Below are 52,290 nucleotides of genomic sequence, written 5' to 3'. Positions count from 1 at the left end.
GCGGTCGTCTCGAACATGTCCATGATGCGCTCGGGCGTCATCCGGGTCACGACGACGCCCCGGCGCGGGCGCACCTCGACGAGGCCGCTCACCGCAAGCTGGCGCAGGGCCTCGCGGACGGGCGTGCGCGAGGCGCCGAACCGGTCGGCGAGGTCCTGCTCGTCGAGGGCGATCCCCGCCGCGAGCGTGCCCGCCGCGATCTCGTCCGTCAGCGCGTTGCGGATCTGGTCCGAGAGGAGGCCGCGGGCTCCGACCATCTCGTCCATGACGCCTGTCCGATCCTCTGAAGCGCGCGTTCTGTATGCGCGACGATAACCTGTGATCATCCTCGTATCACGGACGCGGCCATTCCGGCAGTCTCGTATACGAAGAAATTGACATCCGCGTTCCGTGGGCTCAGATAGGCGTCAGGACCGGCCTCCTGTGTGCAGAGCTGACCCCGACGCGGGGTTCTGTATGCGCCAGGCCCGCTATCAGGGAGCGGATCGGATGTCGCATTGGCGCCGGGAGCAGGCTGAGCGGGACGCGCGGATCGCGGCGGGGCGTGCCCATGCCTCCGGCAAGGTGGTGCCGGCCGGCCGCGCGGTCGATCTCCTCGAAGCGATCCTGCGGCCCCGCGACCGGGTCTGCCTCGAGGGCGACAACCAGAAGCAGGCGGATTGCCTCGCCCGGGCGCTCAGCCTCTGCGACCCGGCTAAGGTCCACGACCTGCACATGGTCCAGTCCGGCATCGTGCTGCCGGAGCATCTCGACATCTTCGAGCAGGGCATCGCGAAGCGGCTGGACTACTCGTATTCCGGCCCGCAGGGCGGGCGCATCGCCCGGATGCTGTTCGGCGGCCAGATCGAGCTCGGCGCGGTCCACACCTACCTCGAACTGTTCGCCCGTTACTTCGTGGACCTGACGCCGCAGGTGGCGCTGATCGCGGGCGTCTCGGCGGACCGGGAGGGCAACCTCTACACGGGGCCCAACACCGAGGACACGCCGACGGTGGTCGAAGCCACCGCCTTCAAGAACGGCGTTGTCGTCGCGCAGGTCAACGAGATCCTGGACCGCGTGCCCCGCGTCGACATCCCCGGAGACCGGATCGACTTCGTGGTCGAGGCCGACAGGCCCTTCTACGTCGAGCCGCTCTTCACCCGCGACCCGGCCGCGATGACCGAGACGCAGATCCTGATGGCCATGATGGCGATCAAGGGCATCTACGCCGAGTACGGCATCCGCCGCCTTAACCACGGCATCGGCTTCGGCACGGCGGCGATCGAGCTGCTGCTGCCGACCTACGCCGAGAAGCTCGGCCTCAAGGGCCAGATCGCCACCCACTGGGCGCTCAACCCGCACCCGACCCTGATCCCGGCGATCGAGTCGGGCTGGGTGCGCCAGGTCCATTGCTTCGGCTCGGAAGTCGGCATGGACCGCTACATCCGCGAGCGGCCGGACGTGTTCTTCACGGGCGCCGACGGTTCGCTCCGCTCGAACCGGGCCTTCTGTCAGACGGCTGGCCTCTACGCCTGCGACCTCTTCATCGGCTCGACGCTGCAGATCGACCTGATGGGCCATTCCTCCACCGTCACGCAGTCGCGGGTGGCGGGCTTCGGCGGCGCGCCGAACATGGGCTCGGACCCGCATGGCCGCCGCCACCCCTCCGACACCTGGATGAAGGCGGGGCGGGAGGCGCAGACCGTGGGTGATCCCGCCCTAATGCGCGGGCGCAAGCTCGTTGTGCAGATCGTCGAGACCTTCGGCGACAAGCTCGTGCCCGCCTTCGTGGAGCGGCTCGACGCGCTGGAACTCGCCAGGAAGATCGGGCTCGAACTCGCCCCGGTGATGGTCTACGCCGACGACGTCACCCACATCGTCACCGAGGAGGGAATCGCGAACCTCCTCCTCTGCCGTACCCTGGACGAGCGCGAGCAGGCGATCCGCGGGGTCGCGGGCTACACCGAGGTCGGGCGCGGGCGCGACCGGGCGATGGTCGAGTCGCTGCGCGCACGGGGCATCGTGCGCCGCCCGGAGGATCTCGGCATCGAGCCCCTCGACGCGGATCGCTCGCTACTGGCGGCCAAGTCGATCAAGGACCTCGTGCATTGGTCGGGCGGCCTCTACGACCCGCCGGCCCGGTTCCGGAACTGGTGATGCCCGCCTCGCAGGCCGGGCCGCTCGCCCCACCTCTCCCGTTCGGGAGAGGTCGCGTGCGCGTCAGCGCAGCGGGTGAGGGATGCGGCCTGTCCGGGCACGTCGCCCCTCTCACCCTGTCCCTCTCGGAACGAGAGGGGACCCCCGCCCGGTATCCAGGAGGCCCGATGCCATGGAAAGACTGACCTTCCGGCATGCCACGAAGGCTCCGCTCGCCGGGCGGAAACCCCTGGCGATCACGGGCGTCGTCGCCTCGGGCAATCTCGAAGTGCTCCTGGAGCGGACGCTGCCGCCGGATGCCTGCACCGTCGAGATCGAGACGCCGGTCCACGGCTACGGCGACGTCTGGGAGGCGGTGGTGGCGGATTTCGTCGCCCGCGCCCAGCCCGGGGGGCTTCGCATCACGATCAACGACGGGGGCGCCCGCCCCGACACCGTGTCGCTGCGCCTGCTTCAGGGCGCCCGGCTGATGGAGGGCTGACGTTGAGCGAGCGCATCACCGATCCCCGCGCCGCGAGCTGGTACGAGGCGAGCGCGCGGGCCCGCCTCGACGGGCTGCTCGATTCCGGCAGCTTCGCCGAGATCATCGGCCCGGAGCAGCGGAAGATGAGCCCGCACCTGCCGCTCTTCGACCTGCCGCGCGCCTTCGATGACGGCTTGGTCATCGGCTCCGGCCGCCTCGACGGCAGGCCGGTTCTGGTGGCCGCGCAGGAGGGCCGCTTCATGGGCGGCGCCTTCGGCGAGGTGCACGGGGCGAAGCTCGTCGGGCTCCTGCGCGCCGCGCTCGGGCTCAAGCCCGCAGCCGTCCTGATCCTGTTCGACACCGGCGGCGTGCGCCTGCAGGAGGCCAATGCCGGCGAGACCGCCATCGCCGAGGTGATGCGGGCGATCACCGAGGCCCGCGCGGCCGGCATCCCCGTGATCGGCCTCATCGGCGGCCGGGCCGGCGCCTATGGCGGCGGCGGCCTCATCGCCGGCACCTGCTCGCGGCTCGCTGTCTCCGAAGGCGGGCGCATCAGCGTCTCCGGTCCGGAGGTGATCGAGACCAACAAGGGCGCCGAGGAGTTCGATTCGCGGGACCGGGCGCTGGTCTGGCGCACCATGGGCGGCAAGCACCGCCGCCTGATCGGGGGCGCCGACACCTTCGTGGACGACACGGTGGCAGCCTTCCGCGAAGCCGCCCTCGCCCTGATCGGCCGGGCGCCCGCCTTCGACCTCGCGACGCTCGAGGCCGAGCAGGCGCGGCTGGAGCGGCGCCTCGCGGATTTCGGGGAGTGCCGCGACGCCACCGAGATCTGGAGCCGGCTCGGCGTCAACGATCCGGCCGCCGTGCCGGGTCTGACGGCGGCCGATTTCCACGCCCTCGTCGCGGGTTTGCGGGAGACCGGCCATGACGCTCGCTGAGATCCTCGCCTCCCTGTTCCCCGAGGGCCACGCCGTCGCGGTCGAGGACGGGCTCGTGAGCGGCCACGGGCCGTTCCGGGGCGGCCGGCTCGCGGTCATCGGCATCGACGGCAACACGCCGCTCGGCGTCGAGGGCGCCGCCCGCCTCGCCGGATCCGTCCTCGACGTGGTGCGGCAGGGCGGGGCGACGCCGATCCTCGTGGCCATCGATTCCGACAGCCAGCGCATGAGCCGGCGCGACGAGCTCCTCGGCCTCAACGAGTATCTCGCCCACCTCGCCAAGTGCCTGCTGCTCGCCGACCGCAGCGGCCACCCGACGGTGGGCCTCGTCTACGGCCACACGGCGGCCGGCGCCTTCATCGCCACGGCGCTCGCGACCCGGGTGCTGGCGGGCCTGCCCGGCGCCAGCCCGAGCGTGATGGACCTGCCCTCCGTCGCCCGCGTCACCAAGCTGCCCCTCGATCGGCTGGAGGCCATGGCCTGGGACACGCCCGTCTTCGCGCCGGGCCTCGACAACATGGTGAAGACCGGCGCCGTCCACGCCGTGCTCGATCCCGCGCAGCCGCTCGGACCCCAGATCGAGGCGCTGATCGACGGATCGCCGGCAGCCGACAACCGCGATGCGCTCGGTGCCGAGCGGGGCGGCCGGCCGGTGGCGCAGGGCATCGCCGCCGAGGTCGTGCGGGACGCACGCCTTGGCTGAGGCCCTCCGGCGCCACGATCTCCTGAGCGTGGAGCCCGGCGCCTGGGAGGCGGTGCTCGCCGGCCGCCCCGATCTCGACGGCGCACCGCACCTCTCGGACTGGGCGCGACGGGGCTTCCCGGTCATCGTCCGGCGGCGCCATCCGGGCGAGGCGGCCGGGACCGTGCCGGTCGGCCTCCCCCTGCCGCCCGCGGACGGCAAGCGGCGCATCGGCCTCGCCCTGCCGCCGGGGGCGGTGCGGCCGCGCGAAGCCCTGGCCGCGGCGCAGGCCGTCGAGGCGGCCCCCGAGGCGTGGCGGCCGGTGCTCACCGCCCTCGACGGGCTCGGTCGCTGCCACGGCGCCGTCCCGCGCCTGTTCGGCGCCCTCCTCTGGCAGAGCCTCACCGGCCTGACCTACCTCTCGGCCCATTCCGACCTCGATCTGCTCTGGCCCATCGCCGGCGCCGTGCCGCCGGACCTCCTCCGCGGCATCGCGGACATCGAGGCCGGGGCGCCGATGCGCCTCGACGGCGAGATCCTTCTGCCGGACGGCAGCGGCGTGAACTGGCGCGAACTGCACGCGGCCGAGCCCGGCGGCACCGTGCTGACGAAGCGGGTCGAGGGTGTCGCGCTCCGCTCCGCCGAAGCGGTTCGCGCGGGAGAGGTCGGTTGAGCGCGCTCTCTCGCCGCGCCTTCCCCGAGCAGGGGCGTGATCCTGCGGCCGCCATCGGCCGGCTCGCGGTCGAGGCCCTGCGCCTCGAACTGGAAACCTATCCGAAGCCCGGCCTCGTCAGCCTCGTCGACAGCGGCAGCCACGCCGACATGGATGCGGCGACCTTCCGGGCGAGCGCCGCCGCCCTCGAACCCTGGTTCGCTGCCCTCGCCCGCGCGGGTGCCGCGGGCGAGCCGATGCCGGCCCTGCGCCGCCTCGGCATCGCCGCGGAGGCCGACATGCGGGCGGCCACGGGCGGCGTGAACACCCATCGCGGCGCCATCTTCGGCCTCGGCCTCCTCTGCGCGGCGGCCGGGTCGGAAGCGGCAGGGCGCTCCCCCGTCCTCGCAACGATCCGGCAGCCGGACCCCGAGCCCACCCCTCGTCCCGAGGCTGCTCCGCAGCACCTCGGGATGGGAGCGGGAGGGCGTGCTGCGAGCGCGGTGCAGCCCTCCCGAAGCGAGATCGGCCGCTTCGGCGCACTCATCCGGGCGCGCTACGCGGAGGCCATCCTCGACGGGCCGGAACTGCTCCACGCGCCCGGCGCGCGGGCACGACGGCGGCACCGCGTCGGCGGAGCGCCGGCCGAGGCGGCTGCGGGCTTCCCGACCCTCTACCGCGTCGGCCTGCCGGCTCTGCGCCGGGGGCGGCGCCTGCGGCCGGGCGACCCGGAGGCCGCCCGGGTCGAGGCCTGCCTCGCCCTGATCGCGGAGCTTGAGGACACCAACCTCCTGCACCGGGGCGGCGCCGAGGGCTACGCCTTCGCGCGGGCGGAGGCCGCCCGCTTCATCGCCGAGGGCGGGATCGGGCAGACGGATTGGCGCGCCCGCGCGGAGGCGCTGCATGGCGGCTTCGTCGCCCGCAACCTGAGCCCGGGCGGTGCGGCCGACCTCCTCGCCATGACGCTGTTCGTCGATGCGGCCGAGGCATGACCCTCGCCGTGCTGCTCTCCGGCCAGGGCGGCCAGCATCCCGGCATGTTCGACCTCACGGCGGACCGGCCCGAGGCGGAGGGCATCTTCGCGGCCGCCGCGCGCCTCCTCGGTGACGATCCGCGCGCGCTGGTGCGGGCCGGAGGCCCCCGCCTCCACGAGAACCGCACCGGGCAGATCCTGGTCTGCACCGCGGCGCTGGCCGCCTGGAACCTCGTGCGGGGGGCGGCCCCGGCGCGCTGTCTCGTCGCCGGCTACAGCATCGGCGACCTCGCAGCCTGGGGTTGCGCCGGCCGGTTCGCGCCCGAGACCGTGCTCCGACTCGCGGCCGGTCGGGCCGAGGCGATGGATGCGGCGGGTGCGCCCGGCCAGGGGCTCGCCGGCATCCGCGGCTTGCCGCAAGCCCGGATCGGCGCGATGGCTCAGGCACGGGGCTGCCATCTCGCCATCCTGAACGCGCCCGACAGCGTGGTGGTGGGCGGCGCGGTGCCGGCTCTCGACATCCTCTGCGCGGAGGCGCGCGCGGCCGGCGCCCAGCGCGCCGTGGTGCTGCCCGTGCACACGCCCTCGCACACGCCGATCCTGACCGGAGCGACGGTGGCGTTCCGGACGAGTCTCGAAGCGGCTCCGACGACGCGGCCGCCCCGCGGGGCCCCGCGCCTCCTCAGCGGCCTCGACGGCGCGCCCGTCTTCGACGAGGCGGCCGGCCTGGAGAAGCTCAGCCTGCAGATCTCGCGCACGATCGACTGGGCCGCCTGCCTGGAGGCCGCCCGGGAATACGGCGCGACGCGGGTCCTCGAACTGGGACCCGGCCACGCGCTCGCCACCATGGCGCGGGACGCGCTGCCCGGGGCTCGCGTCCACGCGCTGGAGGATTTCCGCTCCGCCGAAGGCGTCGCGGAGTGGCTGCGCGCGGATTAGGAGTGCAGCGCGTCGTCGTCCGCATCCTCGTCGATGTCGAGGAGGAAGACGATGTCGGCCTCGTCCTCGTCGTCCTCGGACGCGGCGTGACGCGGATCGGTCTCGAAATCCGCGTCCGAATCGTCCTCGGCGAGCGCGTCCTCGAAGACCTCGATCTCGTCCTCGGTGGCCGGGCGCACCTTCAGCTCGGAGGTGCCGTTCCAGAGGGGGCGGCCCTCGCTCGTCATCGCCTGGATGTCTTCCTTGAAGCCGTCGCAGGTGAAGAGGTCGCGCGCCACCTCTTCGGTGCCGTTGATGACCGCCACCGCGGTTCCGTCGATCTCAAGGGTGAACATGGGCGACTCCCTGTCTGCCGAGGCGCCCGTTTACGAGGGTTGCCGGGCCGCGCCAAGACGTCTTGGCGTCTCTCCGGGATTGTCCGGGGCACGGCGCCTCAGGCGCCGCCGCCGACCCGCGCGATGGCGCGCTTGACGACGCCCTGCACCTCGGGATTCGACAGGAACAGGTCGTGGTTGATGAGGCCGCCGCCGTAATCGGAGGCGTCGGCCACCCGCACGCCGAGCGCCTCGAGCCGCTCCCGGTCGGCCGCGCCCGCACGGACGACGCCGCCCGCGATGGTGCTCGACAATTCGAGCGCCCGGTCGTTCGTCGAGGAGATCACGGTGATCTTGTTCACGTCGGGTCCGAGCCGCTCGACGCCCTTCGTGAACAGGTCGATGTCGATGTCGGGCGCGGCGAGCACCACGGCCCCGATCCGCGCCATCGCGGCCTCGCCCGCCTCGGCCCGCAGCATCCGCAGGGTCTCGAGCGTCAGGAGCGTGCCCATCGAGTGGGCGACGATGTTGATGCGGCCGCCGCTCGGCGAGGCCGCGAGCGCCTTGAGCAGGTCCTCGAACGCGTCGCGGGACCAGAGCGCGCTCTCGCGGTCGTAGCCGTAATCGAAGGTCGCCGCCGCCGACGGCCAGGTGAACAGCCCCGAGACGCCGCGGAAGCGGATGCCGTCCGAGAGGCGGGCGGCGCTGACCGCGGCCGATTCGAAGGATTCCCGGTAGCCGTGCACGTAGATCAGCACGTCGCGCCCCAGCGCCGCCTGCGCGAAGGCCTCCGGGGCGCCCCCGCCCGTCTCGACCTTCGGCACGGCGCCGATGGTCCAGTCGCCGGTGACGACCGAAGAGACCTTGCCGAGGAGCGAGCGGTCGGGGGGCGACAGGCGCACCTCGGCGAAGCTGAGGCCCCGCCCGCGTTCGGAATTGAAATAGGGAGCCTTCGGCGGGCTGCCGACCGGCTTGCGGGTCGTCGCGACGAGGAGCACCGGCATCACGTCGAGGGCCGACTGGCGCTCGGGTCCCACCACGGCGCCGGTGACGAGGCCGTCGGCGACGCAGGCGCCGAGGCCGGGCGTCAGCGCCGTCGCGCCGAGGAGTGCGCCGAGTCGGAAGACGCTGCGTCGGGTGGGCCGGTCTGTCTCACGCATCATGATCGTCGCGGGCCCCGCTCGGTGGCCGGTCTCGCCTCGAGGCCGGTCCGGTCTCCCTAGCCCCTGGCCCACAATCTTGGCCATGACAGGGCACGGGCGTGGCGGGCCCGCATGTGGATTGCGGGCAGGGGGTGGGGTGTGGCGTCGGCGGCACAGGCGCGAGGCTCGCGCCCTGGTTGCTTGCCGGGGGGATAGGCAGCTCGCATCATCACCCCCGTTCGGCAGACTCCTTTCCGATCCGCGACGGCCTGCGGGCAGGCAGGCTTGCGGCGTGCTGGCCCGGCGCCGCCATCCGAGTGGGCCTGATCGGGAAGGGGGTGAGGGGATGTGATCGGAGTTCCGATCGTCACGATCACGGTGACGAAAAACGCCAGCGCGTGGTCGCTGACCATCACGCTGGCGCTGATCTGATGATCCCATCATCATTCAGCTGAGCACGGACGTCGCGGGTCTGACCCACCCGCGGCGTCCACCTGCGCCCAACCGGGAGGGAAGATAATCCGAATCCCGTCCCGTTTCAATTTCGCGCCGCCCCTCGACGAACGGCCGCCCTCCCGGCATGTAGGGGCCATGGCCCCTCCGCCCCTCGACCTCGACCGGATCCGCGAGCGCCTCCTCGCGGGCGACCGCGCGGCCCTGGCACGCGCGATCACCCTCGCCGAATCGCGGCGCGCCGATCACCGCGCGGCGGCGCGCGACCTGATCGACGCGGTGCTCCCCCGCACCGGCAACGCGATCCGGGTCGGCATCACCGGCGTGCCCGGCGTCGGCAAGTCGACGACGATCGACGCGCTCGGAGCCAACCTGACGGAGGCCGGCCACAAGGTCGCGGTCCTCGCCGTCGATCCGTCCTCGACGCGCACCGGCGGCTCGATCCTCGGCGACAAGACCCGGATGGCGCGGCTCGCGGTCGACCCGAACGCCTTCATCCGGCCCTCGCCCTCCTCGGGCACGCTCGGGGGCGTGGCGGCCAAGACCCGCGAGACGATGCTGCTCTGCGAGGCGGCGGGCTTCGACGTGATCCTCGTCGAGACGGTGGGCGTCGGACAGTCCGAGACGGCGGTGGCCGACCTCACCGACTTCTTCCTCGTCCTCATGCTGCCCGGCGCGGGCGACGAATTGCAGGGCATCAAGAAGGGCATCCTCGAACTCGCCGACATGATCGCGGTCAACAAGGCCGACGACGGCGAGGGCGAGCGGCGGGCGAACGCAGCGGCCTCCGAGTACCGGGCGGCGCTCCACATCATGACGCCGGCCTCGGCCACTTGGACGCCGCCGGTCGTCACCGTCTCGGGCCTCACCAACAAGCGCCTCGACACGCTCTGGCAGAAGATCGTCGATCACCGCGAGAAGCTCACCGCCACCGGCGAGATCGCCAAGCGCCGGCGCGAGCAGGACGTGAAGTGGATGTGGGCCCTCGTCCACGAGCGCCTGCATCAGCGCCTCGTCGGCTCGGCGGAGGTGCGGAGGGCCACGACCCAGGCCGAGGCCGACGTGGCGGGCGGGACGCATTCCCCGGCCGCGGGCGCGGAGGCGATTGCGACCCTGATCGGATTGTGACCGCAACCCTCCTCGTCACCGGGTTCGGGCCGTTCCCCGGCGTTCCGCGCAACCCGAGCGCGGCGCTCGCGCGGCGCCTCGGGAAAGCGCCCAGATTGCGGCTGGCTCTTGGCGGGGCGCCCAGCGTGCTCGTGCTGCGGACGGCCTACGACGCGATACGGGAGGTGCTGGCCCCCGCCCTGGCGGAGAAGCCCCAGGCGGTTCTGATGTTCGGCGTGGCAAGCCGCGCCCGGGCGCTGAGGGTCGAGATCCGCGCCCGCAACCGCGCGAGCCCGCTGTTTCCCGACGCGAGCGGGCATCGGGCCGGACGTCTCGCCCTCGATCCGGCGGGGCCGCCCGAGCGGACGAGTCCGGCCGCCCACGCCGCCGTCGCCATCCTGCGCCGGCACGGCATCCCGGTGGCAGCCTCGCGCGACGCCGGGCGATACCTTTGCAACGCGAGCTACTTCCGGGCTCTCGCCGAACCCTGCCCGGTGCTGTTCGTCCACATCCCTCCAAGCCCCCGCACCCGCCGCCCGCAGGGCGCCCGCCCCGCCACCGATCCGCAGCGGACGTTGAGGGCGCTCGCCGCCGTGGCGACGATGCTGACGCGGCGGGCGCGCCGGGACTTCTGAAACCGCACCCCCTCGGAGGGCCGGAATCGGGACGCCCTTCGCGGGCACCGCACCAAAAAGTGCGGACCTTGGCGGTGCACAATCGCCTCCTCGGGCGTTTGCAAGTCCGACGGAGCCGGCGGCCCGCCCCCGCGGACGCACGGTCACCGAGAGAGGAGATCAGCCATGGTTGATACGGATCGCATCGTCGGGACCGCCAAGGAAGTCGGCGGCAAGGTGCAGGGCGCGGCGGGCGACTTCGCCGGTTCGTCCCGCGACTCGGTCGAGGGCCGCTTCCGCGAGGCGCAGGGGCGCGCCCAGGACGCCTACGGGCAGGCCAAGGACACCCTGCGCAACGTGGCCGACGACCTGTCGGATTACGCGGGCGACGCCTACGAGCGCGGCGGCACCTATCTCAAGGACGGCCGCCGCGTCGTCGGCGAGCGCGTCGAGGAGAACCCGCTCATCGCGCTCCTGATCGCGGGTGCGGTCGGCTACGGCCTCGCCCTGCTGCTGCACGGCCGCCGATAGAGCGATCGAACGCGCCCTCCGGCCCCGGCGGCCGGAGGGCGTCGCCCCTCACTGCGCCGTCCAGCCGCCATCGACGGAGAGGTTCGCGCCGGTCATCTGCGTCGCCGCCTCCGAGCACAGGAACACGGCGATCGCCGCCACCTGATCGACGGTGACGAATTCCTTGGTCGGCTGCGCCTTCAGCAGCACCTCCTCGATCACCTGCTCCTTCGTCAGGTTGCGGGCCTTCATCGTGTCCGGGATCTGGCTCTCGACCAGCGGCGTCCAGACGTAGCCGGGCGAGATGCAGTTCACGGTGACGCCGTGGGTCGCGAGTTCGAGCGCGACCGACTTCGTCATGCCGACGAGCCCGTGCTTGGCCGCCACGTAGGCGGATTTGAACGGGGAGGCGACGAGGGAATGGGCCGAGGCGATGTTGACGATCCGCCCGAAGCCCCGCGCCTTCATGCCGGGCACCGCCGCGCGGATCGTGTGGAAGGCCGAGGACAGGTTGATCGCCAGGATCGCGTCCCATTTCTCGGGCGGGAATTCCTCGACCGGCGACACGAACTGGATGCCGGCATTGTTCACCAGAACATCGACGCGGCCGAAGGCACCCTCGGCCTCCGCGACCATGGCGGCGATCTCGGACGGCTTCGTCATGTCGGCGCCGGAGTAGAGCACGCGCACGCCGTGCTCCGCCTCGATCCCGGCGCGGGTCCGTTCGATCTGGCCCGGGTCGCCGAGCCCGTTGATCATCACGTCGGCGCCCTCGCGCGCGAGGGCCTTGGCGATGGCGAGCCCGATGCCGCTGGTCGAGCCCGTGACCACGGCGGCCTTGGATTGCAGAATCATGGTGCGCCTCGCTGGCGGCCGGGGCGCGGAGCGGCCGCGGCGTCGAGAGCCCGTTGTAGCGGCAGGGAGCGGGGGCGGTCACCCGGGGCAACGAAGGGAGGGCCTGACGCTCGCGCGATCTTGTCGCTTGCCGGGCCGCCGTTGACAGGCCAGCCCCGCTTCGCCAGTTTCCGCGCCGCCCGGGGATCGGCCATCCGCGAGGCCGACACGTGCCGCCGGACGCTCGCCGCGCCGCCGCATCGTCGCCATATCGGCCTGCCAATGGCCCGCGTGGAGTGCACGTCCGCGTCGTCGGGCCGGTGCCCTCCCGAACGATTCTCAGACGGTGTGATGCGCTCCTATCTCGACTTCGAAAAGCCCGTCGCGGAGCTGGAGGCGAAAGTCGAGGAGCTCAAGGCGATGGGCGCCCGCGACGGCGCCGTCTCCATCAGCGAGGAGGTGGGCCGCCTCGAGACCAAGGCCGCCCAGGCCTTGGCCGAGATCTACGCGAACCTGACCCCCTGGCAGAAGACGCAGGTCGCCCGCCATCCGCAGCGCCCGCACTTCGTCGATTACTGCGCCGGGCTCATCACGGAGTTCTCGCCGCTCGCTGGCGACCGCAGCTTCGGCGAGGATGAGGCGATCGTCGGCGGGTTCGGGCGTTTCCGCGGCCGGCCGGTCTGCGTGCTCGGCCAGGAGAAGGGCTCGACCACGGAGACGCGCCTGCGCCACAATTTCGGGATGGCGAAGCCCGAGGGCTACCGCAAGGCCGTGCGCCTGATGGAACTCGCCGATCGCTTCGGCCTGCCGGTTCTGGCCTTCGTCGACACGGCGGGCGCCTTCCCCGGCATCGAGGCGGAGGAGCGGGGCCAGGCCGAGGCCATCGCCCGCTCGACGGAAGCCTGCCTGTCGCTCGGCGTGCCGAACATCGCCCTCGTCATCGGCGAGGGCGGCTCGGGCGGCGCCATCGCCATCGCCACCGCCAATCGCGTCCTGATGCTGGAACACGCGATCTACGGCGTGATCTCGCCCGAGGGCGCCGCCTCGATCCTGTGGCGCGACCAGGGCCGGGCCCACGACGCCGCGACCGCCATGAAGATCACGGCCCAGGACCTCCTGCGCCTCGGCATCATCGACACGATCGTACCTGAGGCGACGGGGGGCGCCCACCGGGACCGCGAGGCGGCCATCGCGGCAGCCGGCAACGCGCTCACCGCGGCGCTCGCCGAGTTCGACGGGATGGGCGCCGCCGAGATCCGCGACCGCCGGGCCGCGAAATTCCTCGATATCGGCCGCAAGCTGTGACGGGGCTCGCCCGAAGGGCGCTTGGCCCCGATCGCCTGTCATCCGAGCTCCCGCGTCCCGTCTGCGACGTTTTGGCACGTTCGCGAGCCCGCGGATGCCCGCCAGTTCGGATGTCGCGCTCGCGCCCTACAGGATCCGGCCCGCGGGTCGTGCCCATCCCGTCGACTTCGCGCCGGCCGGCGAACATCTGTAACCGCACTTCACAGGCGGCCGGCACCGTGTCTTCGCGATCATTGCGGTAAGGGCCGGGTAAGTTTAACGAAGCTAATGGGTTGGGGAGTAGCGTCCGACGGGAGACCGTCCCGCGGGCGGTGATGATCGAGGACCGGGGTTCCCCATGGCTGTGCGTCCGCTCGCGGCTGCGAGTCTTGTTGCGCTCGCGTCTCTCCTCGGGGCTTGCCAGGACGGCACTTTCGGCGGCGGCGGCTCGACCCGCCATCTCACGCCCATTCCCCAGAAGACCCTCGCCCTGATGCAGACGAAGGGCATGTCGCAGACCGACCCTATCCTGATCCGCGCCTACAAGAAGGAGGCGGAGATGGAGGTGTGGAAGCGCGGCTCGTCCGGACAATACGCGCTGCTCAAGACCTTCCCGATCTGCCGCTGGTCGGGTCAGCTCGGGCCGAAGACCAAGCAGGGCGATCGACAGGCGCCGGAGGGCTTCTACACGATCACGCCCGGGCAGATGAACCCGAACTCGGCCTATTACCTCTCCTTCGACACCGGGTATCCGAACGCCTTCGACCGGGCGAATGGGCGCAGCGGCAACTACATCATGGTGCACGGCACCTGCTCGTCGGCCGGCTGCTTCGCGATGACCGACGAGTCGATGGCGGAACTCTACGCGATCGCGCGTGAAGCCTTCGCGGGCGGCCAGCGGGGCTTCCAGTTCCAGTCCTACCCGTTCCGGATGACGGCGCAGAACTTCGCGAAGTTCCGCAACGATCCGAACGCGCCCTTCTGGCGCAACCTCAAGGAAGGGTCGGATTACTTCGAGGCCCTGAAGGACGAGCCGCGGGTCGGTCTGTGCGGCACCCGCTACGTGTTCGGGGGCGCCGATGCCGCGGCCGGCTCCTGCAATCCCAAGGTCGATACGCTGGTCGCAGAGAAGCGCGAGCGCGACAACCGCGAGATCGCCGAACTCGTCGGCAAGGGTACGGCGGCGACGCGGGTCGTCTACGACGATGGCGATCAGAACCCGGTCTTCCGGCAGCAGCCGCAGCCGAATGCCTTCGCGAGCCTCACCAACGCCTCCGAGGAGGGGCTTCCCTACGCATCCAAGGATTATGCCCGCCACAATCTCGGGGAGGTGAGCAGGCCTGAGACCCTGGCCGCCGGTCCCCGCGAGATCGAGGTCGACGCCAAGGGCCGTCCGATGATGACGGCGAGCGTCGACGCGCCGATCCCGACGAAGGCCGCGGCAGCCTCGCTCGCCCGGAAAGACGACCGGAAAGGGCCGCACAAGGGCGAGCCGAGCCTCGTCGCCCAGGCCGTCCCCACCCCTGAGGCCGGCAAGGCGGCGACGCCGGCCCGCATCAGGGTGGCGGACGCGGAGGGCGATCCGGCTGCCTACCAGAAGATGTTCAGCAACCTGCTCGGCAAGCGCGCTCCCGCGACGCCGGCCACGGACGCGGCGACAGTGCCGGCGATCGCCGCCCTGCCGGAGCCGGCCAAGCCCGCCCAAATCGCGAGGACCGCGAACGTCGCGAGGACCGCCCACTTGACGACACTTCAGGCCCGCAAGGAGCCCGCCGGAGCCTCGACGAAGCCCGGCAAGGCGGAGGCGAGAGCGGACGCCAAGCCGGACGCCAAGCCGGATGCGAAGGCTTCCGAGAAGGCGACGTCCGCGAGACACTGACGCCGCATCGCGCGCCGGCCGCCCGCCTGCACGGCGTGCCGGCTCCTGCTCGACGATACAAGGGTGCGGGCACGAAAAAGGGGGCCCTGCGGCCCCCTCTCGCTTCGGCGCGTGCGCCTCGGCTCACATGCCGCGGCGCATGTCGCGGCGCATCTCCCGACGCATCATCTCCCGACGCATCATGCGGCGCTCCATGTGACGGCGCATCATGCGGCGCTCCATCATGCGGCGCTCCATCGGCGTCATGTAGACCTGGGTCGTGGCATCGGGGGCGGTGACGCCCATCGGCGCGCCGGGGGCCGCGGAGGCCGAAGTGGCAAGGCCGGCAACGCCGAGCGAGGCCAGGACGGCGAAGGCGTAGGTCATCTTCCTCACGAACGAGATTCCTTTTCTCTGTTCCCCGAGCGCGGCGCCGGGTCTCTCCTCCGAAAGGGTCGCTTCGGAGGTGGCCATCGCGCTTCCGTTGCGCGGCGGGTCCCGATTGAGACCCGCCGGCTACAACCTCCGGGTCAGAGATTGGTTTCCTCGAAGGCCTTCACCCATTCGGCACAGATGCCGGAGCGGACGATATCGTCGCGGGTGAACTCCACGACCGGGATCGGCATCATGCGGCTCTTCACGAGGTGGATGACCGTGCGCAGGCCGCTCGTCTCGCGCAGGTCCGTCTGGGAGACGTCGCCGTTGATGATGACCTGGCAATCGTCGCCGATGCGGGTCAGGAACATCTTGATCTCGGCCGTGGTGGTGTTCTGCGCCTCGTCGAGGATCACGAGACAGTTCTTGAAGGTGCGCCCACGCATCACCTCGAAGGGAACGATCTCGATGTCACCGGTCTTGAGCGCGATCTCGAAGGCCGCCTGGCCCATCCGCTCCTTCATGGCCTCGGTCAGCGGGGCGACCCAGGGCGCGATCTTGTCCTCGAGGGTTCCGGGAAAGAAGCCGAGCGACCGGCCGGACGGCACGTTCGGCCGCGTGATGACGACCTTGGCGATGCGGCGCTGGCGGAGTTGGTCGGCGGCGCGGGTGCCGGCGATGAAGGTCTTGCCGGTGCCGGCGGGTCCGAGGACGATGACTTGCGCGTGGGATGCGAGGGCTTCGAGGTACTGGCCTTGTCGTTCCGTCAGGGGTTGAATGGGGCTTAAGTGCCTCTCCTCGTCAAACCGGGTCCGATGCAGTCGGACCGGGCGATCTTCCACCAGCTCAAGTCGTGCGCGCCGTCTTTTCATCGATCAACACTCCACTTGGACTTGCCAACCTGGACTTGTCACTGCGCGAGCTTGTCAAACCTGTATTGCCGGGCGTCTCCTGATGTTTGTGAGCCAATCGCAAGCGGGCGCGCAGGTTCCACCGCGCCGTGCATTGCCTGTGGAGAGCATCCGGGTCGGAGAACACACGACGCGAGTAGGCCGCATGCAACGCGCGCACCATGCCCGCCCCGCCATGACGGCGGTACGACGGGGATCCTGCCGCGTGTGGCGAAAAGGAAACGGTGGGCGAGGGGGAGGGTGGTCAGCCGCCCGCGAGGCGCTCGGCACAGTCGGGATGACGCGGCATCCGGCACGACCTCAGCCCTTGCTCGCCGCGTTCGGCGATACCGGCCGGCCCTGCCGCCCCCGAAGTCCGGGCTTGGCCGGCGGGACAATCTTCAGCCCGGCTGGACGAAGCTGTCGAGGACCATCTTGCGGCCGGCCTTGTCGAAGTCAACGGTGAGCTTGTTGCCGTCGACGCCGGCCACGGTCCCGGGTCCGAACTTGGTGTGGAAGACGCGCATGCCGCCGGCATAGGCCGACGGTGCGCCCGTGGATTTCGCCACGAGCTCGCCCTCGATCTGGCGCGGGCCGCCGCGCGAACCCGGGGAGGAGCCGTAGGTCTGGCCGAAGCCGCGGCCGGGGGGGGCGGTGTTGGCCTGCGCCCGCTGCCAGCCCGGCGTGCCGTAGGAGGAGCCGAAGGGCGCAGGGTTCCGGTCGAAGCGCGAGGCGCCGGCCGAGAAATGGGCGGGGGCCTCGACCACGTCGACGCTTCCCGGCGGCAATTCATCGATGAAGCGGGAGGGAATGGTCGAGGACCAGAGGCCGTGGATCCGGCGATTGACCGCGAAGGACAGCTTGGCGCGCTTGCGCGCCCGGGTCAGGCCGACATGGGCGAGGCGTCGCTCCTCCTCGAGCCCGGCGCGGCCGCTCTCGTCGATGGCGCGCTGGTTGGGGAACAGGCCGTCCTCCCAGCCGGGCAGGAACACGGTGTCGAACTCCAGCCCCTTGGCGGCGTGCAGCGTCATCAGGCTGACGCGCTCGGCGCCTTCCGCCTCGCTCGCATCCATGACGAGGGCGACGTGCTCCAGGAACCCCGCGAGGTCCGGGAATTCCTCCATGGAGCGCACGAATTCCTTGAGGTTCTCGAGCCGCCCCGCGGCGTCGGCCGAGCGGTCCTTCTGCCACATCTCGGTGTAGCCGGATTCCTCCAGGATGGTCTGCGCCACCTCCGAATGCGGCATCGTCTCGACGGCCCGCGCCCAGCGCGAGAAGCTCTCGACGAGGGCGCGCAGCGTCGAGCGCACGCGCGGCTTCAGCTCGTCGGTCTCGATGAGCCGGCGCGCGGAGAGCAGCAGCGGAATCCGCTCGGCGCGGGCATAGGCGTGGAGCTGCTGCAGCGTCGCGTCGCCGAGGCCCCGCTTCGGCGTGTTGATGATGCGCTCGAAGGCGAGGTCGTCGGCGGGGTTGGCGGTGGCGCGCAGGTAGGCCAGCGCGTCGCGGATCTCGGCCCGCTCGTAGAAGCGCGGGCCGCCGATCACCCGGTAGGGCAGCCCGAGCTGCACGAAGCGATCCTCGATCTCGCGCATCTGGGCGGAGATCCGCACCAGCACGGCGATCTCGGAGAGGGGATGCTTCCGGACCTGCAGAGATTCGATCGATTCGGCGAGCATCCGCGCCTCCTCCTCCGAATCCCAGGCACCGGTGACCGTGACGCGCTCGCCCGCCTCGTCCTCCGTGCGCAGGGTCTTGCCGAGCCGCCCCTCGTTCTTGGCGATCAGCCCCGAGGCGGCCGCGAGGATATGGCCGGTCGACCGGTAATTGCGCTCGAGCCGCACCACGGCCGCGCCCGGAAAATCGTGCTCGAAGCGCAGGATGTTGTCGACCTCGGCCCCGCGCCAGCCGTAGATCGACTGGTCGTCGTCGCCGACGCAGGCGACGTTGCGGTGGCCCTGCGCCAGGAGCCGAAGCCAGAGGTACTGGGCGACGTTGGTGTCCTGGTACTCGTCGACGAGGATGTAGCGGAAGCGATGCTGGTAATTTTCCAGCACGTCCGGGTTCTCGCGCCAGAGCTTGAGGCAGAGCAGCAGCAGGTCGCCGAAATCGACGGCGTTCAGCGTCGCGAGGCGGGCCTGATAGGCGGTGTAGAGGGCGCCGCCCTTGCCGAAGGCGAAGGCTCCGGCCTCTCCCGGCGGCACCTGCTCGGGCGCGAGGCCCCGGTTCTTCCAGCCGTCGATGGCGGACGCGAGCGCCCGCGCCGGCCAGCGCTTCTCGTCGATGTTCTGGTCGGCGATGACCTGCTTCATCAGGCGGAGCTGGTCGTCGGTGCCGAGGATCGTGAAGTCGGATTTCAGCCCGACGAGTTCGGCGTGGCGACGCAGGATCTTGGTGCCGATGGCGTGGAAGGTGCCCAGCCAGGGCATGCCCTCGCCGGCCGGCCCGATCAGCGCGCCGATGCGCGCCTTCATCTCGCGGGCCGCCTTGTTGGTGAAGGTCACCGCGAGGATGTCGTAGGGGCGCGCCTTTCCCGTCGCGATGAGATGGGCGATTCGGGTCGTCAGCACCCGGGTCTTGCCCGTGCCGGCGCCCGCCAGCACGAGGACGGGCCCATCCGTCGTCTCGACGGCGCGGCGCTGCTCGGGGTTGAGCCCTTCGAGATAGGGTGAGCTGCCGGGCCTCAGGGCGGCCATGGCCCGGGCCGCGATCGAGGTGGGGGCGGAATCGGGCTGCGGCCCGGGCGCCGCCGCCGCATCGGAGTGCTTCTGCATCGCCCCTCACTGGACCAAAACGCGAACGGCGTCGAGGGTGCCGAGGTCGCCGGATGGGTCCCGACACCGGAACTTGCGCGTCTGCTGCCGCGTCGTCACATCAACCCAAGCCTTTGACCGAACAGGGACACACCCGCCATGCGTGCCGCGCCCCTCGCCCTCCTCGTTCTCGCCGCCGCCACGCCCGCCCTCGCGCAAGGATCGCCGAGTTCCAACCTCAACAGCATCAACAACTCGCTCTCGCAGCAGAGCCAGACCCGTCAGCTGCGCCAGCAGCAGCAGAGCGACACCGCGAACACCCGCATGGAGATGCGGCGCAACGACATGTTCCGGCAGAACCCGGCGCCAGGGCCGGCCATCGTGGTGCCGCGGCGCTGAGACCGCGGATTTCTGCCGAGCGGAGGGAGCCACATTCCGCTCCGGCTGCGCGGGCTCGTGCGATTGGACGGGCGGCCCGGCTCGGCTACGGTGCCCCGCGCGGGAGCCCGCCGCCGGAGCGGGGCGTGAGGCGGAACAAGAACGGTGCGTGATATCCTGACCGCTCTTGCCGGGGCCGTCGTTCTGATCCTCGTCGCGGCGCTCGCCGTTCCGCCCTTCGTCGACTGGCAGAGCCAGCGCGCCGCTGTCGATGGGGCCATCGCCCGTTCGCTCGGCCTGCCCGCCCGCAGTGAGGGGCGGGTTGCCGTGCGCCTGCTGCCCTCGCCGCGCCTGCGCCTCGACCGTCTGCATCTCGGGGAAGGAGCCGACAAGCCGTCCCTCGACGCGCGTTTCGTAAGCGCGGAGATCGCGCTCGCCCCGCTCCTCAAGGGTGAGATCCGCTTCACGGAAACCGAGATCGGGCGCGCCGAGATCAAGCTGCCCGTCGGGGAGAGCGACGCCCTGCTGGTGCCCGCGGATTTCGGGGAGGCTCTGCGCGCGCGCGATCTCGCGATCGAGGACCTGCGCGTCCGCCAGCTTCTCCTCACCACGGTCGTGCCGGCGACCGGCCGGACCGACCAGATCCAGGCCGAGTCCCTGAGCCTGCAGGCGCCCTCGCTCTTCGGCCCCTGGCGGATCGAGGGCGCGAGCGGGGGTGTCCCGTTCCGGCTCGTGTCCGGCGAGCCGGCCGCGGACGGGAGCGTCATGCTGAAGCTCTCGGGCGGCGGCGACACGCAACCCCGTTTCGAGGCCGACATGCGCCTCGCCTTCGCGCCGGCCGCCTCCTCCCCCGGCGACGATGGCCCGCGCCCGCTGATTCCCGAGGCGGAGGGCTCGGCTCGGCTCATCGTGGGGCCGCCCGTCCAGGCCGCCGGCGCCTACCTGCCCTTCAGCCTCGGCGGCAAGTTCACGGCCCAGGGCTCGCGGGTCAGGTTCGAGGGGGTCAATGCCGAGATCGACCCGGGCGGACAGGCGATCCGCCTCGCGGGTACGGGCCAGATCGATCTCCGGGCGTGGCGGGCCGGTCTCTCGCTGGAGGCGCGCCGGGTCGATCTCGACGCCTTCCTCCTGTCGAGCGCGGGGCAGGCCCTGCTCGCCCGCGGCCTGCCGAAGGGCGGCACGGGGCTGCCCGTGATGGTCGACCTCGATCTCGGCATCGAGAATCTGAACCTCGGCCTCGACGAGTGGTCGGGCGTCCGGCTCGCCGGCACGCTCGACCGCACGGGCGGCCTGCTCCTGCGCCGCTTCCAGGCGACGGCGCCGGGCGCCGCGGCACTCGCGGCGAGCGGCGAGTTCGACACAGAGCCGAGCCTCCGCTTCAACGGCGACGTCTCCCTGCGTGTGGCGGCCTCGGACGGGTTCGGCCGCTACCTGCGCAAGCTCGGGCTCGGCGGCCCCGCCGCCGCCGTGATGGATGGCCGGCCGATCCAGGCGAGCGCCGACGTCTCGGCCACCGCTCCCGACCTCTCGCTGCGCAACCTTCGGCTCGACCTCGGCGGTGCCCAGGTGACGGGCATCGCCCGCTACACGAAAGGCGGCGGCGATACCCGCGGCCGCTTCGACGCGCAGATCAAGGCGCGCGGCATCGACATCGCCGGCTTGCCTTCGCTCACCGGTGCGCTCGCGGGCCTCCAGGGCCACGATCTAGGGCTGACGATCCAGGCCCGCGACGTGCGCTACGGACCGGCCGGCGCAAACTCGGGCAACGGCACCATCGCGGCGAGCATCCAGTCGGACGGGTCGAGCCTCGTCGTCGACAGCCTCGATGTCACCGACCTCGCCGGCGCCAACGCCAAGCTGTCCGGCCGCATCGCGCCGGACGGGTCGGGCCGGATCGCGGGGCGCGTCACCGCACCCGTGGCCGCCCCGCTGCTGGCCCTTCTCGACCGGGTCTGGGTCGCGGAGTCGCGGCTGATCCCGGATTTCCTGCGTATGGGCGCCCTCGACCTCGACGTCACGGCCGAGCGGCAGGCAGGCGAGGCGGAGGCCCTGCGCACGGTGGCGAAGGGCCGGGCGGGCGGCGGCACCCTCGACGCCTCGCTGCTCAGCCGGGCCGGGCACGTCGAGAACCTCGACATCGCCCTCGGCACGCCGAAGGCCGGCCTCTGGTTCGGGCGTGAGGACCCCGCCCTGAACCGGCCTGCCACCCTCACGCTGAGCGGCCGCCAGGTCGCGGGCGGCACCGACCTCGGCATCGATGCGAGAGGCGAGATCGCGGGCATCAGCCTCGCGACGCGCCGGCCGTTGGTGCTCGCGGCCGAGGGAGGACCGCCCTCGGGGGGCGCCGTGCGGGTGGAGACGGCCGACCTGCGGCCCGCCGTCGCGCTCCTCGGAGCGGGAACCCTCCCGGAGGCTTGGCCGGCCGCGCTGACCCTCGACCTCGGCCGGGCCGGGGACGATGCGCGGATCGCGATCGACGGACAGGTCGCGGGCGGCACCCTCAGCGCCAGCCTGACCCGAGCCCCGGAGGGTGAGGTCGCGGGCTCGGCGAGGGTGTCCCGCCTCTCCCTCCCCAGGATCGCCGATCTCCTCGTGATGCCGCCCGCTCCCTCGGGCGGCCGCCCGGCAGAGGCCGAGGGCGGCTGGACGAGCCGGCCCTTCGCCTCCCCCCCGCCGAACCTGCCGCGTCTCGGCCTCGAGATGCGGGTCGAGACCCTCGATCTCGGCCGCGGCCTCGCAGCCACGGGGACGGCGTTCAAGCTCGGCATGGCCGATGGCGCCCTTAGCCTGAGCGACCTGACGGGCCAGTTGGCCGAGGGGCGCCTCTCCGGTTCCGTCACCCTATCCCGCCAGGGGCCGGCCGCTGCGGTCTCGGGGGAGGGGCGTCTCGAGGGGGCGTCGCTCCGCGCGCTCTCGCCGGACAGCGCGATCGAGGGGCGCCTCGGCGCCGCGCTCCGCTTCGGCACCAGCGGCGACAGCCAAGCCGCCCTCGTCTCCAACCTCTCCGGCAGCGGCGAGGTGCGGTTCGCAGATCTCGTGGTTCCGGCGATCGACCCCGGTGCTCTCGGGCGGGCCCTCGGGCGCGGGCTCGCCGAGGACGACCCACTGCGCGACGGACGCCTGCAGGCGCTCGTCGCGGAGGAATTGTCGGCCGCCCCCGCCCGCAGCCGCGGTTCCGCCTCGGCGGCTGCGACCGTCATCGGCGGCGTGGTGCGGGCAGGGCCCGTCGATCTCGACCTCGGTCCCGCCCGCTGGCGCGGGACGCTCAGCGTCGATCTGCGCACCGCGCGGCTCGAAGCCCGCGGCGCACTCACCGGCGGAGAGGTTCCGAAGGGCTGGACAGGCGGTCCGCTGACGGTGCAGCTCGGCCTCGCAGGTGCTCTGCCTGCACCCGAGTGCGTCCTCGACGTCGGCGGACTGTCGAACGGCCTCGCGGCGGTAGTGCTGCAGCGGGAACTCGAGAAGATCGAGCTGTTCGAGGCCGATCAATCCGAGCGCCAGCGCCGCCGCGCGCGGATCGAGATGGATCGGGCCCGCGCCGCCGCGCTGAAGGCCGCCGCGGACAAGGCGGCGGCGGAGAAGGCGGCCGCCGAGAAGGCCGCTGCCGAGGAGGCGGCGCGTCAGGCGAGGCAGCGCGCCCAGCAGGCCGCCGCGGAGGAGGCCGCCCGGCAGGCCCGTGCCCGCGAGGCGGAGGATGCGGCCCGCCGCACCCGCAGCGATGCGGAGGGGCCGCCGCCGGCCGAGCCGCCCCTCGACATCCGGCCGCCTGCGGCGCAGCCGTGAGCCCTGCCACGACGATGTTCGCCGCAGACCTTTTCGACATCGCCCCCGACCTCGCCGCCGTCGAGGGCGATCCCGCAGGCCAAAGCCCTCACGCCCGAGCGACGGACAGAAGGGCGAAGGCGTAGATCAGGCCGACTTCCTCCAGCCGGTCGAAGCGGCCCGCGGCGCCGCCGTGGCCGGCCTCCATGTTGGTGCGCATGAGCACCGGTCCGCCCCCCGTCATGGTAGCCCGCAGCCGCGCGACCCATTTAGCCGGCTCCCAGTAGGTGACGCGGGGGTCGGTGAGGCCGGCGAGCGCCAGGATGGCGGGGTAGCTCTTAGCCGCCACGTTGTCATAGGGCGAGTAGGCCAGGATCGTCTCGAAGGCCCCTTCGCTCTCGCCCGGATTGCCCCATTCGGGCCATTCGGGCGGGGTGAGCGGCAGGTCGCCGTCGAGCATCGTGTTGAGCACGTCGACGAAGGGCACATCCGCGATGATGCCGGCGAAGAGCTCCGGCGCGAGGTTGGCCACCGCCCCCATCAGCATGCCGCCGGCGCTGCCGCCATGCGCCACGATCCGTCCCTCCGCCGTGTAGCCCTCGGCCGCGAGCGCCCTGGCGCAGGCCACGAAATCGCTGAAGGTGTTCGGCTTCTTCTCGCGCTTGCCGTCGAGGTACCAGCGCCAGCCCTTCTCGGTGCCGCCCCGGATATGGGCGATGGCGTAGACGAAGCCGCGGTCGACCAGCGAGAGAAGGTTCGTCCGAAAGGAGGCCGGCATCAGGGTGCCGTAGGAGCCGTAGCCGTAGAGCAGGAGCGGCGCGGTGCCGTCGAGGGGAAGGTCGCGCCGGTGCAGCAGCGAGATCGGCACCTGCTCGCCGTCCGGGGCCGTGGCGAAGACGCGCCGCGTCACGTAGGCCGCCGGGTCGTGCCCGCTCGGCACCTCCTGGCGCTTGCGCAATTGCCGGGCGCGGGTGACGCAATCGTAGTCGTAGGTCTCGGCGGGCGTCGTCATCGAGGAGTAGGTGAAGCGGATCACCGCCGTCTCGAACTCGTGGCCGGGCTGGAGGCCCAGCGAGTAGGCCTCCTCCGCGAAGGCCACCGCGTGCTCCTGCCCCTGCATGTCGCGCACGATGATGCGGGGCCGCGCGTTCTCGATCTCGAGCCGCACGAGGTGGCCGCCGATCACGTGCTGGTGGCGGATCATCACGCCCGCCCGGTGGGGGATCAGGTCGCGCCAGTTCGCGCGGCCCGGCGCGTCAAGGCGCGTCGTCGCGATCTTGAAGTCCTCGGCGCCGTCGGCGTTCGTCAGGATGAAGAGGTGCTGGCCCCAATGCTCCACGGAGTAGATCAGCAGCGGCGTGCGGGGCTCGACGAGGATTGGCGCCCCGTCCGGCGCGGCCCGGTCGATCAGGCGCACCTCCGAGGTCTCGTGGTCGCTCGCCGTGATGGTGAGATAGGCCTTGGACTGCGTCGTTCCGATGTGAACGAAGTATCCTGAATCGGCCTCCTCGTAGATGATCGCGTCACTCTCCTGCGGGGTGCCGAGGCGGTGGTGCAGGACGCGGGCCGGACGGTGGTTCGCGTCGACGCCGACGTAGTAGAAGGAGGCGCCGTCCGCCGCCCAGACCGCCTCGCCCGAGGTCGCCTCGACGCGGTCGTCGAGATCCGCGTTCGTGGCGAGATCGCGCACACGAAGCGTGTAGAGTTCCGAGCCCTTGGTGTCCGCGCTCCAGGCGAGCCTGCCGTGATCGTCCGAATGGACCGCGGCGGCGAGCTCGAAGAAGGGCAGACCCTCGCCCTCCCGGTCGCCGTCGAGGAGGATCGTCTCGCCGGTCTCGCGCCCGTCCTCGTGGACCGCCTCCGCCGCCCCGCCCGTCAGCACGAGGAGGCTGCGCGGGCGCCGGCAGACGAGGGGGTGCTGCCCGCCCTCGCGGTGGCGCGTGTAGTAGGCGAAGGGCCCGTCGGGCTCGGGCACGCCGCTCTCGTCCTCCTTGATGCGCCCGCGCATCTCGGAGACCAGGGTCCGGCGCAGATCCGAGACCTCGCCGAGCATCGCCTCCGCGTAGGCGTTCTCGGCCTCCAGGTAGGCGCGGATGTCGGCGGGAAGGGCGGCCGGGTCCTTCAGGACGTCGCGCCAATTCTCGGCCTTGAGCCATGCGTAGTCGTCGGTGAGCGCACGCCCGTGCACCGTGAAGCCGTGCGGGCGGCGCTCGGCCGCGGGCGCTTCGGGGCGGGTGGTCGGGAACGTGCGGTCGGACGCCATGGCGGGTACCCAAGCGAGAACGGAGGGATGCGGAGGCGCGCCGCCGCACGGGCTGCATGTGCCGCGCCGGGCGGGAATCGGCAAGGCGTGGCGAGGGGCCCGGCGGGCGGATCTCGCCCGAGGCGCGGTGCCGATCGCTTCCGCGGGCTCAAGCCACTAAGCACCAGGCAATGCCGTTAAATTGAACTATCTTGCAGGAAAGTTGAGATCACGTATCCATGCATGGCCGCTCTGTCTTGCGACTGCATCTTGAATAGCATAGAACCAAGTTGTGGTGGGAGGGGCCACCACATTTCGAGAGCACTAGCGGGCTGAGCGACTGCGTCGGTAGACATTCGCAGGAGCTTGGGCAGCGTTCGCCTGTTTGAACGCTCCACGTCACTTCGGTGCCCGCATCGCGCCAGAGGAACCATTCCGACCATGAACGACACTGACACCGCGGTCGATTACGTCGAACTGGCGGCCGACATCGTCTCGGCCTACGTGAGCAACAACTCCGTCCCCCCGGGGGAGCTCGGCCAGCTGATCGGACGCATCCACACCGCCCTCCTCGAAGTCGCCGGCGGCCGGCCGGAGGCCAAGGCGGCCGCGCCTGCCCAGCTGCAGCCGGCCGTGCCGATCAAGAAGTCGGTCACGCCCGATCACATCGTCTGCCTGGAGGACGGCCGCATCTTCAAGTCGCTGAAGCGGCACCTGCGCGCCAAGTACGACCTCAGCCCCGAGCAGTACCGCGCCAAGTGGGGCCTTCCGCCCGACTATCCGATGGTGGCCCCGAACTACGCCAAGGCCCGCTCCGACCTCGCCAAGGCGATCGGCCTCGGGCAGGGCCGGCCCAGCGGCTACGGTGAGGCCGCCTGACCGGTTCAGGGCCGACCGCGCATCAGATCTCATCCGACAAGGTCCGGGCCGCTGGCGCGTCGCGGCGGCCCGGACTTCCTCCCGGATCTGAACCGGATCCCCGGCCTCGCGGCGGGGAGGTCAGGGGCAGTTCCGGGAACACGTCCGGCCCGTGCGTCTTTATGCAGGGTGGGCCGACCCGGACCGCGAAGGCGGCCCCGAGGAGGCCGCATGCCCGAGCCCGCCGCCCCGAACGCGCCCGATACGACCGAGCCGCCCCTCGTCGATGCCGACAGGCCGCCGGCCGAACAGCTCGGCCGGGTCAACACCCTCCTCGCGGAATGGGCGGCGCGAACGGCCGCCGATAGCCACGCCCTGATCGAGCGCTTCGAGAGCATGGGCTACGCCGTGCGCGGCAAGAGCGAGGACGAGATCGCGGAGGTGCTCAAACGCCCGCCCCGGCGCTCTCCCGCAGCGTGACGCTCCACGGGGCGAAACCTGTCAAGACTTGGATGTAGGATCATTTTCCGATACGTCAGGTCGTCGGGCGCAACGTGATCGAGGCGTATTGGAACAAATCATGAACAAAAAGGATCGTATCACCCGTCATGCCGTATCCTGCGCGGACGTCCGCCCCCAGCTCGGCAGGGACGCGGGCCGCCTCCTCGCCGCCCTCGCGGGCGAGGGCGCCTACGCCTTCTCCGATCCGATCGAGGAGGGCCGACTGATCCTGCGCGGCGGCGGGGCGGGCGTCTCGATCGGCGGGGGCCGCTTCGCGGCTGCGGCCGGGGCGGCGCTTGTGGCCGCCGATCTCGCCACGCGCGAGCCCGGTCCTCGCGGGCGCCTCGCCATCAGTGCGGCCGGACGCGCGCATCTGCGTCGCGGCGCGGCGGCGGATTACGGGGAGGGTGCGGCCTTCCTCGCACAGCATCTCGACCTGGAGGACGCAGGCGAGCGGGGCGCGGAGGGGCGCCTGCGCGATGCCTCCGAGAGTCCGTTGGCCTGGATGGCACGCCGCCGCGGGCGGGACGGAACACCGCTCATCGACGCGGCGAGCTTCGAGGCGGGCGAGCGCCTGCGCCGGGACATCGAGGCGGCCCAGCTTCTGCCACGGATGGGCGTCGACTGGACCCAGCCGCGGGTCGACGGCTCCGGCCCGCGCGACCCGGCCGCGGCATCCGACCGGGTGGTGGGTGCGCTCGCCCGCGTCCGTGCCGCCCTGGACGCCGCGGGCAGCGATCTCGCCGGTCTCCTGATCGACCTGTGCGGGCACCTCAAGGGCCTGGAGCGGATCGAGGCGGAGCGGCGCTGGCCGGCCCGTTCGGCCAAGGTCGTGGCCCGCATCGCGCTCGCTCGCCTGGCCGAGCATTACGGCCTGCAGAGGGAGGCATCCGGCCCGCCCCATGCGCGCACCCGGCTGTGGCGGGCGCGGGCATGAGGGGAGGACGAGATCCGCAGCCAGCGGCTCCGAAGACGCCGACGGCGCGGCCCCCGCTCTGACCGCGAAGGGGGCGTGCGTCTCCCCCGGAGGCGCCGGGACCGGGTAGCGGACGGCGGCGAGGAGCGGGCCGCCCGTCAGAGATCCAGCACGTCGACGCTCTCTCCCAGCCGCGCCCGCGCGATCTCGGCGACGTGCCGGTGGTGGGTGAACAGGATCGGCTGGATCGTCCCCCCGATCGCGGCGAGCGACTCCAGGCCGTGGGCGGTGCGCGCGTCGTCGAAGGTGAGGAAGAGATCGTCGCCGATGAAGGGGGCGGGCTCGTTGCGGGCGGCGTAATCCTCGAGATGGGCGAGGCGCAGCGCGAGGTAGAGCTGGTCGCGGGTGCCCTCGCTGAGGCCCGAGACGTGGACGATCTCGCCCGACAGGCGCCGCCCGACGATGCAGGGCTTGTCGGCCTCGTCGTATTCCTGGGCGAGACCCGAGAAGGCGCCCCCGGTCAGCCCCGCAAACAGCGCCCCGGCGCGGGTCAGGAGCGGGTCCTGCTGGCCTGCCCGGTGGCGGCCGATCGCCGAGCCGAGGAGGAGGCTCGCGAGCTTGAGGACCGCCCATTGCCGGGCGCTGGCCTGCAGCTCCGCCTCGGCGGCCCTGCGCTGGGCCGCGGCGAATTCCGCGCCCGTGCCGCCCTCCAACTCGCCACGGCGGCGCTCGCCCCGGTCGCGGTCGGCGAAGGCGACCTTGCCGCGCTGGTCGAGGTCGTCGTCGTCGAGGGCGAGCTGGGCGAGAGATGCCTCGATCGCGTCGGGCGTCGCGGCGGCGAGGTCCGCGCGCAGGGTCTCCTCCGACACGCCTTCCGCCGCGCGGGCGAGCTCGGCCCGGCGGCCGGCGAGCTCGGCCCGCAGCGCGCGCCGGGCGAGGAGCCGGGCGTGGAGCCCCGCCCTATCGGCGTCCGGCTCCGGCAACGCGGCGCAGTGCTCGGCGAGCGCCTCGCGCGCGGCCTGCGCCTCGCGGGTGGCCGTCTCCAGCGCCTGCGCCGCATCCGTTCTGCGCCGGGCGAGATCCTGGCGCCGGGTCTCGTCGCGGGAGGCGGCCTGCAGGCGGCCCTGCAGCGCCTTCATGGCGCTGCTCGCAGGCAGCGGTGCGAGATCGGGCGCGAGCGCCGCTGTCAGCCCCGCCACGCTCGCGCGGTATTCCTCCATGTCGCGGCGGATGCCGTTGATCCGGCGCAGGTGGCTGTCGTGCTCGCGCAGCAGGGTCGGCACCGCCCGCCACGCCTCGAGCGCGCTCGAAGCCTCGTCGGGCTCGGCGTCCGCCCGGAGGCCGAGGCCCTGCAGGGCCGCGCTCCACTCGAGGCGCCACGCGTCCTGGCGCGCGGCGGCCTGCGCGCGCTCGGCCTCGATCCGAGCGATCTGCTCCGCGATGGCCCGGGCCCGGGCCTGCGCCTCGCGGGTCGCTTCCCAGGCGGCGGACAGCGCCGCGACGCGATCCTCCGCGCGGGCGAGGATCAGTCCCGGATCGAGCCCGTCGAGGTCGGAGAGGCCCGCGCGGCGGCTCAGGGCGAGGAGCGGGGCGCGGGCCGCCTCGATGCGAGCGGCGAGGTGCGCATGCTCGGCAAGGCGTCCCTCGAGAGCGAGGTAATCCTCGGCCCGCGCCTCGACCTCCGTCAGCCAAGCGGTCATCTCGGCGGGCGTGGCGGGTTCGATGCCGGCGGGCGCCCAGGCCTCGCGCCAGGCGGCGCGGCCCTCCGCCAGGCGCGCGTCGAGCGCGGCGAGTTCCTGGGCGGCCTCGGCAGCCTCTGCCTCCTCCGCGTCGAGGCGCTGCCGGTCGGCGGCGTGCTCGGCAGAGCGGGCGGCGTCGGCCATGAGGTCGTCGGCGGCCCGGTCGACCGCCAGCATCGCGTCCTCGAAACGGGCGAGATCGTCCGCGTCGCCGGCGCCGGGCTCGCCGAGAAGATGGGCCCGCAGGGGCGCGAGGCGGGCGTCGCGCTCGGTGCGGAGGGCGGCGAGATCGGCGAGCGTCGGGATCGGCCGCCCGGCCTCGCGGCGCCGCATGCGCTCCCGCGTCTGTCGGATCGTCCGGGCGGCGGCCTCCCGTCGGTCGGCGGCCCGCGCGCGGTCGCGCTCCAATCCGTCCATCGCCCGGCCGAAGCGGGCGATCGTCTCGTGCGAGGGCCGGCGCAGGGAGACGAAGGCGGGGAAATCGTGGATCGGCGGGCTCAGCCGCGCGGCCCGCAGCGCGATCTGCTTGGCTTCGCCCTGGATCGTGGCCGCGAGCGCGTCCCGCCGCGCCACCTCGTTGCGCAGGGGCGCGAGGGTCTTGAGGTCGGCCCGCAGGGGGGCAGGATCGGCGGGCGGCGCGTCGGCCCCCCGCGCCTCGGCGAGGCGCGCGTGCTCGGCCCGGCGTTGCGCCAGCTCGCCGCCGAGGCGGGCGAGCGACGCCGCGAATTCGCGCCCCGCCCGGATCAGGCCCTCGATTCGGGTGCGGGCGGCGTCCGAGGGCTGGCGGGCGCGGAGCTGATCCGCGTCGGGCAGGCCGATGCGGACGCGCAGCCGTTCCAGGTCCTGCTCGAACCCGTCCGCCTCGCCCTGGAGGCGGGGCAGGTCGGAGGCACCCTTGTCGAAGCGGTCGATCCCGCGGAAGCCCTCCAGGATCTCCTCGGCGCGCGCGAGCAGCCGGTCGTCGACCGCGACGCAGGCGAGGTCGCGCTCGGCCTCCTCCAGGCGCGCGCGCGCCTCGGCCTCCGCGGCCTGCCGCGCCTCCGCCTCGTCGAGACGCGCGCCGAGCCGGTCCGTCCAGCCCTCGGGCACCTCGACGAGGCTCGCATCGGCCTCCGCCGCCCCGGCGAGGCGGTCGATCTCGGCGATGAGGGGGCTCACCCGCTTCAGCCGTTCCAGCCGCGCCTGCTCGGCGGCGATGCGCACCCGCTCGGCCCGGATCTCGTCGAGCCTCCGCGCGGCGCCCTCGATCTCGTCGTTCAATTCGCGCCAGTCGCCCGCCCGCAATTCGGCCTGGCGGATCGCCTTGCGGGCCTCCTCGTGGCGCCCGAGGGCCTGATAGAAGGTCCGGTGCTCCGCCTTGCGGGGCATGAAGACCCGCTCGGCCTCGGCGTCGAGGTCGGCCTGCAGGCTCGTGTAGCCGCGAAGCCCCGAGGCCGCCGCGAACAGGCTCGCGCCCACCTCGCCGTCGCTGTTGAGCATCTCGCCGCCGCCGTCGCGCAGGGATTGCGCGTCGAGACCGAAGGCGCGGCAGAACACCTCGCGGGTGAGGCCGCCGAGATAGGGCGCCAGCGCGTCGTCGGAGAGCCCCGCGTCGGCGGCGTCGACGAGGGTGTTCTTGTTGCCCTTGCGGCGGCGGAAGGCGAGCCTGCGCCCGTCCGCGGCCGCGATCTCGGCGCCGATGCGCATCTCCGGCATGGCGTGGAGGAAGGCGTAGCGGGTGCGGGCCTCGATGCCGAACAGGAGGTCGGTGACGGCGGCGAGCGCCGAGCTCTTGCCCGCCTCGTTCGGCCCCAGCACCACGTGCAGCCGCGCATCCGGCCGGAAGGTGACCCGGCGGGCGGTGAAGGGGCCGTAGCGTTCGAGATCGAGGGTGAGGAGGCGCATTCCGCGTGTCCGTGAGGCGTCCGCTCAGCAGGCCCGGCCGCGCAGGCGCCCGAGGATCACCGCCTCGGCCTCCGCGCAGAGGGCGTCGAGCTCGTCGGCCAGTGTTTCCTCGGGCTGCAACCCACCCTGCATCCCGCTTGGTAGCTTCCCCGTGATCTCGGCGAGCGCCGCCCGGGCCCGGGCGCGGAAATCCGGGTCGCGGTCGATGGCCGCCAGCAGTTCCGCCGGGTCGAGGCCGAAGCCTCGGGCAGGATCGGTCGAGGTGGCGGCGCGGGGCCGCACGGTCTCGATGCGCAGGCGCTCCAGCCAGATGTCCTCGTGGACGCGGTGGGCGGCGGCCTGGATCTCGGCGGTCAGGCCCTCCCGGTCGGCGGCGAGGCGGTCGTGCAGCGGCGTCTCGCCCGTCAGGCTCACCCGAACCGCGAGGAGCCGCCCCTGCGCGGCCTCGGAGAGCGGGCGCAGGGCATCCTCGACGCGGGCGATCGCCTCGCGCTCGCTCGCCGCATCCGCAAGATCGACGGGAAGCAGGGCGAAGCGGGCGTGATCGACGATCAGGCGGCGCACGGCGCGCACCCGCCCGTCCGCCACCTCGACCGCGACGGCGCCCTTCTCGCCGCACTCGCGCACGCTGCGGCCCTGCAGGTTGCCGGGGAAGACGATCCAGGGGTCGCGGGAAAGCTCCGCGTAGTCGTGGACGTGGCCGAGCGCCCAGTAATCGTAGCCGCGGCCCGCGAGATCCGCGACCGAGCAGGGGGCGTAGGTGGCGTGGGCCGCGTGGCCCGTGCAGGAGGTGTGCAGGAGGCCGATGTTGAACCAGCCGGGCACCGCAGCGGGGTAGGCCAGCGCGTAATTCTCCTCGACCGCCCGGTTCGGGAAGCTGCGCCCGTGCAGCGCCACCCGCAGGTGGTCGAGCCGGTGCGTGTCGGCGCGCTGCGTCGGATAGACCTTCACGGAGTGCGGCAGGGTGATCGAGCGGGTGATCACGCTCTCGGCGTCGTGGTTGCCGCGCACGAGCACGACCGGGATGCCGGCCCGGTCGAGGCGCGCCACCTGGCGGGCGAAGAACAGGCCGATCGTGTTGTCGGTCCAGTCGCCGTCATAGACGTCGCCTGCCACGAGGAGGAAGGCGGCCTCCATCTCGATCGCCCGCGTCACGAGATCCTCGAAGGCCCGCCGCCCGGCCGCGGCGAAGCGCCGGGCGATGTCCGCGTCCTTGAGGGCGAGGCCCGCGAGCGGGCTGCCGAGGTGAAGGTCGGCGGCGTGGATGAAGGTGAAGCTCGTCATGGGTCGCGTGAGGCGCCTGTTGCGCCCCGTCTTTAAGCGAATCCGCGCGCCTCGGCCACGAAGCCGGCGATCTCAGCGGGGGATGGCGGCGGGATCGCTCGGGCGCGCCGCGCGTTGCGCAGAGCGGCCCCGGCTCCGGTTGTCCGTCCGGGAGGTCTCGCCTCGCCGGGACGGAGGCCGTAGAACGGGCCGCTCAAGGTTCGCGTCCAGAACCGTCCCGAGCCGTCCGGCTCGCACGTCTCCGGAGATCGCCCATGCGCCTGTCCCCCGGTTGCCGTCGGAATCCGCGGCGCCCGCGCGCGGCCGGAGGGCTCTGAGCGGATGAACCGGTTTCAGCGCTGGAGCGAGAGCCTCGCGCAGCGGCGCGCGGGCGGCCTCGGACGGCTCGGCAAGTGGCCGGCGGCCAAGAGGACGATCGAGACCCCGCACGCGCCCGCCCCGGCGCAGCGGCCGGGCTCCCCGGGCGCGACCCGCGTCCCCGCCCTCCACCACCCGCGGCCCCACAAGATCGTGAGCTGGAACCTGCTGCGCCGGACCGGCGCGGCGGTGGCCGACGTGGTCGCCCTGATCGACCAGGAGCAGCCCGACCTCCTGCTGATGCAGGAGGCGACCCGCGACATCGCCGCCATCGCCGACCGGGTCGGCGGCGTCTACGCCTGGGCGCCCCTGCCCGGGCGCATCCACGGCCTCGCGATCTGGAGCCGCCGTCCCTGGGGAGAGCCGCCCGCGATCCTGGCGCTGCCCTCGGGCGCGGTGGTGCACCGGGTCTGCCAGGTGCTCGATTGCGGCGATTTCGGCATCGCCAACGTGCATCTCTCGCACGGGCAGATGCTGAACCGGCGCCAACTCCGCCACATCGAGCGGGCGCTGCCGCCCCGCGCAGCCGTGCTCGGCGACTACAACATCGTCGGCCCGGCCCTGTTGCCCGGCTTCCGGGACGTCGGCCCCCGGCATCCGACCCACGCGATGGTCGACGTGCTGCCCCTGCGGCTCGACCGCTGCCTCGTGCGCGGCCTCCATTGCCACGGCAAGGACGTGCTGCCCCGCGGCGCCTCCGACCATCGGCCGATCGTGGTGCATCTCACCCTGGGCACCGACGACGTGCGCCGCCCACAGCGGACCGTCAGAGGTATGGCAGCAGCAGTCGGGCGCCTGCGTCGCGGTAGCGCACCGGGAGCGAGCGTCCCGTGATCGCGTCCTTGGTCAGGCGCGTGTCCATCTTCTCGGCCATGAAGGCGTCGAGCCGTCGCGCGATGCCGGCATCGTAGATCTCGACGTTCAGCTCGAAATTGAGGCGGAAGCTGCGCGTGTCCCAGTTGGCGCTGCCGACGAAGGCCCAGGCCTCGTCGACGACGAGGACCTTCGAGTGGTCGAAGGGCGGCTCGTCGAGCCAGATCCGGACGCCGCTCTCGAAGAGCGGGTCGAGATGGGCCCGCGTCGCCCAGTCGACGAAGCGGTGGTCGCTCCGGCGCGGGATGATCACGTCGACGGTCACGCCTCGCAGGGACGCGAGCGCGAGGGCGTTCAGCACGATCTCGCTCGGCAGGAAGTAGGGCGTCACGAGGCGCACCGAGCGGCGCGCGCAGGAGAGCGCGGCCAGCACCACGAACTCGATCTTCTCGATGTCGGCGTCGGGGCCGGAGGTCACGACGCGGGCGGTGGTCTCGCCGGCGCATGCGATGCGCGGGAACCAGCGCTCGCCGTCGAGCTCCTCGTTCATCACGAAGTTCCAGTCGGTGCCGAAGGCCATCATCAGCTGCTCGACGACCGGCCCGTCGATGCGGAAATGCGTGTCCCGCACGGGGTGGGGCGGCTTGCGCGAGACGCGGTTCGCGTCGGAGATGTTGATGCCGCCCGTGAAGGCGCTCTCCCCGTCGAGGATCAGGAGCTTCTTGTGGGTGCGCAGGTTCAGGAAGGGCATCCGCCAGGGCAGCGCCGAGTGCATGAAGAGGCCCGCCGGCACGCCTGCCCGGCGCAGCCGGCGATAGGCGCCGGGATCGAAGTAGCCGCCGCCGATCCCGTCGATCAGGACCCGCACCTCGGCCCCGCGGGCCTTCGCCCCGGCGAGCGCCTCGCAGAAGGTGCGGCCGGTCTCGTCGTCGCGGAAGATGTAGCTCGACAGGGCGACGCTCCGCTCGGCCCGACGAATCGCCTCCAGCATCGCCGGGTAGGCCTCGTCGCCGTTGCGGAAGAGGCGGACGGCGTTGCCGGCGACGAGGGGAAGCTGGGTGATCTGCCGACCCGCCCGCTCCAGCGGGCGCAGATCCGCCTCGATGCTGGTCTCGGGCTCGCGCGGGTCGCTCGGCTGCTGCGAGGGTTTCGGCCGGAGCCGCCGGGCGCGGCGGGAGACGCGGTTGACGCCGAACAGGGCGTAGAGCCCCGTGCCGAAGATCGGGGAGAGCCAGGCGAGCCCGATCCAGCCGATCGCCACGCTGATCTCGCGCTTGCGCAGCAGGACATGCCCGGAGACGCCGAGCGCCAGCACGAGGCCGAGCACCGCGAGGACATCGGCCCGCATCGAGGCCGTCGCCTCGAGCCATCGGTTGAGCGCGTCTTCCACAGGGGTCCGCCAGCCTGCCGCGTCGCGGCTCCGCTCCCTCCTTAGGCGAAGCCTCCGGCGGGAGACAGGCACGCCTGGGGATATCCGGCCCGGAGCGGTTCGCCCGTCTCCGCAGGGCTGACGCCGGATTCGAACTGTCAGGCCTGCGACGGCGGCGCCCCGTGCGGACAATCTCGGCGGCCTCCATAGTGTTGCCGGCTTTGTGGCGCCCCATCGGCTTCGTGGGTGACGAAGGCCCAGACGCCGTGCATCGAGTTGGGAAGGATTGGCCTGCATGCCCGTGATCGGACTCTCCCTTGCGATCCTCCCGGTGCTCGCGATTCTCGCGGCACGCGCCCTCTTCAAGCTGCTGTTCCTGCCCTTCCATCTCGTCCGCTACGCGGTGCGCGGCCGGTCCGCGCTGGCCCTCGCCCTGGCGAGCGGCCTCTGCCTCTCGGCGGCGCTGACCTGGACGGAGTTCGGCGGTGAGCGGGCCGCGCCCCAGCTCGTCGCCGCACGCTGAGCCGAGCGCAGCCGCGCCCGGTCGATTATCCTCGACAGACCACGCCTCTCTGCCGATCAGGACAGGTATCCGACTCGACCGGCGAAGTGTTCACGCCAGTACACACATGTGCACTGGCGTAGTCTAAGTGAAAAGAAGAGCGTACCATCTGCGTCGGGACAAGGCATTCGTGCCGGAGTTCAAGCTCGACAAGGATGGAGACGCAGGATGGCGAGGCTATTCGAGGAGCGCGAACGGGCTGCGGAGATGATCTTTGCTCGCGACGAGGAGGCGCGGTTCGTCGCGCGCTGCCGTCGAATGCGTGGGCTCGCCTGGTATGCGGCCGCCAAGCTCGGTGTCGACGCACGCGCGGCCGAGGGATATGCGGCCGAACTGGTCGCCTCCCTGGTCCAGGGCGTCAAGGACGAGGATCTGCTCGAGCGGATCCAGGCCGATCTGGCGGCCAACGGCGTGATCGAGACCATGGGTAATCTGCGGGCGGAGCTGATGCGCCTCGGCGCGCAGGCGAGCCTCGAGCCGGCGATGTCGGCGGCGGACGGGCATCCGCCGCGCCCGGACGTAGGCCCGCTGCCGACCCCGATGGTGTCCTAGCCAGAGGCGTTGCGGCGCGGGCGGGAACGCGAATGATGAGCCGATGAGCGCCGAGACGCACGCGGTCTTCAACCAGTCCCCGCCCTTCGCCGATGTGAACCTCGTCGCCGCGGATGCTCCGCTCCGCGGCGCCCTCGCCGCCAACGGCGCCGAGGCTGATCTGCCCGCGCTCCTCGCCTTCGGGGCTGCCTGGGGCGCGTCCGGCCGACTGGAGCTCGGCCGCCTCGCCAACGAGAGCCCGCCGCGGCTGCGCACGCACGACGCCCAGGGCCGGCGCCTCGACGGGGTCGATTTCCACCCGGCCTATCACGCCCTGATGGAGGCGAGCGTCGGCGACGGGCTCCACTCCGCCCGCGCGGCGGGCGGCCATCTCGCCCGGGCCGCGCGCCTCTACGTGGTGGCGGGCGTCGAGTGCGGCCATCTCTGTCCCCTGACGATGACGAACGCGGCCGCGGCCGCGCTCGCCGCCGCGCCGGAGCATCTTGCCGCCTGGGCGCCCCGCCTCTCCGCCCGCACCTACGATCCGCGCTTCCGGCCCTGGTTCGAGAAGGCAGGCGTCACCCTCGGCATGGGGATGACGGAGAAGCAGGGCGGCACGGATGTCCGCGCCAACACGACCCGGGCAGAGCCACGGGGCGAGACCTACGCGCTGACGGGGCACAAATGGTTCCTCTCGGCGCCCATGAGCGACGGCTTCCTCGTCCTCGCGCAGGCGCCCGGCGGCCTCACCTGCTTCCTCGTGCCCCGCCATCGGCCGGACGGGTCGGTCAACGCGCTTCACCTGCAGCGGCTCAAGGACAAGCTCGGCAACCGCTCGAACGCCTCCTCCGAAATCGAGTTCGCGGGCGCCTTCGGCTGGCGGATCGGGGAGGAGGGGCGCGGCGTGCCCACCATCATCGGGATGGTGCAGCTCACCCGCCTCGATTGCGCGCTCGCCTCCGCGGGCCTCTCCCGGATGGCGCTGGTGCTGGCGCTTCACCATGCCCGCCACCGGCAGGTCTTCGGGCGGCCGCTCGCCGGGCAGCCGGCCATGCGGGCCGTGCTCGCCGACCTCGCCCTTGAGGCCGAGGCGCAGACGGCGCTCGCGATGCGGCTCGCGGCGAGCGTCGACCGCGGCGAAACGGCCCGCATGCGGCTGCTCACGCCGGCGGTGAAATATGGCGTCTGCAAGGGGGCGCCGGGCCTGATCGCGGAGGCGATGGAGTGCCTCGGCGGCAACGGCTACGTCGAGGAGAGCCCGCTGCCGCGGCTCTACCGGGAGGCGCCCGTCAACGCGATCTGGGAGGGATCGGGCAACGTCATGGCGCTCGACGTGCTGCGCGCCGCGCATCGCGCGCCGGACGCGGCCGACGCAGTCCTGGCCGAACTCGCCGCCGAGGCCGCGGGGCTGCCGGGCGCCCGCGAGGCGGCCGCGGAGATCGCCGCCGCGCTGCGGTCGCCGGATGCGGAGGCCCGGGCCCGCCTCGCCACCGGCCGCCTCGCGACGCTGGCCGCCGCCGCGGCGCTCGCGGCCTGCGCACCGCCCCCGGTGGCGGAGGCCTACGCCCGCACGCGCCTTGCCCGCGAGCGGGGAACGTTCGGGGCGAACCCGATCGAGGCGGCGGACCTGTTGCTGGAGCGGGCGCTGCCCGAAGCGTGATGCGCGACGGGCTCGACCTCTCCTGAACGGGAGGTCGAGCGCGCCACTCACCCGGCCCGGCGCGCGAGCCCGTTCGCCAGGACGAGATCGGCCGGGCGGCCGGTGAGCTCGGCCCGGTGGTCGAAGCGGGCGGTGAAGCTGCCCACGCCCGCCGTCACCGAGCGCAACTCGACGATGAGGTCCCAGATCTCGGCTTCCGGGATCTGCGCCTGGAGCAGGTCCCAGCCGGGCCAGCCGGGCCGCGCGTCGAAGCCGAGGATCTGGCCGCGCCGGCTCGTCACCGCGCCCGTGGCCTTGGGCGTGTAGGCGGAGGGCGTGGCGATCTCGACGGCGAGGATCGGCTCCAGCAGCACGGGATCGGCCTTCGGCAGCGCGTCGTCGAGGGCGAGGCGGGCCGCCGCCTGGAAGGCCGCGTCCGAGGAATCGACCGCGTGGGCCGCGCCGTCGGTCAGCGTCACGCAGAGATCGACCACCGGGAAGCCCAGCGGGCCGCGGCGCAGATAGGCCCGCGCGCCCGTCTCGACGGAGGGGATGTAGGCGCGGGGCACAGCGCCGCCGACCACCTCGTCCTCGAACAGGAACCCTTCGCCGCGCGGCAGCGGCCGCACCGCGATCTGCACGTCGGCGAACTGGCCGTGCCCGCCCGTCTGCTTCTTGTGGCGGCCGCGCCCCGTCGCGGCCGAGCGGATCGTCTCCCGGTAGCCCACCTTCGGCCGGTCCTTGTCGACCGCGACGCCGAACCGCGACGAGAGCCGCTCCACGGCCACGCGCAGATGCATCTCGCCCTGGCCGAGGAGGCGGATCTCTTCCAGATCCGCGTCCTGCTCGACGCTGAGGCCCGGATCCTCCTCGGTGATCTTGGCGAGCGCGCTCGTCAGGCGCACGTCGTCCTTCCGGTCGCGCACCTTCAGCGCCGCGGCGTAGACGGGCGCGGGCGGCGGCGGGGCGGCGAGTTCCGGGGGGGCATTATTCCCGGCCGCGAAGCAGGCGCGGGTGCCGATGGCCTCGAGCCGGCCGAAGCCCACGGTCTCGCCCTCCGTGGCGGCGGCGAGCCGGCCGTTCTGGCCGCCGCTCAGGGCGACGAGGCCTGCGATGCGGGAGGTCGTGCCGTCCGAGGCGGTCACGCCCTCGCCCTCCTGGAAGGCTCCCCGCAGGACGCGGCCGACCGAGAGCTTGCCGCCGAAACCCGTGTGGCGGGTCTGGATCACCTGGGCGAGCGCCGGTCCCTCGTCCGGGATGCCGAGGCGGGCGCGGGTCTCGGCGAGGGCGGGCGCCTCGTGGCGCAAAGCCTTCAGGAGGCGCCCGATGCCGTTGCACCGCGTGGCTGAGCCGATCAGGACCGAGACGGCGAGCCCCTCGCGAAGCTCCCGCGAGAGGTCTTCGAAGACCCGTGCGCGGTCGGGCTCGATTTCGGAGATCAGCTGTTCCATCAGCACGTCGTCGTGGTCGGCGAGGCGTTCGAGCAGGGTGAAGCGGTCCTCCTTCTCCTGGGGCAACTCGCCCTCGGGCAGGGCGATCACCGTGCTCGGCGCGTGGTTGCGGTAGACGAAGGCCCGCTCCAGGGCGAGGTCGATGAAGCCCGTCGCCGCCCCGTCCTGCCAGATCGGGATCTGGCGCAGGAGGAGCGGCGTGGCGGAGGCCGCCTGCAGGAGGCCGAGGGTCTCGCGAGGGCTCTGGGTCGCCGCGTCGATCTTGTTGACGAAGAGGAGCCGCGGCACGCCCTGCGCCTCCAGGATGCGCAGCACGTATTCGAGCGCCGGGAGCTTGCGCTCGTCCGCCTCGCAGACGACGACCGCCGCGTCGCAGACCGGCAGCACCGCCTGCATCCCGTGCAGGAACTCGATCGAGCCGGGACAATCGACGATGGTGAAGGTATCGCCGAGATAGCTCAGCGTGGCGACGCCCGGCTCGACGCTCATGCCGTGGGGGCGGGATTCCGCGCCCTCGCCGGCCTTCGCCGGGCGCTCGCCCGAGCCGGCCCGCTCCATCAGCGCCTCGAGCAGCGCCGTCTTACCGCTCTGCGCCGGCCCGACGAGAGCAATGCACCGAGGTTGGGCTGCCATGCGACGCCTCCCCTGTTCAGGAAGGCATCATAGCGCCGAACCGCCGTGCGGGAAGGCTCGCGTCAGGCAGAAAAATGCAAGTCCGGCGCGCTGTCACGCGCCGGCGCGGTTCCTTCGCCTCACGCCGCCGAGGCGATCTCGCCCGTGCCCGAGCCGATCCCCTCCGCCTTCAGGAAGGCGTGGGCATCCTCCTTGCGCTCGAAGATGTGCGGCGCCAGCCCGCGCCTGCTCAGGGCCTCCTGCATCTTGAGGCGCAGGAAGGCGCTCGTCGCGTAGCGGGTCGAGGTCAGGTAATGGTACTTCTCCATGTAGTCGATCATCTCGGCATAATCGTCGTACAGGTTCTCGCTGATGCGGAACCCGTCGTGGTTGATCACCGAGTTGACCCGCTGGCCCGCCTTCAGGCAGGCGGTCTCGAGGACTTGGCGCAGGGCGTCGATGTCGCCCTTCGAGCGGACCTGCCAGCCCTCGAGGTTCACGAAGAGCAGGTTGCGCGAGGCGTCGTAGCTCACGCGCTCGCTGAGGTTCAGGTTGAGGAGGTCGGCCAGCAGCTCCATCGGCTCCTCGGCGAAGATGCGCCGGTCCATCAGGATCGGGTTCTCGATGATCGGCGTGAAGCTCATCTGCGAGAGGATGTCCCGGCCGATGTCGATGCCGGGCGCCACCTCGATCAATTCCAGCCCCCGCTTCGTCAGGTGGAAGACGCAGCGCTCCGTCACGTAGAGGACGGGCTGGCTCCGCTCCTGCGCGAAGGGGCCGCTGAAGGTGTTCTGCTCCACGCGCTCCACGAACTTGCGCGAGCGCCCCTCCTGCACGATGCGCAGCTTGCCGTCCTCGACCTTCGTGACGAGGCCGCCATTGGTGAAGGTGCCGGCGAAGACCACCTTGCGGGCGTTCTGCGAGATGTTGATGAAGCCGCCGCAGCCATTGAGGCGGCCGCCGAAGCGGCTCGTGTTGACATTGCCCTCGCTATCGCACTCGGCCATGCCGAGGCAGGTCATGTCGAGGCCGCCGCCGTCGTAGAAATCGAACATCTGGTTCTGGTCGATGATGCAGTCGGCGTTGGTCGCCGCGCCGAAGCTCGACCCGCTCGCCAGCACGCCGCCGACCGCCCCGGCCTCGGTGGTCAGGGTGATGAAGGGGGTGACCTTCTCCTCGGCGGCGACCGAGGAGATGCCCTCGGGCGCGCCGACGCCGAGATTGACGACCCCGTTCGGCGGCAGCTCGAAGGCGGCGCGGCGCGCGATGATCTTGCGCTCGGTCAGCGCCATCCGCTTGATCCCGGTGACCGGCACCCGAATCTCGCCCGCGAGCGCGGCGTCGTGCATGACGCCGTAATTCATGCGGTGCATCTCGGGCTCGGCCACCACCACGCAATCGACCAGCATGCCGGGGACGCGCACATCCTTCGGCTTGATCGAGCCCTGCTCCACGATGCGCTCGACCTGGGCGATGACGATGCCCCCGTTGTTGCGGGCGGCCATGGCCTGGGCGAGGTTGTCCAGCGTCAGCGCCTCCTTGGCCATGCAGATGTTGCCCGACGGGTCGGCCGAGGTGCCGCGGATGAAGGCCACGTCGATCTTGGTGGCAGTGTAGAAGAGCCACTCCTCGCCATCGACCTCGACGAGCTTGACGATGTCGTCCGTCGTCACCGTGTTGACGCGCCCGCCGCCGTGGCGCGGGTCGACGTAGGTCTTGAGGCCGACCTTCGAGAACAGCCCGGGCTGGCCCGCGGCGCAGGCCCGGTAGAGCTGCGAGATCACCCCTTGCGGCAGGTTGTAGCCGATGATCCGGTTCTCCTGCGCGGCCTGGGCGACCTTCGGCATCCGGCCGAAATTCGCGGCGATGACCCGGCGCAGCAGGCCGTCGTGGTGGAGGCGGCCGGTGCCGAGCCCTTTGCTGTCGCCCGCCCCCGCCGTCATGATGAGCGTGAGGTCGCGCGGGCCGCTCGTCTCGACGAAGCGCTTCTCCAGCGCCGCGTGCAGCGCCTCCGGGATGCAGCTCTGGACGAAGCCCGTCGTCGTGACCACGTCGCCGTTGCGGATGAGCGCGATCGCCTCGTCCGCCGTGATGACCTTGTTTTTCTTCATCGGCGTTCCGTTTCCTTCCCTGGCCTCCGCTGAGCGGGAGGCTCGGCGTGGGCGTCCGGCGGCGGGCTTCTTCCGAGCCCTGGTCCGCTAAGCGATCCGCGCGAGGACCGGCCTGCCTGCGGCGGGCCAGCGCGTGTGTACCGGGGCACGTCCGAGCGTGCGCGAGGCCGGGTCGGTGTTCGCTGCTCTCAGGATAATTCGATGCGGCGATCTGGCAATCGCAGTAATTTTTGGCGTCCGCTTGAACGAAACTTGCCAGCGGGGCCGGCGCGGGCAGTATTTTGAATGCGAAATCCCAGCCTCATCTGCGCTCAGGGCGCCGACGCGAAGGTCCAACCGGACAGGGCGGTCGGGAGCGGCATGCGGGAGATGTCGAGGCCGCAGGAGGGTTTGTGGGTGCCGCCCTGGATAAGCCGCGTCAGAGCCGCCTCGGCGGTCTCGCAACTGCCGAGCGGCTCGTTCTCGTAGAAGACCACGAAGCTGTCACGGCCGGCCAGACGGATCATCTCGATCCGGAAGGCTCCCTGCGGCGTGTCGCAGAGCCAGTATCCGCGCATGTCGCGCTCCTCGCACGGGCCGCTCCCGCCGGCCTTGTTGAGGCGAATCATGCGACAAGCCTTTCCGGCCTGTCCAGATCATTTGAGAGGAGCGGCGAGAGCCGCGGGCTCGAGACTGTTTTTTTCGCTGGCGAGCGAAGGGCCGGGATTAGGGGCGCAGGTCCGCGCGTTCAATCCATAGTCCTTCATAGGATCCTGATCGCACTTGAGCCCGCCCGGCCGTGAGGCCGCGGCGGGCTCTTTTCGTGCCGGCGGTCAGGAGATCAGCGCGAAGATGCCGACGGCGATGCCGGCGCCCGCAACCGCGAGGCCGAGGAGGGTCACGCTGCTGAGCTGATCGACGGTGTCGACGCTCTGGCCCTGGCGATGGATGGGATCGTTGGCGGTCATGCGGCGCTCCTGTGCGACTGGCGGGACAGGCGGGGGCAACGCGCGACACCGGCGAAAGATCGAGCGGGCGTCAGCACCAGTCCAGGCAGGCGGAGCGCGCGATGACGGGGGCGAAGGCGTTGAGGAGCGTGCGGTCGAGCTGACCCCGCATCCCGGTCATGATGCGCACGGCCTCGGTCGCCGCGAGCGGTCCCCGATAGGCCCGGCGCTCCGTCAGTGCCGAGAAGATGTCGCAGATCGTCACCATGCGCACGAGATCGGCGATCTCCGCTCCCGCGAGGCCGTCCGGGTAGCCGCTGCCGTCGAGCTTCTCGTGGTGATGGCGCACGACGTCGATGATCTCGGCCTCGATGTCGCCCTGCGCGCGCAGCAGCTCGGCGCCGAGAACGGCGTGGCTGCGCATGAGCGCGGCCTCCTCGGGGTTGAGTCCGTTCGGCTTGTTCAGGATCGGGGCCGGGATGCGCGACTTGCCGATGTCGTGCAGCAGCGCGGCCTTGGTGAGCCGGTGGTGGTCGTCCTTGCCGAGCCCGATCTCCGCGCCGAACGAGGCCGCGTAGCCGGCCACGCTCAGCGTGTGCTGGTAGACCTGCGCGTCGTGGCGCCAGACCACGTCGAGCCAGTCCCGGATCCCGCTCTCGGAGACGGCGGCGAGCACGGTCTCGGTGCCCCGGTCGGCCTCCTCGCTGCGCAGCCGCCGGTCGGCCGAGGCGCGGAAGAACAGGTCGGTCACGATCCCGGTGGCCGCCTCGGCCCGCGCGTCGAGGCGCCGGGCGCCGGCCGCCGTGGCGCGGGCGGCCCCCTCGATCATCTCCAGGATCCGGGCGAGCACCGTCTCCCGCGGGGTCGCGGCCGGCAGGACCGCCTGCGCCGCGAAAGCCTCCACCCCGTCCGCTCCCGCCCGCTTGTCCCCGGTCGGGTCCCCGGTCAGGACGAGGGTCGGGAGCGGGCGCTCGCGAAGACGGGCCGCGAGCGCCTCGGCACGGGCGGCCGTGCCCGTCCCGAGATCGATCACGACGGCGAGGGGACGGCGCTGGGGCAGCGGGCTCGAGAAATCCAGGCAGGTGCAGGCCATCACCCGCTCGATCCCACGGGCGAGCCCGGCGGCCTGCGCGGGTCGGTCGCTCACGATCAGAACGAAGGCATCCCGCATCATGGGAGGGTGGTCCGGCTCGGTCGCCGCAGGATGTCGGCACGGCGCCCGAGGGTAAAGGATCCCTTCAGGCTACACGAAGAAGTGTAAGGATTCGTTGCGAGGTCCCGGGCGCCGCACGCTCCTTCGCCGTTCGCGGGACGGGAGCGGGATCCTGTGATTCAGGGCGCATTAGCGAAGATCGGCGATCCTCGCGGGCATGAGCGATCTGCCCCTGTCCGTCGATCTGGCCGGCGACACCTTCGTGTTCGCGGCCTCCGCTGCCCCTGTCCGGGCCGCATTCCTGCCGCCTGCGCCCGAAGCCGTGCGGCGCCGGCAGCCTGGCCGCTGGCTGATCTGGCTCATCGGATCCCAGATCGCGGCGAGCGCCTGCCTGACGACCTACGTCGCCTACGCGATGGCCCCTGCGATCCAGCGGCCGCTGCCGGACTTGGCGACCTACGCGCTGCGCCTCGGCGCAGAATCGTCGGCGCCTCTTCCCGCCGCGGTTCACGACGGCTTCCGCCTGCGCCTGAGCTTCCACGACGCGACCGACTGAGCGGGCGGCACGGATGGCGGATCCCGGTTCGGGCACACGCCCTGGATCGGTCGCGCGACATGCCACGCGGACCCATGCCACGCGGGCCCGAGCATTCCCCATCGTGAGGCATCCCCCATCGTGAGGAAAGCCCCGCGGACCGGCCGGTCCGCGGGGCTGATTGCTACTCCGCCGCGATCTGCACCGGCACGGCCGGTCCGATCCGGGCCGCGCAGAACTTGAACTCCGGGATCTTGCCCATCGGGTCCAGGGCCGGGTTCGTCAGCAGGTTGGCGGCCGCCTCCGCGTAGCAGAAGGGCATGAAGATGAACCCGTCCGGCACGTCGCGGTCGGAGCGGACCTTCACGTGCACGGCGCCGCGGCGGGTCTCGAGGCGCATCGTGTCGCCCGGGGTGAGGCCGTGCTTGTGCAGCTCGCGCGGCGCCATGAAGGCGACCGCCTCGGGCTCCAGGGCGTCGAGGACGCCCGCGCGGCGGGTCATCGAGCCCGTGTGCCAGTGCTCCAGCACGCGGCCCGTGGAGAGCACCATCGGGAACTCGGTGTCGGGCACCTCGTCCGGCGGCACGATGTTGGCAGGCACGATCTTGGCCCGCCCGCTCTCGGTCGGGAAGCCGGCGTAGAAGATGATCTCGTTGCCGGGCTTGTCGGGCGCGTCGACGGGGTAGGTCACCGCACCCTCGCGCTCCAGGCGCTCCCAGGTGATGTTGTTCAAGGACGGCATCACCTGCGCCATCTCGTTGAACACGTCGGCGGGGCTCTTGTAGGTCCAGGACAGGCCCATCCGGTTGGCGACCTCCTGGATGATCCACCAATCCTGGCGCGCATCGCCGGGCGGCGGCACCACCGGCCGGGCGATCTGCACGCGGCGGTCGGTGTTGGTGAAGCTGCCCGCCTTCTCGGCGAAGGCCGAGGCCGGGAGCACCACGTCGGCGTGAAAGGCGGTCTCGGTCAGGAACAGGTCCTGCACCACGAGGTGGTCGAGCATCGCGAGCGCGTGCCGGGCATGGTTGAGGTCGGGGTCCGACATCGCCGGGTTCTCGCCCTCGACATACATGCCGCGGATCTCGCCGGCATGGATCGCCCGCATGATCTCGACGACCGTGAGCCCGGCCTTGCGGTCGAGGGACTGGCCCCAGAAGTTCTCGAACAGCTCGCGGACCGCCGCCTTCTCGACGGATTGATAATCCGGGTAGACCATCGGGATCAGGCCGGCGTCGGAGGCGCCCTGCACGTTGTTCTGCCCGCGCAGCGGGTGGAGGCCGGTGCCGGGGCGGCCGATCTGGCCGGTCGTCAGCGCGAGCGCGATCAGGCAGCGGGCATTGTCCGTGCCGTGGACGTGCTGGCTGACGCCCATGCCCCAGAAGATGATCGAGGCGCGGGAGCGCGCGTAGAGACGGGCCGTCTCCCGCAGGGTCTCGGCGTCGATGCCGCAGACGGGCGCCATCTTCTCCGGGGTGAACTCGTGGATGCGCTCCTTCAGCGCGTCGAAGTTCTCCGTGTACCCGGCGATGTACTGCTCGTCGTAGAGGCCTTCCTCCACGATGACGTTCAGCATCGCGTTGAGCATCGCCACGTCCGAGCCCGGCTTGAAGGCGAGGTGCTTGTGGGCGTGGCGCGACAGGACCTGACGGCGCGGGTCCATGATGATGAGCTTGGCGCCGCGCTCCTTGACCGCGTTCTTGATGAAGGTCGCGGCGACCGGGTGGTTCACGGTCGGGTTCGCGCCGATGATCACGATGACCTCGGCGTCGAGGGCGGCCGAGAACGGCGCCGAGACCGCACCCGAGTTCAGCCCCTCCATGAGCGCGGCCACCGACGAGGCGTGGCAGAGGCGCGTGCAATGGTCGACGTTGTTCGAGCCGAAGCCGAGGCGCACGAGCTTCTGGAAGAGGTAGGCCTCCTCGTTCGAGCCCTTGGCCGAGCCGAAGCCGGCGAGGGCCTTCGGGCCGTGCTGGTCGCGGATGCCCCTGAGGCCGCCGGCCGCGCGCTCCAGGGCCTCCTCCCAGGTCGCCTCACGGAAATGCGTCCAGGGATTGGCCGGATCGACCTGATCGTTCGCGTCCTTCGCGACGCCGTCGAGGCGGATCAGCGGCTTCGTCAGGCGGTGGGGGTGGTGGATGTAGTCGAAGCCGAAGCGGCCCTTCACGCAGAGCCGGTTGCGGTTGGCCGGACCGTCGCGGCCCTCCGCGTAGACGATCTTCTCGTCCTTGACCTTGTAGGAGACCTGGCAGCCGACGCCGCAATACGGGCAGAGGGAATCGACCTCGCGGTCCGGATAGACCGTGCGGGTCTGGTTCGCGTCGAGATAGGCCGCGGGCATCAGGGCACCGGTCGGGCAGGCCTGCACGCACTCGCCGCAGGCGACGCAGGTCGACTGGCCCATCGGGTCGTCGAAGTCGAACACGACCTTGGCGTCGGCCGCGCGGTAGGCCATGCCGATCACGTCGTTGACCTGGACCTCGCGGCAGGCGCGGACGCAGAGGTTGCACTGGATGCAGGCGTCGAGATTGACGCTCATCGCCGGGTGGCTGACGTCGGGCTGCCAGCGCTCCACCGCCGGGAAGCGGCTCTCGCTGATCTCGACGTGGTCGGCCTGGTGCCAGAAATGCGAATCCGGGTCGTGCGAGGTCTCGCGGGCCGGCTGGTCGGCGACGAGGAGCTCCATCACCATGGCGCGGGCCTTCACGGCCCGGTCGCTCTGCGACTTCACCTTCATGCCGACGCCGGGCACGCGCTTGCAGGACGCGGCGAGGACGCGCTCGCCCTCGATCTCGACCATGCAGGCGCGGCAATTGCCGTCCGGCCGGTAGCCGGGATCAGGCTTGTGGCAGAGATGGGGGATGTGCGTGCCGAGGCGCTGGGCCACCTGCCAGATCGTCTCGCCGGGCCGCGCCTCGATCTGTTGCCCGTCGAACTCGAACACCACGCCGGGAATGCCGGCCGGGATGTTCCTCAGGCCGAGCGTGCCGCTCGGGGCCGGGCCCTGCTGGCCGCCGGATTTCTGCCCCTGCGAGTAGGAGCCGCCCTGCGCCGTCGTGCCGGAGCCCTGGCCGCCCGCGTCCTGCGGGCCGGTCGGGCCCTTCACGAGGGGGTCTGTGCCGCTCGGGTTGCTGTTCTGGGTGCCGCTGCTCATCAGGTTCCGCTCCCGCCCGCTGGGCTGCCCTTGAGAGGGCACGCACCGGCGGCTCGTTCTCGTGGGGGCCGCCGGAGGCGGCGGCCCTGGCTTCGCGCGTACCCGGCCGGGCTCCCGCCTACTCCGCCGCCATCGGGCGCGGAGTGGGGAACAGGTCGGGGAAGAACTTGATAACGCTCGTCAGCGGATTCGAGGCCGCTTGGCCGAGGCCGCAGATCGAGGCGTCACGCATGCATTGCGACAGCTCGCCGAGGAGCTCGGTGTCCCAGATGCCGTTCTCCATCAGCATCCGGGCCTTCTGGGTGCCCGCCCGGCAGGGGGTGCACTGGCCGCAGGACTCGTCCTCGAAGAAGCGCATCAGGTTGAGGGCCGCGCCCTGGACGTCGTCCTTGTCCGACAGGATGACGACGGCGGCCGAGCCGATGAAGCAGCCGTATTTCTCGAGCTTGCCGAAATCGAGGGGAATGTCGCCCATCGAGGCCGGCAGGATGCCGCCCGAGGCGCCGCCCGGGAGGTAGGCCGCGAAGCTGTGCCCGTCGGCCATGCCGCCGCAGAACTCGTCGATCAGCTCCTGCACGGTGATGCCGGCGGGGGCGAGCTTGACGCCCGGCTCCCTCACCCGGCCCGAGACCGAGTAGGAGCGCAGGCCCGCCGAGCCGTTGCGGCCGTGGCTCTTCCACCACTCGGCCCCGCGCTCGATCAGGTCGCGCACCCAGAACACGGTCTCGACGTTGTTGATGAGGGTGGGGCGCCCGAACAGGCCGACCTGGAACGGGAAGGGCGGCTTGTGCCGCGGCAGACCGCGCTTGCCTTCGAGCGACTCGATCAGCGACGATTCCTCGCCGCAGATATAGGCGCCCGCGCCGCGGCGCAGGTGCAGGCGGGGGCCGCCGGCCGGGAGCTTGGCGATCTCGCGGGCGAGGATTTCGCGGGCGATCGGATACTCGTCGCGGATGTAGAGGTAGACGTCCTCGGCCTCGACGACGTGCGCGCCGATCAGGGTGCCCTCGAGGAAGCGGTGGGGATCGGTGTTGAGGTAGAGCTGGTCCTTGAAGGTGCCGGGCTCGCCCTCGTCGCCGTTGATCGCCATCAGGCGGGGTCCGGGCTCGCCGCGCACCGAGCGCCACTTGCGGCCCGTCGGGAAGCCGGCGCCCCCGAGCCCGCGCAGGGCCCCGTCGTCGAGGACCTTGAGCACGTCCTCTACGCCGAGTTCGCCCGAGCGCAGGCGCTCCAGGGTCTTGTAGCCACCGCCCGCCCGGTAGGCGTCGTAATCGACGTAGGCCGGGATATGGGCGTGGGTGTCCCGCGCCTCGACCGCGGCCTTGACGCTCGCCACGTCCGCCCGGTGCAGGAAGTTGTGGCCGACCTCGACCGCGGGAGCATGGTCGCAGAGGCCCACGCAGGGCGCCCGCACGACCCGCACCTCGGAGCCGAGCTCCGCCTGGAGCGCCGAGAGCAGGTCCTCGGAGCCGTGCATGGCGCAGGTGATGCTGTCGCAGACGCGCACGGTGAGAGAGGGGATCGAGGCCTCGCCGTCCCGGATCACGTCGAAATGCGCGTAGAAGGTCGCGGTCTCGAACACCTCGGCGAAGGCGAGCCGCATCTCGTCGGCGAGCGCCGCGAGATGGGCGGCGCTGATCTGGCCGTAGGTGTCCTGGATCAGGTGCAGGTGCTCGATCAGGAGATCCCGCTGGCGCGAGCGGTCGCCGAGCAGCGCCTCGATCTCGACCTTGGCGCTGGGATCGACCTGGCGTCCCTTCGGCACGGGCCTCGCACGCTCGCGACCGAGGCCGGGGTGATCGAACCGCTGGACGCGGGAGTTATCGTGCTGGTTCATCCCGCCACTCTAGCCTCTGGCATACAAAATACAAGGGTCGCTGCAGACCGTTGCGGCGCGTCAGGACGAGTCAAGTCGGTGTCCGGCGCCGCGAGCGGAGGTCCATCGCGATGCCTGCGCCCAACTATGCCGCGAGGGGCATAGCATGCGATTCAGAGGGCGAGAAGTTTCCAAGACTTAAGCTTTGGCGGTCGGCGGCTGTCCCTGACCTTCTCCTGTGGGGAGTGCGTCAATCCTTGCGACCAGAAATATTTCCTTTTGCGATGCGACATTTCTTGCACAATGATGCAGAAATGCGGTCGATCCCGCCGTGCCTGCCTCAAAATCGGGCTTTGGAACGGGTCGAAACTGCGAAAATGCGGGACAGGAAATTTATTGCAGGTCGGTGCGCACCGTCAGAAACACCGCCTGACCGGGGTCGGAGACCTGCCTGCGGACCTTAGCCTCGCGGCAAAGGCATGCCTGACCCCTCTCGCGCGCATACCCATCCGCGGGTGGGAGACGAAGGCCTGCCGACGCCCCGGCGAGGGACTACTGCCCCCCGAATGACCGCAAGGGGCGACCCGCCTCCGAACGAGCCTCCATCCGGGCGGCCCCGGTTCGCAGGTCGAACGCGACGAGGCGCGGCCCGGCAACCGCCTCAAGGGCTACCTCGAAGGCATCGAGGGCCCTATTGATCCGGTCGATGCAGGTGGGGTCCTCCGGATCGCACCCCGCGAGGCCATCCGACAGAACGGCCGTGCGGACCTGTTTGATGAGGTCGGGGGTGAGCGGAGGGCGCGTCCCCTCGGCATAGGCCGCCGCGACGGCATCGGCCAGCGCCTCGTGACTTCGGTGATCGCTCATCCTGATCCTTCTCCGCCGCGCCGAGATCGAACGGCCCGCAGCGCTCAACGTCGAGAGGATGCTTCTCGTTTCCACGACGCCCCGGATCGGAGGGAGGAGACTGCCCGTGGGGCGCGAGGGAACAAGAAAAACGCGCTCCCTGCCGAGAGCGCGCTGAAGGTAGTCCCATGTCTCAGGAAGGACCCGAGGTGCATACCAGCTTTGTATACCAGATACCAGCCTGACATGCGCCCGTGCCCTCGAAATCTGCCCGGCGCTCTGATCGATGGGCGTCGCGCCTGCCATCGGGTGCTCCGCACCCGGCACACGCCTCCGCTTGCCTGCCTCCAAGCGTGCGCGGGCCGAAACGGAGAGGGGGCTGCCGAACGAACTCGGCGGCCCCTTCGCTCGGTCGCGGGAAGGGTCAGGGGCTCGCGCCCCGTCGCAGCCGCTATTCGAGGTAATCGCCGTAGGTGTTGACGTGGGCGGCGAGGCCGAGGCCGTGATCGCGCACCAGGGTCTCCGCGACCTCCTTCTGGCGGGCCTCCAGCGCCTTGATGATCTGCACGTGCTCCTTGATCGACTTCTCGGAGCGATCGCCCTGGCGCAGAGCCGTGTTCCGGATGCCGCGCACGTGCATCAGCAGGTTGCTCGACAGATCCTCGATCACCTCGCACTGCCCCAGCGAGATGATCTTCTGGTGGAAGCGGATATTGGCGTCCGAATACTCGTCGATGTGCTCCGAGGGCCTACCCTCGTAGAATTCCGGGAACATCTCGCGCAGGGATTTCAGCTGGGCGTCCGTTGCGCGCTCGCAGGCGAGCCGCGCGGCCATGCTCTCGAGCGCGGCCCAGGCGTGGATCATGCCCACGATCTCCTTCTTCGTCTTCTTGATGACGAAGACGCCGCGACGCGCCTCGGAGCGCACGAAGCCCTCCTGCTCAAGGACCGTCAGGGCCTCGCGCACGGGCGTGCGGCTGACGCCGAGATCCTGGGACAGCTTGCGCTCGTCGAGCCGGACTTCCTCGGCGCGGCCGTAGATGTCCATGTTGGTGATGGCGGCCTTCAGCGCCTCGTACGCCAGCGTCCGCAGGCTCGAGCTCGCGACGATCGGCGTGATGTTGAACTGATCGCTTTTCACCATTACCGCACCCAAACGTTCTTCGGCTCCGCGCCGCAGGCCGGCGAAATCCACGCACGGGCGCCGAGACCTACTGCAAAGCCTGAACACCGCCTAGTGTTCTGCCCTGATCTTCCTCGTGTTTCTGCCCGATCGTGCTGCCTGACACGGGCTCCGATCATGGAATAGATTCTGGTATACCAGATACAATCTGTCAATTCATGAGATCGCATCCCCGGTCGGGGGCGCGCGCATGGCGTCAGCCTGCTCGCGTACGCTCACGCCGATGGCTGCAATTGGCCTTCGGCGTCGTCTGCATGTGCATGATCGCGAACATGCAGTACGGCTGGACCTTCTTCGTCAACCCCATGCAGGAGCGCCACGGCTGGGATCGCGCCGCGATCCAGATCGCCTTTACGCTCTTCGTCGTCACCGAAACCTGGCTCGTCCCCATCGAGAGATGGTTCGTCGACAAGTACGGCCCGCGCATCGTCACGCTGTTCGGCGGCCTGCTCTGCGGCATCGCCTGGGTGATGAAGTCCTACGCCGAGTCGCTGACCACCCTCTACATCGCGGCCGCGATCGGCGGCACGGGCGCCGGCGCGGCCCCGAGCGGGGTTGGGAGGAAGGCCCCTGAACGAAGGGCGCCCGTCCGTTTCCGGACGGGCGCCCCGTCTTCGTCGGAGAGGGCGGGACGCGTCCCGCCCCCGGAGGGTGGTTCAGCCTTTGAGGCGTTCGAGGAGTGTTGATCCGAGGCGGGCGGGCGAGGGCGAGACCCGGATGCCGGCCGCCTCCATCGCCGCGATCTTGTCCT

Annotated in this window: 42 protein-coding genes and 2 pseudogenes; 23 read left to right on the top strand and 21 right to left on the bottom strand. The window is 71.6% G+C overall.

Annotated features, from left to right (window positions below; all coding sequences use genetic code 11):
• Positions 1-266: GntR family transcriptional regulator (locus tag J2X36_RS24700; RefSeq protein ID WP_310354607.1), on the bottom strand; the 266-nt coding region annotated here is incomplete at its 3' end.
• 223 nt (positions 267-489) lie between these two features.
• Here J2X36_RS24700 and mdcA point away from each other — a divergent pair.
• The 7 genes from mdcA to J2X36_RS24665 all read left to right on the top strand — a co-directional run bounded on the left by mdcA (position 490) and on the right by J2X36_RS24665 (position 6,786).
• The gene (gene mdcA, locus J2X36_RS24695; RefSeq protein ID WP_310354605.1) at positions 490-2,136 is read left to right on the top strand and encodes a malonate decarboxylase subunit alpha; all 1,647 of its coding nucleotides are present in this window, start codon (positions 490-492) and stop codon (positions 2,134-2,136) included.
• Positions 2,137-2,308: 172 nt separating this feature from the next.
• Positions 2,309-2,617 (top strand): malonate decarboxylase acyl carrier protein, encoded by a 309-nt coding sequence (gene mdcC, locus J2X36_RS24690; RefSeq protein WP_310354603.1) that lies wholly within the window; start codon positions 2,309-2,311, stop codon positions 2,615-2,617.
• A 2-nt stretch (positions 2,618-2,619) separates the two neighbouring features.
• Positions 2,620-3,540 carry a biotin-independent malonate decarboxylase subunit beta gene (locus J2X36_RS24685; RefSeq protein WP_310354601.1) on the top strand — a complete coding sequence of 307 codons (921 nt, stop codon included), beginning with the start codon at positions 2,620-2,622 and terminating at the stop codon, positions 3,538-3,540.
• Positions 3,527-4,243 carry a biotin-independent malonate decarboxylase subunit gamma gene (mdcE, locus tag J2X36_RS24680; RefSeq protein WP_310354600.1) on the top strand — a complete coding sequence of 239 codons (717 nt, stop codon included), beginning with the start codon at positions 3,527-3,529 and terminating at the stop codon, positions 4,241-4,243. Before J2X36_RS24685 ends, mdcE begins: the two co-directional genes overlap by 14 nt.
• Positions 4,236-4,895, top strand: coding sequence for a malonate decarboxylase holo-[acyl-carrier-protein] synthase (gene mdcG, locus J2X36_RS24675; protein ID WP_310354598.1), 660 nt, complete (start codon positions 4,236-4,238; stop codon positions 4,893-4,895). Before mdcE ends, mdcG begins: the two co-directional genes overlap by 8 nt.
• Positions 4,892-5,866 carry a triphosphoribosyl-dephospho-CoA synthase gene (locus tag J2X36_RS24670; RefSeq protein WP_132253107.1) on the top strand — a complete coding sequence of 325 codons (975 nt, stop codon included), beginning with the start codon at positions 4,892-4,894 and terminating at the stop codon, positions 5,864-5,866. The genes mdcG and J2X36_RS24670 overlap by 4 nt, the downstream gene beginning before the upstream one ends.
• Positions 5,863-6,786 carry an acyltransferase domain-containing protein gene (locus J2X36_RS24665; protein WP_132253106.1) on the top strand — a complete coding sequence of 308 codons (924 nt, stop codon included), beginning with the start codon at positions 5,863-5,865 and terminating at the stop codon, positions 6,784-6,786. Before J2X36_RS24670 ends, J2X36_RS24665 begins: the two co-directional genes overlap by 4 nt.
• Here the strand turns inward: J2X36_RS24665 and J2X36_RS24660 are convergent.
• Positions 6,783-7,121: a hypothetical protein gene (locus J2X36_RS24660; RefSeq protein WP_132253105.1), complete on the bottom strand. Its 339-nt coding sequence runs from the start codon at positions 7,119-7,121 to the stop codon at positions 6,783-6,785. The two genes, J2X36_RS24665 and J2X36_RS24660, sit on opposite strands and share 4 nt — an antisense overlap.
• Before the next feature lie 98 nt (positions 7,122-7,219).
• Complete coding sequence (locus J2X36_RS24655; protein WP_405029853.1) at positions 7,220-8,263, bottom strand: alpha/beta hydrolase; 1,044 nt, start codon at positions 8,261-8,263, stop codon at positions 7,220-7,222.
• A gap of 570 nt (positions 8,264-8,833) precedes the next feature.
• Here J2X36_RS24655 and meaB point away from each other — a divergent pair.
• The 3 genes from meaB (at position 8,834) to J2X36_RS24640 (ending at position 10,947) form a co-directional block, all read left to right on the top strand.
• Complete coding sequence (gene meaB, locus J2X36_RS24650) at positions 8,834-9,823, top strand: methylmalonyl Co-A mutase-associated GTPase MeaB (protein WP_310354595.1); 990 nt, start codon at positions 8,834-8,836, stop codon at positions 9,821-9,823.
• Positions 9,820-10,437 (top strand): peptidase C15, encoded by a 618-nt coding sequence (locus J2X36_RS24645; protein WP_310354592.1) that lies wholly within the window; start codon positions 9,820-9,822, stop codon positions 10,435-10,437. Before meaB ends, J2X36_RS24645 begins: the two co-directional genes overlap by 4 nt.
• A gap of 165 nt (positions 10,438-10,602) precedes the next feature.
• Complete coding sequence (locus J2X36_RS24640) at positions 10,603-10,947, top strand: CsbD family protein (RefSeq protein ID WP_132253102.1); 345 nt, start codon at positions 10,603-10,605, stop codon at positions 10,945-10,947.
• 48 nt (positions 10,948-10,995) lie between these two features.
• Here J2X36_RS24640 and J2X36_RS24635 read toward each other — a convergent pair whose 3' ends face one another.
• Positions 10,996-11,781 (bottom strand): 3-hydroxybutyrate dehydrogenase, encoded by a 786-nt coding sequence (locus J2X36_RS24635; protein ID WP_310354589.1) that lies wholly within the window; start codon positions 11,779-11,781, stop codon positions 10,996-10,998.
• Positions 11,782-12,111: 330 nt separating this feature from the next.
• Between J2X36_RS24635 and J2X36_RS24630 the strand changes: the two genes are divergently transcribed.
• Positions 12,112-13,065 carry an acetyl-CoA carboxylase carboxyltransferase subunit alpha gene (locus J2X36_RS24630; protein WP_132253099.1) on the top strand — a complete coding sequence of 318 codons (954 nt, stop codon included), beginning with the start codon at positions 12,112-12,114 and terminating at the stop codon, positions 13,063-13,065.
• A gap of 337 nt (positions 13,066-13,402) precedes the next feature.
• Positions 13,403-14,923 (top strand): L,D-transpeptidase family protein, encoded by a 1,521-nt coding sequence (locus J2X36_RS24625; RefSeq protein ID WP_310354586.1) that lies wholly within the window; start codon positions 13,403-13,405, stop codon positions 14,921-14,923.
• A 123-nt stretch (positions 14,924-15,046) separates the two neighbouring features.
• On the opposite strand, the gene J2X36_RS24620 is transcribed toward J2X36_RS24625, so the two are convergent.
• The 3 genes from J2X36_RS24620 to J2X36_RS24610 form a co-directional block, all read right to left on the bottom strand.
• Positions 15,047-15,289, bottom strand: a complete 243-nt coding sequence (locus J2X36_RS24620) for a hypothetical protein (protein WP_310354610.1) — start codon at positions 15,287-15,289, stop codon at positions 15,047-15,049.
• A gap of 143 nt (positions 15,290-15,432) precedes the next feature.
• Entirely contained in the window at positions 15,433-16,149 is a 717-nt protein-coding gene (locus J2X36_RS24615; RefSeq protein WP_109889392.1) for a PhoH family protein, read from the bottom strand.
• Positions 16,150-16,568: 419 nt separating this feature from the next.
• On the bottom strand, positions 16,569-18,938 hold the full coding sequence (locus J2X36_RS24610; RefSeq protein ID WP_310354584.1) for a UvrD-helicase domain-containing protein: 2,370 nt from the start codon (positions 18,936-18,938) through the stop codon (positions 16,569-16,571).
• A gap of 138 nt (positions 18,939-19,076) precedes the next feature.
• Between J2X36_RS24610 and J2X36_RS24605 the strand changes: the two genes are divergently transcribed.
• Positions 19,077-19,316, top strand: coding sequence for a hypothetical protein (locus tag J2X36_RS24605; RefSeq protein WP_132253090.1), 240 nt, complete (start codon positions 19,077-19,079; stop codon positions 19,314-19,316).
• A 144-nt stretch (positions 19,317-19,460) separates the two neighbouring features.
• Positions 19,461-23,078: an AsmA-like C-terminal region-containing protein gene (locus J2X36_RS24600; RefSeq protein WP_310354582.1), complete on the top strand. Its 3,618-nt coding sequence runs from the start codon at positions 19,461-19,463 to the stop codon at positions 23,076-23,078.
• 88 nt (positions 23,079-23,166) lie between these two features.
• Here J2X36_RS24600 and J2X36_RS24595 read toward each other — a convergent pair whose 3' ends face one another.
• A complete protein-coding gene (locus J2X36_RS24595) occupies positions 23,167-25,320 on the bottom strand; it encodes a S9 family peptidase (RefSeq protein WP_310354580.1) in 2,154 nt (717 codons plus the stop codon).
• A 420-nt stretch (positions 25,321-25,740) separates the two neighbouring features.
• On the opposite strand from J2X36_RS24595, the gene J2X36_RS24590 reads away from it, so the two are divergent.
• The 3 genes from J2X36_RS24590 (at position 25,741) to J2X36_RS24580 (ending at position 27,595) form a co-directional block, all read left to right on the top strand.
• On the top strand, positions 25,741-26,178 hold the full coding sequence (locus J2X36_RS24590; protein ID WP_132253083.1) for a MucR family transcriptional regulator: 438 nt from the start codon (positions 25,741-25,743) through the stop codon (positions 26,176-26,178).
• A gap of 210 nt (positions 26,179-26,388) precedes the next feature.
• Positions 26,389-26,637 carry a hypothetical protein gene (locus J2X36_RS24585; RefSeq protein ID WP_132253081.1) on the top strand — a complete coding sequence of 83 codons (249 nt, stop codon included), beginning with the start codon at positions 26,389-26,391 and terminating at the stop codon, positions 26,635-26,637.
• 100 nt (positions 26,638-26,737) lie between these two features.
• The gene (locus J2X36_RS24580) at positions 26,738-27,595 is read left to right on the top strand and encodes a DUF6456 domain-containing protein (RefSeq protein ID WP_310354576.1); all 858 of its coding nucleotides are present in this window, start codon (positions 26,738-26,740) and stop codon (positions 27,593-27,595) included.
• A 137-nt stretch (positions 27,596-27,732) separates the two neighbouring features.
• Here the strand turns inward: J2X36_RS24580 and J2X36_RS24575 are convergent, their stop codons facing one another.
• The gene (locus tag J2X36_RS24575) at positions 27,733-31,197 is read right to left on the bottom strand and encodes an AAA family ATPase (protein ID WP_310354574.1); all 3,465 of its coding nucleotides are present in this window, start codon (positions 31,195-31,197) and stop codon (positions 27,733-27,735) included.
• Positions 31,198-31,221: 24 nt separating this feature from the next.
• Entirely contained in the window at positions 31,222-32,481 is a 1,260-nt protein-coding gene (locus J2X36_RS24570) for a DNA repair exonuclease (RefSeq protein ID WP_310354572.1), read from the bottom strand.
• A 321-nt stretch (positions 32,482-32,802) separates the two neighbouring features.
• On the opposite strand from J2X36_RS24570, the gene J2X36_RS24565 reads away from it, so the two are divergent.
• On the top strand, positions 32,803-33,672 hold the full coding sequence (locus tag J2X36_RS24565) for an endonuclease/exonuclease/phosphatase family protein (protein ID WP_310354570.1): 870 nt from the start codon (positions 32,803-32,805) through the stop codon (positions 33,670-33,672).
• On the opposite strand, the gene J2X36_RS24560 is transcribed toward J2X36_RS24565, so the two are convergent.
• On the bottom strand, positions 33,605-35,041 hold the full coding sequence (locus J2X36_RS24560) for a phospholipase D-like domain-containing protein (RefSeq protein ID WP_310354568.1): 1,437 nt from the start codon (positions 35,039-35,041) through the stop codon (positions 33,605-33,607). The two genes, J2X36_RS24565 and J2X36_RS24560, sit on opposite strands and share 68 nt — an antisense overlap.
• 274 nt (positions 35,042-35,315) lie before the next feature.
• On the opposite strand from J2X36_RS24560, the gene J2X36_RS24555 reads away from it, so the two are divergent.
• The 3 genes from J2X36_RS24555 to J2X36_RS24545 all read left to right on the top strand — a co-directional run bounded on the left by J2X36_RS24555 (position 35,316) and on the right by J2X36_RS24545 (position 37,773).
• On the top strand, positions 35,316-35,543 hold the full coding sequence (locus tag J2X36_RS24555) for a hypothetical protein (RefSeq protein WP_132253065.1): 228 nt from the start codon (positions 35,316-35,318) through the stop codon (positions 35,541-35,543).
• 207 nt (positions 35,544-35,750) lie between these two features.
• Positions 35,751-36,134: a DUF1476 domain-containing protein gene (locus J2X36_RS24550; protein ID WP_310354566.1), complete on the top strand. Its 384-nt coding sequence runs from the start codon at positions 35,751-35,753 to the stop codon at positions 36,132-36,134.
• Positions 36,135-36,177: 43 nt separating this feature from the next.
• The gene (locus J2X36_RS24545; protein ID WP_310354564.1) at positions 36,178-37,773 is read left to right on the top strand and encodes an acyl-CoA dehydrogenase family protein; all 1,596 of its coding nucleotides are present in this window, start codon (positions 36,178-36,180) and stop codon (positions 37,771-37,773) included.
• Between the two features lie 47 nt (positions 37,774-37,820).
• On the opposite strand, the gene J2X36_RS24540 is transcribed toward J2X36_RS24545, so the two are convergent.
• From J2X36_RS24540 to J2X36_RS24520, 5 genes are all read right to left on the bottom strand, one after another.
• Positions 37,821-39,836: an elongation factor G gene (locus J2X36_RS24540; RefSeq protein WP_310354562.1), complete on the bottom strand. Its 2,016-nt coding sequence runs from the start codon at positions 39,834-39,836 to the stop codon at positions 37,821-37,823.
• 119 nt (positions 39,837-39,955) lie between these two features.
• Positions 39,956-41,926: an acyl CoA:acetate/3-ketoacid CoA transferase gene (locus J2X36_RS24535; RefSeq protein ID WP_132253056.1), complete on the bottom strand. Its 1,971-nt coding sequence runs from the start codon at positions 41,924-41,926 to the stop codon at positions 39,956-39,958.
• A 311-nt stretch (positions 41,927-42,237) separates the two neighbouring features.
• Complete coding sequence (locus J2X36_RS24530) at positions 42,238-42,483, bottom strand: hypothetical protein (RefSeq protein ID WP_132253053.1); 246 nt, start codon at positions 42,481-42,483, stop codon at positions 42,238-42,240.
• Positions 42,484-42,738: 255 nt separating this feature from the next.
• On the bottom strand, positions 42,739-42,873 hold the full coding sequence (locus J2X36_RS24525; protein WP_310354558.1) for a hypothetical protein: 135 nt from the start codon (positions 42,871-42,873) through the stop codon (positions 42,739-42,741).
• Between the two features lie 70 nt (positions 42,874-42,943).
• Positions 42,944-44,026 (bottom strand): HD domain-containing phosphohydrolase, encoded by a 1,083-nt coding sequence (locus J2X36_RS24520; RefSeq protein WP_310354556.1) that lies wholly within the window; start codon positions 44,024-44,026, stop codon positions 42,944-42,946.
• A 196-nt stretch (positions 44,027-44,222) separates the two neighbouring features.
• Between J2X36_RS24520 and J2X36_RS24515 the strand changes: the two genes are divergently transcribed.
• Positions 44,223-44,561, top strand: coding sequence for a hypothetical protein (locus J2X36_RS24515; protein ID WP_310354553.1), 339 nt, complete (start codon positions 44,223-44,225; stop codon positions 44,559-44,561).
• 163 nt (positions 44,562-44,724) lie between these two features.
• Here J2X36_RS24515 and fdhF read toward each other — a convergent pair whose 3' ends face one another.
• The 4 genes from fdhF to J2X36_RS24495 form a co-directional block, all read right to left on the bottom strand.
• Complete coding sequence (gene fdhF, locus J2X36_RS24510; RefSeq protein ID WP_405029852.1) at positions 44,725-47,694, bottom strand: formate dehydrogenase subunit alpha; 2,970 nt, start codon at positions 47,692-47,694, stop codon at positions 44,725-44,727.
• A gap of 118 nt (positions 47,695-47,812) precedes the next feature.
• Positions 47,813-49,531, bottom strand: coding sequence for an NAD(P)H-dependent oxidoreductase subunit E (locus J2X36_RS24505; protein ID WP_132253045.1), 1,719 nt, complete (start codon positions 49,529-49,531; stop codon positions 47,813-47,815).
• A 531-nt stretch (positions 49,532-50,062) separates the two neighbouring features.
• Positions 50,063-50,377 carry a hypothetical protein gene (locus tag J2X36_RS24500; protein ID WP_310354550.1) on the bottom strand — a complete coding sequence of 105 codons (315 nt, stop codon included), beginning with the start codon at positions 50,375-50,377 and terminating at the stop codon, positions 50,063-50,065.
• A 430-nt stretch (positions 50,378-50,807) separates the two neighbouring features.
• Entirely contained in the window at positions 50,808-51,500 is a 693-nt protein-coding gene (locus tag J2X36_RS24495) for a GntR family transcriptional regulator (protein ID WP_132253040.1), read from the bottom strand.
• Positions 51,501-51,793: 293 nt separating this feature from the next.
• Here J2X36_RS24495 and J2X36_RS24490 point away from each other — a divergent pair.
• Positions 51,794-52,081, top strand: a pseudogene (locus J2X36_RS24490) (MFS transporter); the annotation flags it as partial.
• A gap of 114 nt (positions 52,082-52,195) precedes the next feature.
• Here J2X36_RS24490 and J2X36_RS24485 read toward each other — a convergent pair.
• Positions 52,196-52,290: pseudogene (locus tag J2X36_RS24485) on the bottom strand (succinate--CoA ligase subunit alpha); the annotation flags it as partial.

This window comes from Methylobacterium sp. BE186, from assembly GCF_031457035.1.
In the GTDB taxonomy this organism is placed as follows: Bacteria; Pseudomonadota; Alphaproteobacteria; order Rhizobiales; family Beijerinckiaceae; genus Methylobacterium; species Methylobacterium segetis.
This window is presented reverse-complemented; position numbering and strand designations above follow the sequence as displayed.

Bases quoted from the DNA above. Each gene is read 5' to 3' on its own strand.
- mdcA (WP_310354605.1), top strand. From the start codon at position 490: ATGTCGCATTGGCGCCGGGAGCAGGCTGAGCGGGACGCGCGGATCGCG.
- mdcC (WP_310354603.1), top strand. From the start codon at position 2,309: ATGGAAAGACTGACCTTCCGGCATGCCACGAAGGCTCCGCTCGCCGGG.
- mdcE (WP_310354600.1), top strand. From the start codon at position 3,527: ATGACGCTCGCTGAGATCCTCGCCTCCCTGTTCCCCGAGGGCCACGCC.
- J2X36_RS24665 (WP_132253106.1), top strand. From the start codon at position 5,863: ATGACCCTCGCCGTGCTGCTCTCCGGCCAGGGCGGCCAGCATCCCGGC.
- J2X36_RS24660 (WP_132253105.1), bottom strand. From the start codon at position 7,121: ATGTTCACCCTTGAGATCGACGGAACCGCGGTGGCGGTCATCAACGGC.
- J2X36_RS24655 (WP_405029853.1), bottom strand. From the start codon at position 8,263: ATGATGCGTGAGACAGACCGGCCCACCCGACGCAGCGTCTTCCGACTC.
- meaB (WP_310354595.1), top strand. From the start codon at position 8,834: ATGGCCCCTCCGCCCCTCGACCTCGACCGGATCCGCGAGCGCCTCCTC.
- J2X36_RS24640 (WP_132253102.1), top strand. From the start codon at position 10,603: ATGGTTGATACGGATCGCATCGTCGGGACCGCCAAGGAAGTCGGCGGC.
- J2X36_RS24635 (WP_310354589.1), bottom strand. From the start codon at position 11,781: ATGATTCTGCAATCCAAGGCCGCCGTGGTCACGGGCTCGACCAGCGGC.
- J2X36_RS24630 (WP_132253099.1), top strand. From the start codon at position 12,112: ATGCGCTCCTATCTCGACTTCGAAAAGCCCGTCGCGGAGCTGGAGGCG.
- J2X36_RS24625 (WP_310354586.1), top strand. From the start codon at position 13,403: ATGGCTGTGCGTCCGCTCGCGGCTGCGAGTCTTGTTGCGCTCGCGTCT.
- J2X36_RS24620 (WP_310354610.1), bottom strand. From the start codon at position 15,289: ATGACCTACGCCTTCGCCGTCCTGGCCTCGCTCGGCGTTGCCGGCCTT.
- J2X36_RS24615 (WP_109889392.1), bottom strand. From the start codon at position 16,149: ATGAAAAGACGGCGCGCACGACTTGAGCTGGTGGAAGATCGCCCGGTC.
- J2X36_RS24610 (WP_310354584.1), bottom strand. From the start codon at position 18,938: ATGCAGAAGCACTCCGATGCGGCGGCGGCGCCCGGGCCGCAGCCCGAT.
- J2X36_RS24605 (WP_132253090.1), top strand. From the start codon at position 19,077: ATGCGTGCCGCGCCCCTCGCCCTCCTCGTTCTCGCCGCCGCCACGCCC.
- J2X36_RS24595 (WP_310354580.1), bottom strand. From the start codon at position 25,320: ATGGCGTCCGACCGCACGTTCCCGACCACCCGCCCCGAAGCGCCCGCG.
- J2X36_RS24590 (WP_132253083.1), top strand. From the start codon at position 25,741: ATGAACGACACTGACACCGCGGTCGATTACGTCGAACTGGCGGCCGAC.
- J2X36_RS24585 (WP_132253081.1), top strand. From the start codon at position 26,389: ATGCCCGAGCCCGCCGCCCCGAACGCGCCCGATACGACCGAGCCGCCC.
- J2X36_RS24580 (WP_310354576.1), top strand. From the start codon at position 26,738: ATGAACAAAAAGGATCGTATCACCCGTCATGCCGTATCCTGCGCGGAC.
- J2X36_RS24575 (WP_310354574.1), bottom strand. From the start codon at position 31,197: ATGCGCCTCCTCACCCTCGATCTCGAACGCTACGGCCCCTTCACCGCC.
- J2X36_RS24570 (WP_310354572.1), bottom strand. From the start codon at position 32,481: ATGACGAGCTTCACCTTCATCCACGCCGCCGACCTTCACCTCGGCAGC.
- J2X36_RS24565 (WP_310354570.1), top strand. From the start codon at position 32,803: ATGAACCGGTTTCAGCGCTGGAGCGAGAGCCTCGCGCAGCGGCGCGCG.
- J2X36_RS24555 (WP_132253065.1), top strand. From the start codon at position 35,316: ATGCCCGTGATCGGACTCTCCCTTGCGATCCTCCCGGTGCTCGCGATT.
- J2X36_RS24550 (WP_310354566.1), top strand. From the start codon at position 35,751: ATGGCGAGGCTATTCGAGGAGCGCGAACGGGCTGCGGAGATGATCTTT.
- J2X36_RS24545 (WP_310354564.1), top strand. From the start codon at position 36,178: ATGAGCGCCGAGACGCACGCGGTCTTCAACCAGTCCCCGCCCTTCGCC.
- J2X36_RS24540 (WP_310354562.1), bottom strand. From the start codon at position 39,836: ATGGCAGCCCAACCTCGGTGCATTGCTCTCGTCGGGCCGGCGCAGAGC.
- J2X36_RS24535 (WP_132253056.1), bottom strand. From the start codon at position 41,926: ATGAAGAAAAACAAGGTCATCACGGCGGACGAGGCGATCGCGCTCATC.
- J2X36_RS24530 (WP_132253053.1), bottom strand. From the start codon at position 42,483: ATGCGCGGATACTGGCTCTGCGACACGCCGCAGGGAGCCTTCCGGATC.
- J2X36_RS24525 (WP_310354558.1), bottom strand. From the start codon at position 42,873: ATGACCGCCAACGATCCCATCCATCGCCAGGGCCAGAGCGTCGACACC.
- J2X36_RS24520 (WP_310354556.1), bottom strand. From the start codon at position 44,026: ATGATGCGGGATGCCTTCGTTCTGATCGTGAGCGACCGACCCGCGCAG.
- J2X36_RS24515 (WP_310354553.1), top strand. From the start codon at position 44,223: ATGAGCGATCTGCCCCTGTCCGTCGATCTGGCCGGCGACACCTTCGTG.
- fdhF (WP_405029852.1), bottom strand. From the start codon at position 47,694: ATGAGCAGCGGCACCCAGAACAGCAACCCGAGCGGCACAGACCCCCTC.
- J2X36_RS24505 (WP_132253045.1), bottom strand. From the start codon at position 49,531: ATGAACCAGCACGATAACTCCCGCGTCCAGCGGTTCGATCACCCCGGC.
- J2X36_RS24500 (WP_310354550.1), bottom strand. From the start codon at position 50,377: ATGAGCGATCACCGAAGTCACGAGGCGCTGGCCGATGCCGTCGCGGCG.
- J2X36_RS24495 (WP_132253040.1), bottom strand. From the start codon at position 51,500: ATGGTGAAAAGCGATCAGTTCAACATCACGCCGATCGTCGCGAGCTCG.